Source organism: Mycobacterium syngnathidarum, from assembly GCF_001942625.1.
GTDB lineage: Bacteria > Actinomycetota > Actinomycetes > Mycobacteriales > Mycobacteriaceae > Mycobacterium > Mycobacterium syngnathidarum.
In genome coordinates this window covers 1-56,217 of record NZ_MLCL01000016.1, presented here as the reverse complement: position 1 = coordinate 56,217, position 56,217 = coordinate 1, and the positions used below count along the sequence as shown (strand labels likewise).

Here is a 56,217-nt window from a genome sequence, read left to right as displayed (position 1 = left end):
TATCGCGCCGGTCAGCCGCTGCCGGAGTTCGGCTAGCTCTTCCCGTCGGAGTCGATGACACCCTGGGCGGCCTGGGCCCGGTCCTCGTAGCTCTTGCGCTTGGCGGCGTCGAACTCCAGGAACACGTTGTCCAGGCCCAGCTTCTTGTTCATCCAGCGACGGCCCTTGGGCGGCAGCATCTGCGCGGCCTGTGCGGTGAAGCGCAGCGGCGGCGGGACCGACACGTGGGTCTTGGGCTTGTTCAAGGTTTTGACGATGGCTGCTGCGATTTCTTCGGGCTCGACCGGCTTGATCGCCCCTCCGGACTTGGTGCCCGAGATCAGGTCGGTGTTGGTGAACGGCGGCATGATCACCGACACGTTGACCCCGTGCGGGGCCATCTCGTCGGCCAGTGCGGTGGACAGCCCGACCACCGCGTACTTGGAGCCGACATAGACCACCTGGCCCGGCAGCGGGATCAAGCCCGACAGAGAGGCGATGTTGATGACATGGCCGCGGCGACGCTTGACCATGTCCGGCAGCGCCAGCTGGCAGCCGGTGAGCACGCCGTACACGTTGACCTCGATGTTGGACCGGATCGACTGTTCGCTCTGTTCCAGGAACGGTCCGACGGGCATCACGCCGGCGTTGTTGATCAGTACGTCGATGTGGCCGCCGCCGTCGGTGCGCGCCTTGTCGAGGAAGGTGGCGAACGATTCGCGGTCGGTGACGTCGAGCGGGTAGCCCGAGACCTGGCCGAGCTTGCTCAGGTCGACGACGGCTGACTCCTGAAGGGCGACGTCACGGTCGCCGATGACGACGCGGGCACCGTGGGCCAGCAGCGCCTTGGCGGTGGCGTAACCGATGCCGCGGGCGGCGCCGGTGATCGCGATGGTCTTGCCCCTGATGTTGTCCATGGCGGCGAACTTTACACGTGTCAAGTTTGGGGCGGAAGGGGGTGGAGGTGGTGGCGTACTCTGGGCGGGCGTGATGACGAACGCCACCGATCAGCAGGTAGTTACCGAGACAGTCGACGATTTCTCCGAGCGGATCACCTCGGCGATCGACAGCTCAGGGCTGACGCTTCTGCTGAGTCTCGGCCACCAGGCCGGCCTGTTCGACACGATGGCGAAGCTGCCGTCGGCAACCAGCTCCCAGATCGCCGAGGCGGCCGGTCTCGACGAGCGCTATGTACGTGAATGGCTCGGCGGAGTCGCCGCCGCCCGGGTGGTCGACTACGACGCGAAGTCCTGCACGTACCGGTTGCCCGCCCACCGCGCCGAGGTGCTGACCCGGGGCGGCGGCCTGAACAATCTGGCCCGCCTGGCCCAGTACGTCCCGCTGATGTGCGAGGTCGAACAGGAGATCCTCGGCTGTTTCCGCGACGGCGGCGGGCTGAGCTACGACCACTATCCGCGCTTCCACACGATCATGGCCGAGCGCAGCGGCGAGGTGTTCGACGCGGCATTGATCAGTGCCGTGCTACCTCTGGTCCCTGACCTACCCCGACGTTTGGAATGCGGTATCGACGTCGCCGACTTCGGTTGTGGCAGTGGGTATGCCATCGGCCTGATGGCGCAGGCCTATCCGGACAGTCGCTTCACCGGTATCGACTTCTCCGTGGAGGCGACCGCCACCGGGTCCGCCCGCGCGTCGCAACGCGGCTTGACCAACGCCTCATTCGTCGCCGCCGACCTGGCGGCCCTGGATCAGGCCGGAGCCTACGACCTCATCACCGCATTCGACGCCATCCATGACCAGGCGCAGCCCGCCCGGGTGCTGGAGAACATCTATCGCGCGCTGCGGCCGGGTGGCGTCCTGCTCATGGCCGATGTGAAGGCGTCGAGCCGGCTGGAAGACAACATCGGCGTAGCGATGAGCACCTATCGCTACACCGTTTCGCTGATGCACTGCATGTCGGTCTCACTCGGATTGGAAGGCGCCGGCCTGGGCACGATGTGGGGCAGGCAGTTGGCCGTGTCGATGCTGAACGACGCCGGATTCGGCGACGTGGAAGTTGCCGAGATCGAACAGGACCCGGCGAACTACTACTACCTCGCCAGGAAGTAGGAGGTTCGGGCGTGAGCGGTGTGCGATTCGTTGCGGTCGGCCTGGACGATCCGTTGGCCGAGCCGTTGCTGGCGGAGTTGTCAGTGGAGTACTCGGGGCGCTACGGCGGTACCCCCGAGCTGATGATGGGCTGGTTGCGGGGAAAAACCGCCGACGAGTTCGCCCCGCCGTCCGGCGGGATGTACATCGGTGTGCTCGCCGGCGTGCCGGTCACCGGTGGTGCCTTCACCCGATTCGACGCCGATACCGCCGAACTCAAACGCATCTGGACCGACAGCCGGTATCGGAAGCGGGGGTACGCCAGAATGCTGCTGGCGCACCTCGAAGGCGAGATCGCGGCACGCGGGTACCGCAGGATCTATCTGACGACCGGGCATCTGCAGCCGGAGGCCGAGGCGCTCTATGACTCGGCGGGCTACACGCGGCTGACCGCCCCGCTGCCGCCCGAGGGGGAGGGGGCGGTCTTCCCGATCGCCTTCGAGAAGCAGCTTTCGAAGGAGTCCCCTGTCCGTGCCGGTCACGGCCAGCTCATTGCCGAGCGGTCGGGTCAATAGCGGCTAGGCTGGCCCCGAAGCTGTTGTCACCGCTAGGGGGGTATTTGCCGAGTCTCCAGGTAATCGTGGGATCGCTGCTGCTGGCAGCGGCTGCGGTGGTGTTTGCGACCGGGGTGGCTTTGCGGCTCTTCATCGGTCGGCGAGCGGACTCGGCGGAATCACGGCGGCGGATGCACGCGTTCCGCCGGACCAAGTTTGCCCGGGTGCTGTTTGGCTCGGTGTACGACGACGAGGTGTTCGACCCCGACGAACTCGATCAGATGGTCCTGATGCCGACGATCGTGCTCGCCTGCGGCCTGTGCCTGACCGGGTTCTTCCTACTGGGGTACCGCATCTTGCAGCACTAGGCGTGCCGGTCGGCCGCGGCAGCGGCAGCGTCGGCGATGGATCCACGCCATACCGGACCATGCCCGGGCAGCATCACATCGGCCTCGACCGCGGCCAGCGTCTTCAAACTGGACAGGCAGCCCGCCTCGTCGTGGTTGAACAGGGCCGGTAGCAGGGTCGGACCGGCCTGCGGCAGGAGCGGATGCCCGGTGACCAGGGCGTCGCCGCTGACCAGAACCCCGTCCACGATGAAGGAGCAGTGCCCGCCGGTGTGCCCGGGGGTGGGCACAGCTGTGGGCGCGCCGGGCAGCCCCGCGGCGATCTCGGCGGTCAGCGACCGGGCGGTGGGGATGCCGTCGTGGTTCATCCCGCCCTTGACCGTGATGGTGGCTGCCCACTTCAGCCAGCGCGGCTGCCAGATGTTGCGCACCACATCGGCGGGCGCGGCCTGCTCGAGGTATTCACGCTTGGTGTGTCCGAGTTCGGCGGTATGGCAAAAGACCGGTGTGCCATGGGTTTTCGCCAGCCAGATGGCAGTCCCGAAATGGTCGATGTGGGCGTGGGTCAGCAGGACGGCGGCAATGTCGTCGATGCCGAACCCGAGTTGGCGGACCGAGCCGACGACGTCCTCGCGCTGTCCCGGGAACCCGGCGTCGATCAGCATGACCCGCTTCCCGTCGGTCACCAACGTCCAGTTGACCAAGTCGGTTTGTGCGAAGTGCACGTGCTCGGTGATCGCGGTCAGGGCTGCTGCCATGCCGCGAGTTTAGGCATAGGAATGAAGTCTCCGCCGTCCTGAAGGAGGCGGTTCCCTATTGGCGCCGTCGTTAGGCGGCGGTTTTCGGGTTTTGACGTTTCACGGCCTGCCCGGTGGCGTTGGGCTCCACGTCCTGCAAGGCCACTTCCTGGCCCCGGTTTTTGATCGCGATCGCGGCGTTGGTGTCAGCGTTGCCGGTCCACCCGCATGCTGTGTTTGCGCATCGGAACAACGCTTGGTTTTCGCGTTGCCCTTCTGCGGTGGACCCGCATCGGTGGCACGTCTGCGACGTGCTGTGTGGCCGGACCCGGATGACCCGTGCCCCTGCTTGATCGGCCTTGTATGTGAGCAGCGTCAGGATCTGGGTCCACCCTTGATTGAGGATGGACCGGTTCAGCCCGGACTTCTGTTTGACGTTCACCCCCGGATCCTCGACGGTGCCTTTAGCGCTGCGGGTCATGTCCTTCACCCGCAGGTCCTCCACCACCAGGGTGGCCACCCCGGTGGCGACCAGTGCAGCGGTGGCTTGGTGGGCGAAGTCGTAGCGGCGTCGGGCCTGGCGGGCTTTCAGGCCTGCGATCTGGGCGTATGTCCGCAACAGTCTGCGGCTTGCTGTGCGGCTGCGGAGCGCCCTTGCCCGCTGCCGCGCGGCTCGACGTTCAAGGCGGTACAGGCGCTTCTTCTCACCCGACGCCAGGGTGGCGGCTTGGTCGATGAACGACCCGTCCGACAATGCCAGGGTGTGGATCACGCCGCGGTCGATACCTGCACTGCCGCGTGCGGTGCGTCGTCGGCGGGGTTTGGCCACACGGTTTTCGCCACGCACCACCAGCATCCAGCCACTAGCCTCCCGCACCACCCGTGCACCGGTGACCCGCTCAGGTACGGCGCGGTGCAACCGGACCTTGACTGTCCCGACTTTCGGAATGGCCACGGTCGCCCACTTGCGATTGAGCCGGGTGAGATTGAGGTCGCGAGCTTGGGGCACATCGACCGCGCGGCGTGCCCGACGCGTTTTCCACATAGGCCGACCGTGGGTGCCGTTCCAATAATTCAACCAGGCGTGCTTGTAGGCCTTGAGTACTTGCTGTGCGGCTTGGGCGGGCAGCACTGCCAGCCAGTCGATGTCTTTGCGGGCCTGCCGGATCGCCGCATCCGAGTCCGACCACGACGGCCACCGTCTCGACCCCTCGTAGAACGTGTGGTGCGCGTGGATGAGATTCCACAACGCTCGAGCAGCGCTAGCCTGGCGAGCCAACACCTCCGACTGTGTCGCAGATGGTGCCAGCGGGTACTTCACGCACCGCTTGACCACCATCAACTCGCTCACAGCGGCAGTATCGTCCGCACCCCTGACATGATCATTGGTTGACGTCCTACGTTGGCAACCTAACAAGTGTGTACGCACTGGTAAGGCATGCCGTCTGCAATCTGGTCGTGCATTTGGCCTTCGTCACCAAGTGCGCAAGGTCGGTTGGTAGAGCTGCGCAGAGCTAGTTGGTAGAAACGCACCCGTGGCGCACCCGTGGCGCGCCCAGGGAGTAGAAACGAACCCGTGGCTGAACTGAAACTGGGATATAAGGCATCGGCGGAGCAGTTCGCGCCCCGGGAACTTGTCGAGCTGGCGGTGCTGGCCGAGGCGGCCGGGATGGACAGCGCGACGGTCAGCGACCATTTCCAGCCCTGGCGGCACGAGGGTGGGCATGCGCCCTTCTCGCTGGCCTGGATGACCGCGGTGGGCGAGCGCACCGAGCGGCTGGTGTTGGGTACCTCGGTGCTCACGCCGACGTTCCGGTACAACCCGGCGGTGATCGCGCAGGCTTTCGCGACGATGGCGTGCCTGTACCCGGATCGCATCTTCCTTGGGGTGGGCACCGGTGAGGCGCTCAACGAGATCGCCACCGGCTACGCCGGGGAATGGCCGGAGTTCAAGGAGCGCTTCGCGCGGCTGCGGGAGTCGGTCAAGCTCATGCGCGAGCTGTGGGTCGGCGACCGTGTGGACTTCGACGGCGAGTACTACCGGCTCAAGGGCGCCTCGATCTACGACGTGCCCACCGGCGGCGTGCCGGTCTACATCGCCGCCGGCGGGCCGGTGGTGGCCAAGTACGCGGGCCGCGCGGGTGACGGCTTCATCTGCACCTCGGGCAAGGGTGAAGAGCTGTACAAGGACAAGCTCATCCCCGCCGTGAAGGAGGGCGCGGAGGCGGCCGGCCGCAACGCCGACGACATCGACCGGATGATCGAGATCAAGATCTCCTACGACCCGGATCCGAAGCTGGCGTTGGAGAACACCCGGTTCTGGGCTCCGCTGTCGCTGACGGCCGAGCAGAAGCACTCGATCGACGACCCGATCGAGATGGAGAAGGCCGCCGACGCGCTGCCCATCGAGCAGGTCGCCAAGCGCTGGATCGTCGCATCCGATCCCGACGAGGCGGTCGAGAAGGTCGGCCAGTACGTGAAGTGGGGTCTGAACCACCTGGTGTTCCACGCCCCCGGGCATGATCAGCGCCGGTTCCTCGACCTGTTCAAGAAGGATCTGGAGCCCCGGCTGCGCAAGCTGGGTTAAGCGCTGCTGACCGACCGGCGCACCGCCCCGACCCTGCCGTGGCTGGTGGCGGTGAGCCGGACCCGGTCGGCCCGGAACAGGTCGTAGGCGTACTCGAACGGCCGTCCGCTGTCGTCGCGGGTGACCCGCGTGATGGCCAGAAGCGGCTTGCGGTGGGCGATGTCGAGCCACTGCGCTTCGCGGGGGCTGGCGCTGACCACTTCGATGGTCTCGGTGGTGACAGCCGGCGTCAGCCCGTAGCGCACCCGCACCAGCTCGTAGAGCGAACCGCCGAGCGGTTGTTCCAGCAGGTCCTCCACATGGTCGGCCACGAAGCACGCCAGATCCACCGACAGCGGCACACCGTCGGCGAACCGCACCCGCCGGATCGTGAATATCTCTGTCCCATCCGCGATTTCGAGTGCATGCGCCTCAACCTGGGTGGCCGGCCTGCGGTCGGTGGCCAGTACCCGGGTGGCGCTGCTGTGACCACTGCTGCGTAGCCGGGCCGGCAGGCCGGCCAACTCGGCAGCGTTGCGTTCCACGACGTCGGCGCGGACGAACGTGCCGCCGTTGCGCCCGGTCCGGCGTTCCAGCACGCCGGCCTGACTCAACGGCAACAGTGCACTGCGCAGCGTGGACCGCGACACCGAAAACCTCTCCGCCATCTCACGCTCGGTGCCCAGCCGCGAGCCGGGCCGCAAGGAGCCCAAGGCCAGCATGGACAGGATGCGGCGACGCACGTCCTCGGCGACCGGGCCGCCAGGGGTCTGGGGCATGCCCCGAGTCTGAACCAAATCGAGCGTCCAGGGCAGACCAAAACCGACTGCTTAACCTGGCCGTTGCACGATTCCCAGGTTCGAAACATCGCCGCAACAAAGGCGTTGACTACCAGGAACTTTCGAGTTGCCCATTGACCTGGGCGGGATAACAATGTGCTGCGTCGCACCACAAAGTCGTCGTCGACGCCCAGGCAATCAGACCAAATAGTGGTCCGAAAACCGTCCTTCAGTTAGGACCCGAAATGAGCGAGATCATCGATCCGCCGGCCCAGGCCGGTGCCCCAATCCAACGCCTCAAACCCAACGCCGTGGGACTGGTCGGCGTGCTGTTCATGGCGGTGGCCACCGCCGCCCCCATCACGGCCATGGTCGGCAACGTGCCGATCGCGGTCGGCTTCGGCAACGGCGCCTATGCGCCCGCCGGATATTTCGTCGCCACCATCGTGCTGACCCTGTTCGCCATCGGTTATGCGGCGATGAGCAAGCACATCACCGCCACCGGTGCGTTCTACGGTTACATCTCGCACGGCCTGGGCCGCGTCGTCGGGTTGGGTGCGGGATTCCTCACCGCACTGGCCTACATGGTGTTCGAGGCATCGCTGATCGGCATCTTCTCGTTCTTCGGCAACGATCTGTTCAAGTCGTTCTTCAACATCGACGTGCCCTGGATCCTCTTCGCCGTGGTGATGCTGGCGGTGAATGCCGTGCTGACCTATTTCGACATCAACCTGGCGGCCAAGGTACTCGGGGTGTTCCTGATCACCGAGATCATCATGCTGGCCATGATGGCGCTGTCAGTGGTGTTCACCGGTGGCGGCCCGCAGGGGTGGTCGCTGGGATCGCTCAACCCGCTCAACGGTTTGCAGAGTTTGTCCGGTGAGGTCGCCGGCGTCGACGGAAGCATGATCACCGTCGCCGGATCGGCCGGTGTCGGCCTGTTCTTCGCGTTCTGGTCCTGGGTCGGCTTCGAGTCCAGCGCCATGTACGGCGAAGAGTCGCGAAACCCCAAGAAGATCATCCCGATTGCGGTGATCTGTTCGGTCGTCGGTATCGGCGCGTTCTACGTCATCGTTTCGTGGCTCGCGATCGTCGGCACCGGTCCGCAGAATGCGATTGCGCTGGCGCAAGATTCGGCCACGGCCGGCAACATCTTCTTCACGCCCGTGCACGAGCATCTGGGACAGTGGGCTGTCGACATGTTCAAGATCCTGCTGATGACGGGCTCGTTCGCCTGCGGTATGGCGTTCCACAACTGCGCCGCACGCTACCTGTACGCCATCGGTCGGGAGAACGTCATCCCGGGCATGCGCAAGACCATCGGCGCGACCCATCCGGTGCACGGATCACCGCACATCGCCGGATTCGTGCAGACCGGATTCGCGACCGTGGTGGTGATGTTCTTCGACATCACCGGACGTGATCCCTACACCGGTCTCTACGGCCTGATGGCGTTGCTGGGCACCACGGCCATCATGATCGTGCAGGCCCTGGCGGCGTTCTCGGTGATCTCCTACTTCCACGTGCAGAAGCGCCATCCCGAGACCGCGAACTGGTTCACCACCTTCCTGGCGCCACTGCTGGGCGGCACGGGCATGCTCTATGTGATCTACCTGCTCGCCAAGAACGCGTCGTTTGCTGCGGGTTCAGCCGCTTCGGACTGGATCTTCACCTGTATCCCGTATGTTGTTGGCATCGCCGGAATCGGTGGTGTGTTGTGGGCGCTGTTCCTGAAATTCAGGAATCCGCAACGCTATTCCGATCTCGGACGCACAGTGTTGGAGGAAGCGCACGAACGCTGAACGGGGGGCGCGGGCATGGGGTTCTCGAACATCATGGACTCCAACAGTTACACCGGTCTGGCAACCGACCCTGACACCGAGCGGCTGATCGAAGCCCGCGCCCACCTACTCGGCCCGGCGTACCGGCTGTTCTACGAACGGCCGGTGCACCTGGTCCGCGGCAGCGGCAGCCACCTGTTCGACGCGGACGGTGAACGGTATCTCGACGCGTACAACAACGTCGTCAGCGTCGGCCATTGCCATCCGCGGGTGGTGGCCGCGATCACCCGGCAGGCCGAGACGCTCAACACCCACACCCGGTACCTGCACGACGGCATCGTGGCTTACTCGCAGCGGTTGTTGGATACGTTGCCCGCCGAGGTCGATCAGGTGATGTACGCCTGCACCGGCTCGGAGGCCAACGATCTGGCGCTGCGGGTGGCCCAGATGTATACCGGCGCCCGCGGTGTGATCGTCACCTGCGACGCCTACCACGGCAATACCGAAGCGGTGACGGCGATTTCACCGTCGATCGGGGGTGCCACCGCCATCGGTCCTCATGTGCGTGTGGTGGCCGCACCGGACAGTTACCGTTCGGGCCAGGACGTGGCCGCCCGGTTCCTGGCCGGCGTGGAATCCGCTGTCGCTGACCTGAAAGCGGCCGGGCACGGGATGAACTGCCTGATCGTCGACACGTTCTTCTCCTCCGACGGCATCTACCCGGACCCCGCGGTGCTGGCGCCGGCGGTGGCGGCGGTGCGGGCGGCAGGTGGGGTGTTCATCGCCGACGAGGTGCAACCCGGGTTCGGCCGCACCGGGGAGGCGATGTGGGGCTTCACCCGCCATGGCGTCGTGCCGGATCTGATCACCATGGGCAAACCGATGGCCAACGGGCTACCGGTGGCGGCGATGGCGGCCCGCAGCGAGGTACTTGAGACGTTCGCCCGTGAGGTGCCGTATTTCAACACCTTCGGCGGCAATCCGGTGTCGATGGCTGCCGCGGGCGCGGTGCTCGACGTCATCGAGGACGAGGACCTGATGGCCAACGCGGGGCGGGTCGGGACCGCGCTGCGCGACGAGCTCAGCCGGATCGCCACCGAGACCCCACGCATCGGCGATGTGCGCGGTGTCGGGCTGTACGTCGGCGTCGAGATGGTCACCGACCCCGACCTCAAGGCCCCCGACCGCGCCGGCGCCCACGACCTGGTCAATGCGATGCGGGACCGCAAGGTGCTGATCTCGGTGTGCGGGGCCGACGGCAACGTCCTCAAGGTGCGCCCGCCGTTGGTGTTCTCGATGAGCGACGTGGACTGGTTCTGCACGGAATTTGCGGGGGCGGTGGCGGCGCTGGGCTGACCTAGGGAATGCTGGAGCGGTGCCGGATGGAAACATCGCGACCGCGATCTACGTAGCTTCACCCGAAGGGGACACCGGTAAATCCACCATTGCGCTGGGCATTCTGCACCGGTTGGCCGCGACCGTGCCCAGGGTGGGGGTGTTCCGCCCCATCACGCGCCTCGGTGAGGACCGCGACTACATCCTCGAATTGCTGCTGGCCGGGACCACCGCGGGGCTGAGCTACGACGACTGTGTCGGGGTCAGCTACCAGCAGGTGCACGAGGATCCCGACGTCGCCATCGCCGAGATCGTCGACCGGTTCCACCGCGTGGCCGAGAAGTGCGACGCCGTGTTGATCGTGGGCAGCGACTACACCGACGTCGCCACGCCCAGCGAGCTGAGCATGAACGCCCGCATCGCGGTCAACCTGGGTGCACCGGTGGTGCTCGCGGTCAAGGCCGCCGACCGCACGCCCGGTGAGGTCGCCCACGTGGTGGAGGTGTGCCTGGCCGAACTGAACCACCAGCATGCGCATGCCGCGGCGGTGGTGGCCAACCGGTGCGACCCGGCGCAGCTCGACGCGGTGGCCGCGGCCCTCAAACCGCTCGGCCCGCCCGCCTATGTGCTGCCCGAGGAGCCGGTGCTGGTGGCACCGTCGGTGGCCGAACTGCAGGTGGCGGTCGACGGCACGGTGATCGCCGGGGATCCCGAGCTGCTCTCGCGTGAGGCGATGGGCGTGATGGTGGCCGGCATGACCGCCGAGCACTGCCTGGAGCGGCTCACCGAGGGAGTCGCGGTGGTGACCCCGGGCGACCGTTCGGACGTGGTGCTGGCCCTGGTGAGTGCCCATGCCGCAGAAGGCTTTCCGTCGCTGTCGTGCATCATCCTCAACGGCGGTCTGGCGCTGCATCCGGCCATTGCTTCGCTGGTCGAGGGGCTGGGGCAGCGGCTGCCGATCGTGGCCACCGAGTACGGAACCTTCGAGACCGCAAGCCGGGTCGCCGGGGCGCGCGGTCGGGTCACGGCGAAATCGCAGCGCAAGATCGACACCGCGCTGGCACTGATGGACAAACACGTCGACGTCAACGACCTGCTCGATCAGCTGAGCATCCCGATCCCCGCGGTCACCACCCCGCAGATGTTCACCTACAAACTGCTCGACCAGGCCCGTTCGGACCGCAAGCGCATCGTGCTGCCCGAAGGTACCGACGACCGCATCCTCAAAGCCGCCGGCCGGCTGCTGCAACACGGGGTCGCCGAGCTGACGATCCTCGGTGAGGAGAGCCAGATCCGCTCCCGGGCAGCTGAACTCGGTGTGGACCTCGACGCGGCGGCGGTCCTGGACCCGCGCACCAGCCAGTTGTGCGACCAGTTCGCCGAGCAGTACGCCGAGTTGCGCCGCAAGAAGGGCGTGACGGTCGAGCAGGCCCGCGAGATCATCCACGACGTGTCGTACTTCGGCACGATGTTGGTGCACAACCAGATGGTCGACGGCATGGTTTCGGGTGCGGCACACACCACGGCGCACACCGTGCGTCCGGCCTTCGAGATCATCCGCACCGCGCCCGGGATCTCCACGGTGTCCAGCATCTTCCTGATGTGCCTGGCCGACCGGGTGCTGGCCTATGGCGACTGCGCGATCGTGCCCGACCCGACCTCCGAGCAACTCGCCGACATCGCGATCTCCTCGGCCCGCACCGCCGCCCAGTTCGGCATCGATCCGCGCGTGGCCATGCTGTCCTACTCGACGGGCACCTCGGGTACCGGCGCCGATGTCGACAAGGTCAGGGCCGCGACCGAATTGGTCCGTCAGCGGGAACCGGACCTGTTGGTCGAGGGCCCGATCCAGTACGACGCGGCAGTGGAGCCCTCGGTGGCGCTGACCAAGATGCCGGATTCGGCGGTGGCGGGACGGGCCACCGTGCTGATCTTCCCCGATCTCAACACCGGCAACAACACCTACAAGGCCGTGCAGCGAAGTGCCGGTGCGATCGCCATCGGCCCGGTGCTGCAGGGGCTCAACAAGCCGGTCAACGACCTGTCCCGCGGGGCGCTCGTCGAGGACATCGTCAACACCGTGGCGATCACGGCGATTCAGGCGCAGGGGCAGCCCGCGGACGTGAGGAGCGCCAAAGACTCATGACAGTTCTGGTGGTCAACTCCGGGTCCTCGTCGCTCAAATACGCGGTGGTCAAACCGGATTCGGGCGAGTTCCTGGCCGACGGCATCATCGAGCAGATCGGCTCGGCGCAGGTGCCCGATCATGACGCCGCGCTGCGGGCGGCGTTCGACGAGTTGGCCGCGCAGGGTCTGCACCTGGACACGCTGGGCCTGGTGGCGGTGGGGCATCGGGTGGTGCACGGCGGCAAGACCTTCTACCGGCCCACCCTGATCGACGGCGAGCTGATCGCCAAGGTGCAGGAACTGGCTCCGCTGGCCCCGCTGCACAATCCGCCCGCACTGCTGGGTATCGAGGTGGCGCGCAAGCTGCTGCCCGATCTGCCGCACATCGCGGTGTTCGACACCGCGTTCTTCCACAACCTGCCCGAGGCGGCCGCGACCTACGCCATCGACCGAGAGGTGGCCGAGCGCTGGGGTATCCGGCGCTACGGCTTCCACGGCACCTCGCACCAGTACGTCAGCCAGCAGGCCGCTGCCTTCCTGGATCGCCCGTACGAGTCGCTGAATCAGATTGTGCTGCACCTGGGTAACGGTGCGTCGGCGTCGGCGATCGCCCAGGGGCGGGCCGTGGACACCTCGATGGGCCTGACGCCGATGGAGGGCCTGGTGATGGGCACCCGCAGTGGCGACGTCGATCCCGGCATCATCATGTACCTGTGCCGCACCGCGGGCATGGGTGTCGAGGACATCGACACGATGCTCAACCGGCGCTCTGGTGTGCGCGGCCTCGGCGGCGAAAACGATTTCCGTAAGTTGCACGCCCGGATCGAATCCGGCGACGACAACGCGCAATTGGCCTACGACGTCTACATCCACCGGCTCCGCAAGTACGTCGGCGCCTACCTCGCGGTGCTGGGCCGCACCGATGTCATCAGCTTCACCGCGGGAGTGGGGGAGAACGATGCCGCGGTGCGCCGCGACGCGCTGGCCGGGCTGACCGGGCTGGGCATCACGATCGACGAGGCGCTCAATGCCTCGTCCTCACGCGAGGCCCGTCGCATCTCCGCACCGGACTCAGCGGTGACCGTGCTGGTGGTGCCGACCAACGAGGAGTTGGCGATCGCGCAGGTCTGCGTGCGGATATCAGAAGGTGCTCATCGGCCGCACACTGTTGGCCAGGTCGATCAGCGCGTACCGATGCGCCTGCGTGGGGGCGACGCGGGCCAACGCCCGTAGCGACGCCTCGACGCCCAGCTTGAGACCGTGCTCGGTGAACGGGAATCCGAGAATGTGATTGCTGCTCGCCGAGTTGTCGGCCAGCCAGTCCATCGCGGTGCCCAGCACCAGCGCCCTGATCTGCAGCACGCGCGGCTCCGAATCGGGCAGCGCCTCCACCCGCCGGGCCGCATCACGGATGTTCTGTTCGGTGATCTCGCCGGTGGACCGGCCCGAGAGCAGGGTCACCGCGCTGGTCAGCCGGGCGGTGGTGAAATGTCGTGAGGTGGGTGGGACTTCGTCGAGCGTCTCGACTGCCTTGTCGCGGGTCCCGGCGACCGACTCGGCGCGGGCCAAGCCGAAACCGGCTGAGATGACGCCGTTGTCGGTGCTCCACACCGTGTTGTAGAACTTGAGCTCGTCGGCAGTGCCGGCCAACTCGGCCGTGGCGGCCAACGCCAGCTTGGGTGCCAGCTCGCCGGGCAAGGTGTCCAGTACCTCGGTGAAATGCTTTGTCGCCGAGTCGTAATCGGCTGAGAGCATCTCGGCCACAGCGCGGAACCACACCAGCTGCCAGCGCCAGCCGGCCCAGGTGGCCAGGTCGTCGAGTTTGCGCGTGGCCTTGGCGACGTCGCCCAGATCGAGCAGGGCGCGTGCTTCCATCAACGGCAGCTCCACCGACTCGGCCAGGTCCACCCCCTCGGAGTCGAGAGAGCCGTGGCGCGCGGCACGCAACTGGTCGAGAGTGTGCACGGGTTGGCTGAGCACACTCGCGACCAACATCGGCGCACCCACATCGGTGCGATCCACCAGCGGTACCGGCAGCGCCCGCACGATCTCCTGGGCGGTCAGCTTCTCCGAATGCACCTGCCCGTCAACGTAGACATCGGTGTGGGCGACCAGAAGGTCGACTCCGAACGTCGACCGGGACGGACTGAAGACGGTCGACAGGCCGGGGCGGGGGATCCCGGTATCTGCCGCCACCACTTCGCGAAGCACACCGAGCAGCTGCGACGACATCTCCTCGGCGCTGGTGAACCGACGCCGCGGATCGGGATCGATGGCCCGGCGTAGGAACCGCCCGAACGAGTCGTAGGTGTCGAGCACCGGGTCCTCCGAAGGAAGACCGTCGACGTAGCGGCCACGGCGGGTCCGCAGATTCAAGGTCAGCGCGGCCAGCGTGCGCCCCACGGTGTAGATGTCGGTGGCCACCGTCGGTCCGGTGCGCACGATCTCGGGGGCTTGGAATCCCGGTGTGCCGTACAGGTACCCGTACGAGTTGAGCCGTGACACCGCGCCGAGGTCGATCAGCTTGAGCTGCGCCTCGGTGATCATGATGTTCTCGGGCTTGAGGTCGTTGTAGGCCAGCCCGATCGAATGCAGGTAGCCCAAGGCGGGCAGGATCTCGAGCATGTAGCCGATCGCCTCGGCCACCGGAAGCCGGGTTCCCCTGGCCTGTTTCAGCGATGTTCCGCCGACGTACTCCATCACGATGTAGCCGACCGGATTACCGTGCTTGTCGTCGTGTTCGACGAAGTTGTAGATCTTCACGATTCCCGGATGGGTCACCTCGGCCAGGAACTGGCGTTCGGCCATTGCGATCGCCTGGGCTTCCGCGTCACCGGAGTGCACCAGACCTTTGAGCACGACGGGACGTTCGTTCACGTTGTGGTCGAAGGCCAGATACACCCAGCCCAATCCACCGTGGGCGATGCAGCCCTTGATCTCGTACTGATCGGCGACGATCTCACCCGGCGACAGCTGCGGCAGGAACGAGTACGCACTGCCGCAGTGCGGGCACCAGCCCTCTGACAAGGCGTGCCCGTCGGACGACGACCGGCCGACCGGCTTGCCGCAGTTCCAGCAGAACCGCTTCTGTTCGGCCACGACCGGGTTGGTCATCAACGCCGCCAACGGGTCCCGCTCGGGCACCCGTGGGATCTCCACCAGTCCGCCGCCCAACCTGCGAATCGGAGACAGTATCCGGGTGGCGATCGTGGCAAGGTTTTGCGGTTCGGTGTCGGCCCCGCCGAACGGCCCGTCGTCGGAATCGTCGAACTCCGGACGGAACACCGCCTGGGTCGCCATGGGCCGTATGGTCGAATGCGAGTCCATGTCGAGGTCTTCCAGGCTCGCCGGCTGTGTTCCGGGACCGCCTGCGGTGTCGGGGGTTTCCGGAAGATCAGCGTCGTCGGGCTTTTTCATCAGTCGACATACCTCGCGACCGGGGGTGACGGCGCCGGACCCAGGACCGTCAACCACTTGCGGTACAGCGTGTTCCAGGTGCCGTCGCGGCGGATGCGTTCCAGCGTCGCGTTGACCACCCGGACCAGCGGATCGTTCTCCAGGTTCAACCCGATGCCGTAGGGCTCTTCGTTGAGGCTCGGGCCGACGATGTGCAGATACGGATCCTGCGCCACCAGTCCGGCCAGGATCGAATCGTCGGTGCTGACCGCGTCGGCCTGTCGTTGCTGCAGTGCCACCAGGCAGTCGGCCCAGGTCACCACCGACACGATGATCGGTGACGGGCTGATCTGCTGGATCCGTTTGAGCGAGGTGGTGCCGTCCACCACGCACACCCGCTTGCCCGAGAGATCGGAGGCCTGCGAGATGTTGGAGTCCCGCGGGGCCAGGATCCGTTGGTGGGCCATCAGATACACGGTGGAGAAGTTCACCTGCTTGCGGCGCTCACAGGTGATGGTCATGGTCTTGACCACGATGTCCACCTGATTGTTCTGCAGTGCCGTGATGCGGTCTGCCGAGGACAGGATGCGGTACTCGACCTGTGACGGCGTTCCGAAGATGTCGCGCGCCACCTCTCCGGCGATGTCGACGTCGAAGCCGTTGATCTGACCGGTGATCGGATCGCGGAACGAGAACAGATTGCTGCCGATGTCCAGCCCGACGATCAGCCGTCCCCGTTCGCGGATCTTGGCCACCGCGGCGTCGGCGTCGGCCTTGTTGCTGAACGGCCGCAGACTGGCAGTGCGGTTGCACTCGTCGGTGTTCGGCGTCGGCACCCGCACCGGTTGAGGGGCGAGTTCCTGCATGCCGGCCGGGCTGGGTGGCGCCAGCGTCATCGTCGGCGCCGTCAAGGCCGGCGCGCTCTGACTGCATCCGGCCACGGCCAGGGCCGCCGTCAGGACGGCCAACATCTTTCGCATCGTTCCCATCATCTGTACTCGCTGAGTCGAGGCCACAGGCCCAGGGCCACCGCCAGCGCGGCGGCCACACTGAGCAGGGCAGCACCCACCGTGGCACCGGACAGCACCCGGCGGGCATTGGCGATGTCGTTGCGCAACTGACTGCGGCTCTCCTGGATGCCCTTGGACAATGCGTCGTCGAGCTTGTCGAAGGCCGGCGTGGAATCATCCTCGCCGGTGCCCAAGGCCACCTGCGTCGCGGCCTGATAGTTGCCCACCGCTATATAGGCGTTGATCCGGTCATCGGCCGTGCGCCACTTGGTGAGCAGTTGTTCGGCACCGGTCAGATCGCTCTTGTCGATACCGGTGTCGCGGGCCAGATACCGCGCGAGCTGTTGCTGCATCGCCTCGATGCGCTGGTAGTAGGACTGCTTGCGCAGGTTTTCATCGCCGCGCCGGATCAGGGCCAGCGTCTCGTCGGCCCGGGCCTGCTGGGCGGTGATGGCCAGGTTCGTCACCGTCTTGAGGGATTCGGCGGCGGTGTCCTTGGCGCTGCGGCTGTCCGAAGTCGAGATCACCAGCGCGGTGGTCACCCAGATCAACATGATCAGCACGGCCATCCCGCCCGCCACGAAACCGATGTTGACCCGCCGCCTGGTCCGGCGCGCCAGCCAGCGATTGGCGAACACCCCGAACATCAGCGTCGCCAACACCACCAGCATGACCGGGGCCGGGATCCGGGTGGAGGCCGTCGTCTCGGCGTCCACCCGGGCGGAGGTCTCCTCGTAGAGCCGTTGCGCGTCGGGCAGGATCTGCGACTGCATCAGCGCCGAGGCCTCCGACAGGTACGACGAACCGACCGGGTTGCCCGCCCGGTTGTTGGTGCGGGCGGTCTCGACCAGGCCGGTGTAGACGGCCAGCCGCGCGTTGATCCGGCCGAGCAGTTGCACCAGCGTCTCGTCGGTCAGCCCGCTCGATGCCCGCGTCACCGCCACCGAGGCGTCGGTGATCGCCTGTTCGTAGCGCTGCCGCACATCGCGGGGTTCGGCACCGGCGATGAAGGCGGTGGCCGCGGCGGCGTCGGCCACCGACAGCGTGGTGTAGAGCTGGCCGGCCGCGAACGCCAGCGGCTCGGTGTGGTCGAGCACCGTGGTCAACGCCTGCTGGCGGTCGTTGATGGTGGTGGACGTCGCGAATGCGCTGGCGAGTACGAGTGCGGACAACACGAGCCCGATCGTCAGGATGCGCCCGGGAGTGGTCCACAGAAACCACCAGCGTGGGTGGGCAGGAGTAGTCGGCGACCGGGACGCGAGTGGTTCGGTCGAGGGATGTGCCAACTCCACAGTCACCTGCGCACGGACCTCATTTAGTTTCGGTGCAATCGGGGCGTGCCACCACTATAAAAAAATTCTAAGAGGGCTGCGCTTAGGCTCGCGGAGAAATTGGGCCGCACCGAAACTGGCGCCGTTCCTTATCCTGTACGGGTGCGCGGCGACGGTGACGGCTGGGTGTTCTCCGACAACGGCGCCCGCTATTGGGGGCGTCACGGTGCGGCGGGTCTGTTGCTGCGGGCGCCGTGGCCCGGCGCAGCGGCGGCGGTGCTGTTGCAACACCGGGCGCCGTGGAGCCATCAGGGCGGCACGTGGGCGTTGCCGGGCGGTGCCCGCGACAGTCACGAGACCGCCGAGCAGGCCGCGGTCCGGGAAGCCAACGAGGAGGCCGGGGTGACGGCCGAGCAGCTCACCGTACGGACCACCGTGGTGACTGCCGAGGTGGCCGGCATCGGCGGCACGCACTGGTCCTACACCACCGTGATCGCCGACGTGCCTGAACCGCTGGCCACGATCCCGAACCGGGAGAGCTCCGAGTTGCGCTGGGTGGCCGAGGACGAGGTCGCCGAATTGCCGCTGCATCCCGGCTTCGCCGCGAGCTGGGCGCAGCTGCGGGTGGTGACGGCGTCGCTGCCGCTGGAGCGCAACCGGCATCAATAAGCCCTACCGAGCACGTCCTTCAGTTCTTCGGCAGCCGCCCGAGGGTCTTCGGCCGCGGTGATCGCGCGCACCACCACGATGCGCCGGGCTCCCGCTGCGAGCACCTCGGGTAGCCGCTGATGATCGATCCCGCCGATGGCGAACCACGGCTTGGCCGGTTGCCGCGCAGCCGTCGAGCGCACCAGGTCCAGGCCCGGCGCGGAGCGTCCCGGTTTGGTCGGAGTCGGCCAGCACGGCCCGACGCAGAAGTAGTCCACTGCTTCATCGACCGCGGCCGCGGCCTGCGCTGTGTCGTGGGTGGAGCGGCCGATCACCGGGCGCTTTCCGACGATGCCGCGGGCGACGTCCAGCGGCAGATCATCCTGACCGAGATGCAGGACATCGGCCCCGGCCGCCAGGGCGATGTCGGCGCGATCGTTGACCGCCAGCAAGGCGCCGTGCCGGCGCGCCGCGTCGGCCAGTACTTCGAGTGCCTCGAGCTCCAGACGCGCCTCCAACGGTCCGAACTGCTTCTCCCCGGCCGAGCCCTTGTCGCGCAGCTGGATCAGATCGACCCCGCCGGCCAGCGCGGCGTCGGCGAATTCGGCCAGGTCACCCCGCTCACGGCGGGCGTCGGTGCACAGGTACAGGGTGGCGCGCTGCAGACGGTCGACGGGTGATTCCACACCGCGACGGTAGCCGGTACCGCCCGAGTACCCTGGACTGGCAATACGGGAGTCCCTGGGACGAGGGGCTGAGAGTGGGCATCCGGACCGGCCCTTACCGTCACACCTGATCCGGGTCATGCCGGCGTAGGGAGCGGAGTATGGCAAAAGGAGGAGCCGGAACACTCGCTGTCATCGGCGGCGGTGTGATCGGGCTGTCGGTCGCGCGCCGGGCCGCGCTGGACGGCTGGAGTGTGCGGCTGCACTGCAGCACGGAACGCGGCGCGTCGTGGGTGGCCGGTGGCATGCTGGCCCCGCACAGCGAAGGCTGGCCGGGCGAGGAGCAGATGCTGCAGATCGGCCTGGAGTCGCTCAAGCTGTGGCACTCGGGGTTCCTCGACGGGCTGGCGCCCGAGGTGGTCACCGCACGGGAGTCACTGGTGGTCGCCGTGGACCGGGCCGATGTCGCCGACCTGCACACCGTCGCCGAATGGCTGTCCGCCCAGGGACAGCCGGTCGAGTTGACCACCGCGGCCCGCGATGTGGAACCTCTACTGGCCCAAGGCATCCGGCACGGATTCCGGGCCTCCACCGAACTCGCCGTGGACAACCGTGCCGTGGTCGACGGACTGGCCGCGCGCTGCGAACAGCTGGCGGTGCGGTGGGCCGGGCCGGTCGAGGACCTCGCCGACGTGCGAGACGCCGACGTGCTCGTCGTCGCCAACGGGATCGACGCGCCCAAGCTCGTGGCAGGCCTTCCGGTGCGTCCGGTCAAGGGCGAGGTGCTGCGGCTGCGGTGGCGCAAGGGCTGTATGCCGGTGCCGCAGCGGGTGGTGCGGGCCCGCGTGCACGGCCGTCCGGTATACCTGGTGCCGCGCGCCGACGGTGTGGTGGTCGGTGCCACCCAGTACGAGCACGGCCGCGACACCGCGCCGGTGGTCAGCGGGGTGCGTGACCTGCTTGAGGACGCCTGCGCGGTGATGCCGGCCCTGGGTGAGTACGAACTTGCCGAGACCGCGGCGGGGCTGCGTCCCATGACACCCGACGGGCTGCCGGTGGTCGAACGGGTCGACGAGCGCACCCTGGTGGCCGTGGGACACGGCCGGAACGGATTTCTGTTGGCGCCGTGGACCGCTGAGCGGATCGCGGCTGAACTCGAGGTGAGCGTGGGAGCGAAATGATCACCATCACGGTCAACAACGAAACCCTCGAGGTGGACGAGCAGACCACCATCGAGGGGCTGCTGGAAACCCGGGGCTTCCCGGACAAGGGCATTGCCGTCGCGCTGGACTGGTCGGTGTTGCCCCGCTCGGAGTGGGACCGGACGTTGTCCGACGGCGCCCGGGTGGAGGTCGTGACGGCGGTGCAGGGTGGCTGATTCTGTGTTGCGCATCGGGGGCCGGGAGTTCGGCTCGCGGCTGATCATGGGTACCGGGGGCGCACCGAATCTGGCTGTGCTGGAAGAGGCGCTGATCGCCTCGGGCACGGAGTTGACCACCGTGGCGATGCGACGCGTGGACGCCGAGACCGGTACCGGGGTGCTCGACCTGCTCAACCGGCTCGGCATCGCGGCCCTGCCGAACACCGCCGGCTGTCGCGGTGCGGCCGAGGCGGTGCTGACCGCGCAGCTGGCCCGGGAGGCGCTGGGCACCGACATGGTCAAACTCGAAGTCATCGCCGACGAGCGCACCCTGTTGCCCGATGCCATCGAACTGGTCAAGGCCGCAGAGCAATTGGTCGACGACGGATTCATCGTGCTGCCCTACACCAACGACGACCCGGTGCTGGCCCGCCGGCTGGAGGATGCCGGTTGTGCCGCCGTCATGCCGTTGGGTTCGCCGATCGGCACCGGCCTGGGCATCTCCAACCCACACAACATCGAGATGATCGTCGAGCGGGCCGGGGTACCGGTGGTGCTGGATGCCGGTATCGGCACCGCCTCCGACGCGGCGATGGCGATGGAATTGGGTTGTGACGCCGTGCTGTTGGCCACGGCCGTCACCCGGGCTTCCGATCCGCCGACCATGGCCGCCGCGATGTCCGCGGCCGTCACCGCCGGGTACCTGGCTCGGCAGGCCGGCCGGATCCCGAAACGGTTCTGGGCTCAGGCGTCGAGCCCGGCTCTCAGCGCTGATACCGGGCGTGGCCAGTGACGGGAATGGTCGGTTGAACTGAACCTGAGCAGTCAGAACGGCACCGCCTGCAATGATGGCGGTGATGATCGAACTCACGGGGCTGACAAAACTCTATGGATCCCACCGAGCTGTCGACGATCTGACGTTCACCGTCGAACCGGGCGTGGTGACCGGATTCCTGGGGCCCAACGGCGCGGGGAAGACCACCACGATGCGGTTGGTCCTCGGGCTCGACCATCCCAGCGCCGGGACCGCGACCATCGACGGCAAGCGATACCGCGAACTGCACGATCCGTTGCGATCGGTGGGCGCCCTGCTCGATGCGCGGCAGGCCCATCCGAACCGCTCGGCCCGCAACCACCTGCGCTGGATCGCGGCCGCCAACCGGATCCCGTCGGCCCGGGTGGACGAGGTGCTGGAGATGGTCGGGCTGACCTCGGCTGCCGACCGCAGTGCCGGCACGCTGTCGCTGGGCATGAGTCAGCGCCTCGGCATCGCCGCCGCACTGCTGGGCGATCCGCCGGTGCTGCTGTTCGACGAACCGGTCAATGGGCTCGACCCCGAGGGCATCCATTGGGTGCGCACCCTCATCCGCAGCCTGGCCGCCGAGGGCCGGACAGTGTTCGTGTCCAGCCACCTGCTGGCCGAGATGGCCAACACCGCCGATCGACTGGTGGTGATCGGGCAGGGCAAGCTGATCGCCTCGACCACCGTGAACGAGTTCGTCAGCGGTACGTCCGCCGACACCGTGCGGGTACGTAGCCCGCAACTGGAGTCTTTGCGCGAGGTTCTCACCGACGCCGGTTTCGAGGTGGAGGCCACCGCCGACGGCGACGCGCTGGCAGTGCACGGCGCAGCCATCGAGGTGATCGGCGACCTGGCCGCGCGCAACGCCGTCACCCTGCACGAGTTGAGCCAGCGGCAGGCCTCGCTGGAGGAGGCATATCTGAAACTCACCGACGACGCGGTCGACTACCGGGCTGGCGCTGTGATGAGCGCTCGCGCGAAGAACCGAGAAGCACGATGAGCGCGCTGTCCGCGCTCGACGCCGAGCGCATCAAACTGTCCACCACCCGCTCCCCGCTGTGGTCCACGGTCGGGGTGGCGGTACTCAGCCTGGGCGTGGCCGCCATGCAGGGTATGGGCGCGCATCACTACGCCGGGCTGCCTCCCGCCAAGGCCGCGCTCGGCGTCGCGGTGTTCGGGGTTCCGGTACTGATGGTGTTGTCCTCGATGACAATGACCGGCGAATACCGCAGCGGGCTGATCCGCACCACCTTCCTGGCCACGCCGAACCGTACGCAGGTGCTGACCGCGAAAGCGGTGGTGTGCGCGGCCTTCTCGTCGGTGTGTGCGGTGGTCATGGTGCTGGCCTCGGTGCTGGTGGCCCGGATGGTGGCCAACCCGGTGGTCGGAACGCAACTGTCGCTGGCCAATGCGGCGACCTGGCGGGTGGCCGGCGGGTTCGCCCTGTATGCCGCGCTGGCCGCGGTGCTCGGCGTGGCCGTCGGTGCGCTGGTCCGATTCGCGGCCGGTGCGGTGGCGGTTCTGCTGCTGTGGCCGCTGGTGGCCGAGCCGTTGCTGGGGAACATGCCCAACTCCGGCCCCCAGACCGGGCCCTGGCTGCCGTTCGCCAACATGTTCACGTTCCTGCACGTGGACTGGCTGTTCCCGGCGTATGTCATGCCGTGGGGTGAGTTGGGCTCGCTGGTCTATTTCCTGGTGTGGGTCGCGGTGGCGTTCGTGGCTGCCGCGGTGGTGCTGAACAGGCGTGACGCCTGACCCGGATCACTCCGGGTCAGACGCCACATCCGTCGAACCACCCACTGCGAGTACCACCTTCGACCCGTACGGCACCCGCTGGACCAGCTGCAGCTGCGCCAGCGCCGGGTGGGCATCCAGCAGCTTGCCGGCATTGGCCAGCGCCCGCAGCGCGGCGGTCTCGGCGCGGGCGGCTTCCAGCTTCGCCGCACCGGTGGCCTTGGCCGTCGCCAACTGCAGCGCCGCGGCGCGGATCTCGGCCGGGACGATCACGTCCTTGACGAAGGCCCCGATCACCTCGACGCCGGTGCGGGCACCGGCCGTGCGCGCCGCGGCGGCGATCGCGTCGGCATCAATACGGTTGCCGCGCTGCATCACCTCGTCGGCGGTCACCGCGGCGGTGAGGTCACGCAGTGCGATCTGCGCGGCCAGGTACACCGCGGCCATCGGATCGGCCGCTGCTTCCACGTAGGCCACCGCGTCGCTCACCTTGAACTGCAGTGCCACGCTGATACGCAGCGTCACCGCATCGGAGGTCAACACCTCCTGCGGCGCCAGCGTGAGCACCTGCTCACGCATCTCGACACGCACCACCGAGGCCGCCACATCAATGCGGTGACGGCCCGGCGGCAGGACACGACCCAGCGTGCCGTCGCGGTACTCCAGTGCGCACTGGCCCGCGGAAACAGTGATTCGGTTGAACGTGAAGATGCCCATGTCGTGTCCTCCTTCCGGTATGTGTCTGTGCGGCAAAGGGATACCGCCGCCGGACGCGATCAGTGACGGGGCGTCGCACCCCCGTACCGGCGGATGTGGGCCACAAGGTCACCGATCGGGTGAACCCGGCGACGGTATCGGGATTGCAGGAGGGATTCGAACCCCAGGTCCTTTTACCTGTGCCATGGCGCCGCAGGCAACACGCAGAAACGTTGCGGTACCCCGCTTCGCCTGCTTCCCCTGTCGGCGCCGGAAGACACCATGCCATCACAGCAAATCCCCAGGCAAGCGATTTAAGCGCCGGGCCGATCGGCCGAGCCGCTACCGTGGGTGAAATGCGACGTACTTCGACGGGGGCGGTGCTCGGCGCGCTGGCGCTGACCGTGGGGCTGGCCGGCTGTGATGCAAAGACCGAACTGCAGACCGACGGGCAGCAGTCCCGGGAGTCCGCCCCGGCGGCGGTGCGCTTCGCCGACGAATTGCGTGAGCGGGTCACCACCGACGCAATGATGGGGCATCTGAGCAAGCTCCAGGACATTGCCGACGCCAACAACGGCAACCGCGCGCTCGGCAGCCCGGGGTATGACGCGAGTGTGGACTATGTCGTCGGTGCGCTGCGCGACAAGGGGTTTGACGTGCAGACCCCGGAGTTCGAGGTCAGGCTGCCGTTTGCCGAGGACCCGCAGGTCACCGTCGGCGGTCAGGCCGTCACGGCCAAGCCGCTGGAGTTCACCATCGGTACCCCTCAAGAAGGGTTGTCCGCGCCGCTGGTGCCGGCCAAGGCCGAGGACACCCCCGGCTGTGAGGCCGCCGACTATGACGGACTCCCGGTCGCCGGCGCGGTGGTACTGGTGGACCGAGGCTCCTGCCCTTTCGCGGACAAGCAGGCTGTTGCCGCTGAGCGCGGTGCGGTCGCCATGATCGTGGTCAACACCAACAACGACGAGAAGATGGGCGGCACGCTGGGCCGCAACACCGACGTCAAGATCCCGGTGGTCAGCGTGACCAAGGACGAGGGCACCCGGCTGCGCAATGCGCCCGGGCCCACCACGCTCAAACTCGTCGCGGGAGTGCGTACCGAGCGCACCCGCAATGTCATCGCCCAGACCAAGACCGGCTCGACCTCGGACGTGGTGATGGTCGGGGCCCACCTCGACAGCGTTCCGGAAGGGCCTGGCATCAACGACAACGGCTCCGGGGTGGCCGCGGTGCTGGAAACCGCTTTGCAGCTGGGTGATTCGCCACAGGTGGCCAACGCGGTGCGGTTCGGGTTCTGGGGTGCCGAGGAGGAAGGTTTGCGTGGCTCGACCAACTATGTCGAGTCCTTGGACATCGAGCAGCTAAAAGACATCGCCATGTACCTGAACTTCGACATGCTGGGCTCGCCGAACCCCGGCTACTTCACCTATGACGGCGACCAGTCGGCACCGCTGGACGAGCAGGGCCGTCCGCGGGTTCCCGAGGGCTCCGCGGGTATCGAGCGCACCCTTGGGTCCTACCTGGAGGATGCCGGAAAGACACCGCGCGACACCAGTTTTGACGGCCGGTCCGACTATGACGGGTTCACCATGGCGGGCGTTCCCGCTGGTGGATTGTTCTCCGGCGCCGAGGACAAGATGGACGCAGAGGAAGCCAAATTGTGGGCCGGTGAGGTGGATCAGCCGTTCGACCCGAACTACCACAAGAACACCGATACCCTTGACCACGTGAACCAGGACGCGATGCGGATACATGGTGAGGGAGTCGCGTTCGCTGTGGGTGTGTACGCCCAAGATCAGCGGGGCCGCAACGGTTTACCGGTTCGTTCCGACCGCACGCGTCACCAGATCACCGCGCAGTGACAGCGCGTCGACTCGCTGTCATATTGCTCGGAGCCGCGCTCGTGGGATGCTCGGCGCAGCCCTCGCCCGAGGCTGTCGATCCGCAGGAACTGGCCGGCAGGATCACCGTCGACGCCATGTACACCCACCTGCGCAAGCTCCAGGAGATTGCCGACAGCCATGACGGCAACCGGGCGGTCGGTAGCTCCGGCTACGACGCCAGCGTCGACTATGTGGTGAAAGTGTTGCGGGACAAGGGGTTCGATGTCCAGACTCCGGAATTCGAGCGGATGGGCACGATGCGCGGGGGTAACCCCGCGCTGACCGTGTCGGGGACAAAATACCGGGTGGACCAGGCATCGATGCTGGTGACGACGGCACCCGAGGGGCTGAACGCCCCGACGCTACGCCCGGGCAAGCCGTCGGGATGTGCGGCCACCGACTACGGTTCGGTCAACATCTCCGGTGCCATAGCCGTGGTCGACGACACCGGGTGTTCGGTTGTGACGAAACAGAACATCGCGCTGGCCAAGGGTGCAGTGGGCGTGCTGGTGGTCAACCGCGGGCAACAGCCGCCGCCGGGCGGGCTGTTCAGCACGGGCTATTACCGCCAACTCACCGTCCCCGTCGGCGTCATCGACGAGACCACCGATGCCGCACTGCGGCGCACGAGCGCTCCGGTGCGCCTGACCCTGGACGGCAAGGCCGAGATGGTGAAGTCCCGCAACGTGACGGCGCAGACCAAAACCGGCTCGGCGTCGGACGTGGTGCTCGTGGGCGCGCACCTGGACAGCATCGGTGGTGGCCCGGGCGTCAACGACAATGGGTCCGGGGTGGCGGCCGTCCTGGAAACCGCGCTGCAGCTGGGTCCTTCGCCGCAGGTCGACAACGCGGTGCGGTTCGCGTTCTGGGGCGCCGAGGAAATGGGTTTGGACGGGTCGACGCAATACGTGCGCAACCTGCCGCTGGACCAGCTCGACGATCTGGCGCTGTACCTGAACTTCGACATGATCGGATCACCCAACGCCGGGTTCTTCACCTATGACGGCGACCAGTCCGGCCAGGCCACCGATCCCAAGCCGATGCCCGAGGGCTCGGCCGGCATCGAGCGCACCATGGCCGGTTACCTCAATCTGGCCGGTGCGCGGCCCGCTGACCTGCCGATCAGCGTGAACACCGACTATCACCCGTTCTTGCAGGCTGGCGTGCCGATCGGCGGTGCCACCACCGGGGCTTCGCAACGCAAGACCAAGGTGCAGGCCCGGTTGTGGGGCGGGCGGGCCGGCGCGGCTTTCGACCCGAACTACCACACCCGGCGGGACACGATCGACAACGTCGATGCGCGGGCACTCGGGATCATGGGGTCGGCGATCGCCTTCACCGTGGGTACGTACGCCCGTTCGATCGAGGGGCCCAACGGCGTGCCGGCACGGGACAAGCGCCACCGCGGTTGAACCGCCGAGGGTAGGTCCCCGTAATACGGGTATGGGAATTAACGTCGCCAGAATGCCCAGTCACAGCACGATTGCCGGCGTCCATGCTGTTCTGCCCCCACATCGGTATACCCAGGACGAGGTCACCAGCGCCCTGCTCGACCTGCCCGGATACGCAGAGGCTGAGGATGTGGTGCGGGCCCTGCACACGAGCGCCAAGGTGAACAGCCGATATCTGGTCCTGCCGCTTGAAAAGTATGCGGGTCTCGACGATTTCGGTGAGAGCAACCGTCTGTTCATCGAGCATGCAACCGAACTGGGCTGTGCCGCACTGTCCGGGGCGCTGGATGAGGCGGGTCTGCGTCCGCAGGATGTGGATCTGATCGTCACGACCACCGTCACCGGCGCTGCGGTCCCATCGCTGGATGCCCGCATCGCCGGTCGCCTGGGCCTGCGCCCTGACGTACGCCGCATCCCGATCTTCGGGCTGGGTTGTGTTGCCGGGGCCGCCGGGATCGCGCGGCTCAACGACTATCTGCGCGGCGCACCCGACAAGGTGGCGGTGTTGGTGTCGGTCGAATTGTGTTCGCTGACCCGCAAACACAATCCGAGCATGCCGACGTTGGTGGCGGGCGCGCTGTTCGGCGACGGCGCGGCCGCGGTGGTCGCGGTGGGCGAACACCGGGCCCGCAAGCTCGACCCGACCGGGCCCGACGTGCTGGACTCCCGCAGCCACCTGTACCCGGACTCGCTGCACGCCATGGGTTGGGACATCGGTTCCGGCGGGTTCGAGATCGTGCTCAGCGCCGAAGTCCCCGGCTTCGTGGGGCGCTACCTCGGTGACGATGTCACCGGGTTCCTCGGCGATCACGGACTTTCCGTCGACGAGGTATCTGCGTGGGTGAGCCATCCGGGTGGCCCGAAGGTGATCGAGGCGATCATCGAAACCCTCGGATTGCCTGAAGACGCGCTGGATCTCACCTGGCAGTCTCTCGCCGATGTCGGCAACCTGTCGTCATCCTCGGTGCTGCACGTACTGCGTGACACCATCCGGAAACGACCCGAGCCGGACACGCCCGGGCTGATGATGGCCATGGGTCCGGGCTTCTGCTCGGAGCTCGTTCTGCTGCGTTGGCGCTGATGACAGCGAAGAGATTCACCGCGCTGATCGTTCTCGTCGCCGCCGAACGGGTGCTCGAACTGGTGGTGTCCCAACGCAACCTGCGCTGGAGTACCGCTCACGGCGGCAAGGAGTTCGGCGCCGGCCACTACCCGGTGATGGTGGCGTTGCACAGCGCGCTACTGGTGGGATCGGTGGTCGAGGCACGTCGGCGTCGACCGTCGCCGAGGCTCGGCCGGATCATGACGGTTATCGTGCTCGCCGCCCAGGCGCTGCGGTGGTGGTGCATCACCACGCTGGGTAAGCAGTGGAACACCCGGGTGGTGGTGGTCCCCGGCGCCACGCGTGTCGTCGACGGCCCGTACCGGGTGCTGCCACACCCGAATTACGTGGCGGTCGTCACCGAGGGGGCCGCGTTGCCGTTGGCCGGCGGCGCCTGGATCACCGCCCTGGTGTTCACCGTGGCCAACGCCGCGTTACTGCGGACCCGGATCCGCGTGGAAAACGAAGCACTGCAAGGGCTCACGTGATCGATCTGCTCGTCGCCGGCGGCGGCCCGGCAGGGCTGGCCACCGCGGTGCACGCGGCGCGCGCCGGGCTGGAGACCGTGGTGGTGGAGCGCCGCGCAGGCCCGATCGACAAGGCCTGCGGCGAGGGGCTGATGCCGCACTCGGTGCGACAGCTGCACCGACTGGGCGCTCACCCCGAGGGGAGACCGTTTCGGGGCATCCGGTATCTGGACGGGCACCGTGCCGCCGAGGCCCGGTTCCGCGACGGGGCCGGCTGCGGAGTACGCCGCACGGTGCTGCATGCCGCGCTGTCGGAGGCGGCCGAGTCTGCGGGCGTGCGGGTGGTCCACGGTGAGGTCGGCCCGGTGACCCAGGACTCGGTATCGGTGTGCGCAGCCGGTTTTCGGGCCCGCTACCTGGCGGCCGCCGACGGCCTGCATTCGCCGATCCGCCGCTCGCTCGGCCTCAGCGGCGGGGAGGGCAGGCGGCGGCGCTGGGGGATTCGGCGCCATGTCCGCATCGCCCCGTGGTCGGACTGCGTCGAGGTGTACTGGGGTCCCGACGCCGAGGCGTACGTGACCCCGGTCGGTGCGGACTGTGTCGGGGTGGCGATCCTGACCTCGGTGCGCGGCGGTTTCGACGAGCACCTGGCGGCATTCCCGATGCTGGCCGAACGGATTCACGGCCTTGAGCACGGCCACGACCGGGCCGCGGGGCCCCTGCGGCAGAAGGTCCGCAACCGGTGTGCGGGCCGGGTGCTGTTGGTCGGTGACGCGGCGGGATACGTGGACGCGCTGACGGGGGAGGGCATGGGGCTGGCGTTCGGCGCGGCCGAGCTGCTCGTGGGATGCGTGCGCGCCGACCGTCCCGGTGACTACGATCGGCAGTGGCGTGCGATGACCCGCCGCTATCGGTTACTCACCGCGGCCCTGTTGCACGGCAGCGGTTTTGGTCCCGTGCGGGCCTGTATCACCCCGGTGTCGGCAGCGCTGCCGTCGGTGTTCACCCGGGTGGTCAACGCGCTGGGCGAATAGGCTGCCGCCGACCACCGAGGCGCTCCAGCAGCCGCATGCCGTGGAAAACCAGCAGCGCGGCGATGGAGCCCAGCGCGATGCCGGTGAAGGTCAGAGAGCCGAGTTGCCAGGTGAAGTCGGCGATCCCGATGATCAGCGGGATGGCCGCCGTCATCTGGTTGATCGGCTTGGCGAAGTCCACCTGATTGGTCAGCCAGATCCGCACACCCAAGATGCCGACCAGGCCGTACAACACGATGGTCGCCCCACCCAGCACACCCGGCGGGATCGCCGAGATCGCCGCTCCGACCTTCGGGCACAACGACAATGCGATCGCGACCACGGCCGCGACCCAGTACGCCGCGGTCGAGTAGACCCGGGTCGCCGCCATCACCCCGATGTTCTCGGCGTAGGTGGTGGTGGCCGACCCGCCCCCGGCACCGGCCAGCACCGTGGCCACCCCGTCGGCGGCCAGGGCCCGGCCGATCATCGGGTCGAGGTCGGTACCGGTCATCTGTCCCACCGACTTGACGTGCCCGATGTTTTCGGCGACCAGCGCGATCACCGCGGGCAGGAACAGCGGCAGCACCGCCAGATCGAACGTGGGTGTGTGGAATTCGGGCAGACCGACCCAGGGTGCGGCCGCGATCGCCGCGGTGTCCACGTCACCGAGTACCAGCGCGAGCAGATACCCGATCACCACCGCGCCGAAGATCGCCAGCCTGCCGATCAGCCCTTTGAAGAAGGCCAGCGTGCCGACCAGCAACACCAGCGTCACCACGCCGACCAACGGGCCCTTCTCGAAATTGGACTTGGCCGCCGGGGCGAGGTTGAAACCGATCAGGGCCACGATGGCCCCGGTCACGATCGGCGGCAGCGCGACGTCGATCCAACGGGTACCGATCAAGTGCACCACGGCGCCGATGAGGATCAACAGCGCGCCGACGGCGATCAAACCGCCCAGCGCACTGCCGGTTCCGCGCGCGGTCACCGCCGCTGTCACCGGGGCGATCACAGCGAAGCTCGACCCCAGGTAACTCGGCAGCCGGTTCCCGGTGATGAGCAGGAACAAGATCGTGCCCACTCCGGAGAACAACAGCGTGGTGGCCGGGGGAAAGCCGGTGAGCACCGGAACCAGGAACGTGGCGCCGAACATGGCCACCACGTGCTGGGCACCGATGCCGATGGTGCTGGCCCAATCGAGCCGCTCGCCCGGGGCGACGACGAAGTCGTCGTCGGTGCGCGTTTCGACGTACTTCCAACTCAGCGGAATCACGATTGTGTACTACACACGATGATCGGCTGCCGCGCATGCGGACTGCGGCAACAATCAGTGGTGATGAAACCGAACCTCGTGCGCTGGCTGCCCGGACTGGCGCAGCTCACCGGCTACCAGCGGTCTTGGCTGCGCGGCGACGTCCTCGCCGGGGTGACCGTCGCGGCGTACCTGGTGCCGCAGGTGATGGCCTATGCGACGGTGGCCCGCCTGCCGCCGGTCGCGGGCTTGTGGGCCGCGCTGGTCCCGATGGCGGTTTACGCGGTGTTGGGCTCGTCGCGGCAGTTGTCGGTGGGACCGGAATCGACCACGGCCCTGATGACGGCCACCGCGTTGGCTCCGCTGGTCATCGGCGATCCGGCCCGCTATGCCGCGATGTCGGCGGTGCTGGCTCTGCTGGTGGGGGCGATCTGTCTGGTTGCCGGGCTGTGCGGGCTGGGGTTTCTGGCTGACCTGCTGTCACGTCCGGTCCTCATCGGTTACATGACCGGTGTCGCTCTCATCATGATCGGCAGCCAACTCGGCAAGATCACCGGAGAGGACGTTGCCGGGGACGAGTTCATCGACCAGGTCCGCTCTTTCGTCAGGGAACTGCCATCGCTGCACCTGCCGACGGTGATCGTTGCGACCACGGTGTTGGCGCTGCTGTTGGTGCTCTATCGGATCGCACCGCGGTTTCCCGGCCCGTTGGTCACGGTGTTGGCCGCCACCGCGGTGGTGTGGATATTTTCATTGGAGGACAAGGGAATCCGGGTGGTCGGGAGCATCCCTGCGGGTCTGCCGAAGCCTGCGCTCCCGCCGGTGGCGATGACCGAGCTGGTTGCTCTGGTGGTACCGGCGGTCGGGATTGCGGTGGTGGCGTTTTCCGACAACGCCCTGACGGCGCGGACCTTCGCGGCGCGCAAGAGTGAGACCGTCGACATCAACGCCGAACTGCGGGCCTTGGGTATGTGCAACCTGACAGCCGGTGTCACCCAAGGCTTTCCAGTCAGTTCCAGCGGGAGCCGTACTGCGCTCGGCGACACCGTCGGCAGCCGCACCCAGCTGTACTCGTTGGTGATGCTGGCGACGGTGCTGCTGGTCGTGTTGGCCGGGCGCGGTCTGCTGGAGAATTTCCCGATGGCCGCGCTGGGGGCGCTCGTCGTCTACGCCGCCCTGCGGCTGATCGACGCGGCCGAGTTCCGCCGGCTCGCACGGTTCCGGCGCAGCGAGCTGTTGTTGGCGGTGGCCACCACCGTCGCGGTGCTGAGCCTCGGCGTGCTCTACGGGGTGCTCGTGGCGATCGCGCTGTCGCTGCTGGACACGCTGCGGCGCATCGCCCGGCCCCACGACAGCGTGCTGGGCTATGTGCCCAACGTCGCAGGGATGCACGACGTGGATGACTATCCGGATGCCCAGGCGGTTCCGGGGCTGGTCGTCTACCGCTACGACGCCCCACTGTTCTTCGTCAACGCCGACAATTTCCGGGAACGCGCTCTGGCCGCCGTCGAGCAAGCGGGTGAGCCGGTGGAATGGTTCGTCTTGAACGCCGAAGCACAGGTGGACCCCGACCTCACCGCGGTCGATGCCCTGGAGCAGCTGCGCCGCGATCTGACCGCACGGGGGATCGTGTTCGCGATGGCGCGGGTGAAACAGGATCTGCGCGACGACCTGGTGGCAGCGGGCCTTCTCGACCGTATCGGCGCCGATCGGATCTTCCCCACTCTGCCGACGGCGGTCGAGGCGTTCCGCAATCGTTCTGTCTAGCGGCGGCGCACGCCGTAGATCACCGCGCCGACCGCGACGACGACAACCCCGGTCAGCACCGAGGCGAGTGGCAACGAGAAGGCCAACAGTAGGCAGCCCGCCAGACCGACAGCCGGGACCACGCGGGCCCCGAGCGTCCATGCCGACGCGTTCGCGATCGCGTAGTACAGCAGCACCGCGAACGACGAAAAGCCTATCGCCCCACGCAGATCCGCCACCGCCGCCAGCGCTGCCACCACGAGCCCGACCACGATCTCGGCGCGGTGCGGGACGTTGAACCGGGGATGCACGGCGGCCAGCCAGTGCGGTAGGTGGTGATCGCGGGCCATCGCCAGCGTCGTGCGCGACACCCCGAGGATGAGGGCCAGCAGTGACCCCAGTGCCGCTACCGCGGCCCCGACCCGCACCACCGCCTGCCACTGCGGGGCGCCGGCTGCCGCAACCGCGTCGGCGAGCGGCGCGGGTGCCGATGCCAACCCTGAACCGCCCAGCACCGACAGCACCGCGACCGCGACCACCGCGTAGATCACCAACGCGATACCCAGCGCGACCGGGATCGCGCGCGGGATGGTGCGGGCCGGGTCACGGACCTCTTCACCCAGGGTTGCGATCCGGGCATACCCGGCGAAGGCGAAGAACAGCAGCCCCGCGGCCTGAAGGACGCCGCCGACGCCGACGTCGTCACCGAGGCCCAGCCGGGCGGGATCAGCGGCGCCGGAACCGGCGATGATCACCACCACCGCGGCCAGGACGGCCAGTACGCACGCGACGATGACGCGGGTCAGCAAGGCGGACTTCTGAATTCCGGCATAGTTCACCGCCGTCAACGCGACCACCGCAGCCACCGCCACCGCATGCGCCCACTGCGGCCAGACATATACCCCGACGGTCAGCGCCATCGCCGCACACGATGCGGTCTTGCCGACGATGAAACTCCACCCGGCGGCGTAACCCCAGAACTCACCGAGTCGTTCACGCCCATAGACGTAGGTGCCGCCGGATTGCGGATAGCGGGCCGCCAACCGCGCCGAGGACGTCGCGTTGCAGTAGGCGACGACGGCGGCCAGGGCGAGGCCGATCAGCAGTCCGCTTCCGGCCGCGGCAGCCGCCGGCGCCAGGGCGGCGAAAATGCCTGCCCCCACCATCGATCCCAGGCCGATGACGACGGCGTCGGTGGTCCCGAGTCTGCGTTGCAGCCCGCCGGGCGTGGTCACCCCGCGATAGTAGTGCCGTGACTGCTATCCGGCAGGTCGGCGTGGATGAAAGAAGACACCTTCAGCGCGGACCGTGATGCCGTCCGAGGTGGCGAGGTGGCCGACGGCAAAAGTCTTGACTCCCTCTACCCGGTCGATGTGCGCCTCGGCGCGGATGGGGCCCAGCCGAGTGCCCGCTTCATAGCGAATCGTCAGTGTTCCGGTGACGGCGGGTCGTCCCGGTTTATGTGCGGTGGCGCCGAGGACGTGGTCGAGCAAGAGCGCGCAGATTCCCCCGTGCACGTGGCCGGCGGGCCCTTCGTATGCCGCGCCGAGCGTCACGTCGGCCCAGACTCGGCCGTCGGGCTCGTGGTGGACCACCAACGGTGGAGCCAAGGCATTGCGGAGCCCGATGACGGCGTTCCCCCACGCCAGTGACTGGCCGTCGACTGCCTGTTGGACGCCGAACGAACCGGGGATCAGCGACTGGCTGAGTTCGCCTGCTGCCGCATCGATCTTCGCTTTGGCGGACAGGAGGGTGTCGAGATCTGCTTGACTCCGGATGGTCGCATCGACGAGTCGGCGGACGGAATCGGTGATGGACGCGTAAAGTGCTTCTGGGACTTGGGTTTCGCTGTGTATGGACAATCCCTCACTCCGTCGTGGAATCGAGTCGCCGGTCATCGAAGCCACCGTAGTCACCGCGGTAGAACAACAACGGCTGTCCTTCGTGGGCGCTCAACGAGGTGACGTGGGCGACGACGATGGTGTGGTCGCCCGCGCCGTGCTCGTACTCGAGGTCGGCTTCGATGGTGGCCAACGTACCGTGCAGGCGCGGGGCGCCATTGTTGGCCGGGCTCCACTGGACTCCGGCGAACTTGTCCGCGCTGCTGCGTGCGAACTGGGCGCATACCGCTTGCTGATGGTCGGCCAGGATGTTGATACACATCCGGCCGGAAGCTCGGATCAGCGGCCACGTCGAGGAGGATCGCGACGGGCAGAACGACACATAGGGCGGCTCCAGCGACACTGATGTCACCGATTGACAGGTGAAACCCAGTGGTCGCTGCCCGTCCTGACCGGTGATGACAGCGATGCCGGTGCAGAAGTGGCCGAGCACCGCCCGCATGTCCTGGGGACCTGGTCGTTGGGGTGGGCTGCCCAGTGTCGCAGTGCTATCGAGTCCCATCGCTGCGTCTCCCTCATCTGTTGTCATCAACCAGATTCGTCGAGACATGGACCGCGGGCAACGGTGTCTCCCGGTCAGCGGTTCGGACGGACAAGTGTCGTGACCTCGATTGTTACCCTTGCACCATGGAAGAATCCGAGCAGGCAGCCAAGCCGGCGCTCGCCGCCACCAGCTGGGCGCTGCTCGGGTTGCTGTCGTATGAGCAAGAACTCTCCGGCTACGACATCCGCAAATGGCTCCACTGGAGCATGCGCTATTACTACGGCAGTCCGGCTTACAGCCAGATCTACTCCGATCTGAAGAAGCTCGAAAAGATGGGTTACCTGACCTCGCGGGTGGACGGGACCGGCACGCGAAACCGCCGGCTCTACAAGATCACCGAATCCGGTCTGGATGCCGTCACGCAGTGGGCCAGGAAGACACCGCCGGATCCGCCGTCGTTGAAGCACCCGGCGCTCATGCGGGTGACGATGGGTCACCTGAGTGACCCCGCCACGCTGAAGCAGATGCTGCAGGAACATCTTGCCTACGTGGATGGGATGCAACGAGATGCCGCCAAGGAGGCCCGTTGGTCCGGAGCCGACCCAGCGTGGGCATATGCCAAGATCGCGTTGGATTGGGCGGATCGCTACTACGCGTCCGAGCGGGAACTCACCCTGCAGCTGATCAAAGATCTCGACGAAGCCGAAGCCAAATTCCCGAAAGTCGGTGAAGGCGCGAAGATACCGTGGCCAGATCCCGCCTACTGGTATGAGATCGAACGGAAAGCCGACGCCGAAGACGCCGACTGAACTCCGTCCTTCGGTATTTCGGGCCGGTTATCTTCCGGCAGCGTCGAGTGCGGCGATGTAGCCGTAGACCAATCCCTGCGCGATGGTCGCCCCGGCACCGGGATAGGTGTGGCCGAATGCGTTGGCGGCGGTGTTGCCGATCGCGTAGAGCCCGTCGATGACGGTGCCGTCCTCGCGAAGCACGTGGGCGTGGGCGTCGGCTCGCAGACCGCCGCACGTACCCAGGTCGCTCAGCACCATCTTTACCGCGTAGAACGGGCCTTTGACCAGCGGGCGCAGGTTGGGGTTCGGTGTGACCGTGGGGTCGCCGTAGTAACGGTCGTAGGCGCTGCGGCCGCGTTCGAAGTCGGGATCCTCACCGGCGAAAGAGTTCTCGTTGAATCGCCTGACGGTGGCCAAGAAGCTGTCCTGCGGCACCCGCATCTTGGCTGCCAGCTCGGTGAAATTGTCTGCCTTGACCGCGATTCCGGCGTCGTACCAGGTCTGTGGGATCGGCATGCGTGGAAACAGTTCGGCGGCAAAGACGTAGCTGTTGCGGTACTGCTGGTCGAAGACGATCCACATGTCTTCGACCGGCGTACCGGCTTTTTCGAGTTCCAGGACGCGTTGCCCGAAGCTCATATAGTCGGCCGATTCGTTGGCGAACCGATGACCGTCCTGGTCGACGATGAACGATCCGGGCAGCGATCGTTCGGCGAGCATCACCGCTGGGGCGGCGCCCGGCAGTGGGGCGACGGCGGGAAACCACCAGGATTGATCCATCAAAGTGATGTCGGCACCGACATCCTGACCCAACCGGATGGCGTCGCCGGTGTTGGATTCTGCACCCAGGCTGAGATTGCTTCCCAGAGACTCGGATTGGAACTTGTGGCGCATGTCCATGTGGTGATCGAAGCCGCCGGCCGCGAGCACGACACCACGCCGCGCGGTGACGGTGAACGTCTTGTCGCCATGCTCGACGACGGCGCCGGTGACTCGGCCTCCGTCGGTGACCAGCTCGGTCAGTGAGGTGTCGAGCCAGATCGGGATCCCGGCACGAATTGCTCCGGCGAACAGGCCCGCGGCCAGCGCCTGGCCGCCGGCGGCGTAGCGCCTGCCGAGCGCGAGCCCGCCGATGCCCTGGGCAAGTCGTTTGGCGATGGTGGGCAGCCCTTTTCGTGGCACCCGGCTCATCAGGTTCAGCCAGCGGTAGTCGGCACCTGTGGTCGGCATCGGAATCTTGACTTCCATGACACCGGGCCGCAGGTCGGCCAGGTATTCGCCGAGCACAGCCGTGTTGAACGGGCGACATTCACAAGTGCGCCCTGCCGCCGATCCACCGGGTGCCTCGGGGTGATAGTCGGAGTACTCCTTGGCCCAGAACAGCTTCATGGGCGTGGTTCGGCGCAACATTTCGACCGTTGCCGGCAGGTTGTCGAGGTATGCGGCGGAACGCTCCTGTGGCGCGGAATCCCCGACGACCGATTCCAGGTACGTGTGTGCCCGAGACACGGGGTCGTTGCCGCCGCAGTCCTCGATCACCGGGCTCGACGGCAACCAGAGCGCACCACCGGATCGGGCCGTCGAGCCGCCGACGTAGGACGACTTCTCGACGACGAGAACGGACAACCCCTGCTCGCGGGCTGCCAGGGCGGCGGCGAGGCCGGTACCGGATCCGACGACGAGAAGGTCTACGTCGGTGGCGGCAACGGGCAGCCCGGCGGGAATGGTCTTGTGGGTGGTGGCGGTCACGACCGAAGACGATAGGGCGATAACCGGCAAAGTTGATTCTGGTCTCCTGTTGAGCGGAACACTGACCTTCCCGCCGGTGCGTCATCGCAGTTCAATGGGGCCATGACGACGCACGCAGATACCGACGAAGTTCGGTTGATCGAGGCCGGTTCGGTACCCACCAGATTCGCCCGCGGCTGGCACTGCCTGGGGCTGGTCCGCGAATTCGGTGATGGAAAGCCTCACCAGATCAATGCCTTCGGGCAGAAGCTGGTGGTGTTCCGGGGGGAGGACGGCGCCATCAACGTGCTCGACGGGTACTGCCGGCATATGGGCGGGGACCTCTCGCAGGGGACGGTGAAGGGCAACGAGATCGCTTGCCCGTTCCACGATTGGCGCTGGGGCGGCGACGGCCGGTGCAAGATGGTGCCCTACAGCAAGCGCACCCCCCGATTGGCGAGAACCGCGGCCTGGCCCACGATGGAGCAGGACGGCATGCTGTTCGTCTGGAATGACCCCGAGCGCAAGCCGCCGCCGGCGGATGTGACTATTCCGCGCATCGAGGGGGCCACCAGCGATGGGTGGACCGAATGGCACTGGTACACGACGGTGGTCAACACAAACTGCCGCGAGATCATCGACAACGTCGTCGACATGGCGCATTTCTTCTACATCCACGGTTCGCTTCCCACTCATTTCAAGAACATTTTCGAAGGCCAAGTCGCGACTCAGTACATGAAGAGTGCGGGCCGGCCGGATATCGGCGATCCCGAGGGGTCCAAGCTGCTCGGCACCACCTCGCTGGCTGCCTACCATGGCCCGTCGTTCATGATCGATGATCTGACCTATCACTACCAGGAGTTCGACCAGCGCACGGTCTTGATCAACTGCCACTACCCGATCGACGCCAATTCTTTTGTGCTGCAGTACGGCATCGTGGTGGAAAAGAATGCGGCCATGCCGGAGGAACTCGCCATGGAGACCGCCATCGCACTCGGCGACTTCGTCAAGATGGGATTCGAGCAGGACGTCGAGATCTGGCGCAACAAGACCCGGATCGACAATCCGCTGCTCGTGGAAGAGGACGGGCCGGTGTACCAGCTGCGGCGCTGGTATGAGCAGTTCTATGTCGATGCGGCGGACGTCGCGCCGGACATGGTGGACCGCTTCGAATTCGAGCTGGACACCACCCGGCCGTATGAGGCTTGGATGAGGGAAGTCGAAGCCAATCTCGCTGCCCGCGCCGCCACCTCCGGGTCCGTGGGGTGAAGATGGCTGTCCGCCCGGACAATCGTCTCGACGACGCGCCGATGACGCCGGTGACGTGCGCGCGCTGTGGCGCCGGTGTCGAGGTGCGCAAGAGCAGCTGGAACCAGACCAGCGTTCAGTGGACTGGTACTGCCCTGGCCCGCTGCGAAGAGCGTTGCACAGCGGCACAGTTGGTCGGCGACGGTGGGCACGTTTTGTTCCTCGCCTGCTCGGCATTGGGTGTTTCCATCGTCGACGCAGTGAGTTCGGGAGCGTTGAGGGTCGTCGACGAGACGTCGTGAAGCCCGGAGACCGTCGGCTACCCCTTCAGGAGGCCGACGGTACGGGCGATCCGTTCTGACAGTTCCGCCACCGCGATGCGCTGCTGAGCGAATGCTGCGACATTGGACATCCAGACGTCGGAGAGGATTTCGGCAGCGCCGATCTCTCTCGTCGCCGAATCTTCGCCTCCGACGGCACGAACAAAGATCCGAACGGTCTGCCGTCGCACCAGGTCGGCCTGGGTCGCAGCAGCGCCGTCAGCATAGAGGTACGGGCGAATCATGGCTTCGGCAAATTGTGGTGACGAGCAGAGCCTGCCGGTGAGGGCCAGGGAGACCTGCAGCAGACGCTGAAACGGATCCGTGTCGCTGGTGCCGCAACGATACTCAGTTTCGAAATCCCACAGCCATTCGTAAAAACATGCGAGCAGCAGGTCGTCCTTCGATGGGAAGTATTGGTACACAGTGCTGGCCGACATGCCCGCCGTCGCGGCGACTGTACGGATCTGGCATGCGTCGTAGCCCTGGAGAGCCAGTGACGTCGCAGCATTGACGATCCGCTCGCGACGGGCCCTCCGGCGCGCAGTGAGTTCTGTTGTCCCCGAATATGATTCGGGGGTCATCAGGCACGTCGTCTCCACATTCAACTCAGATGACCTCACGATGACAACACTAGGTTCGCCTCAGCTGTTTGAGCACCCGTGCTCTCGCTGACCGGGCACTAGCTACCAAAGATTTCCAGCGGACCCACATGCGCACGGTTGGCCTTGATGCGCTCGGTGATACGCCAACGACCATCGCTGTCCCGCCGCCAGGTGTCGTGGTAGTCGCCCAGCGTGTAGAAGCGGGTCGACGGGTCGCCGGCCGCATTCAGGTGAACGTCGCGGATGTAGGCCTTGCTCGTGGCAGTGTCGTCGACGACATCGATGATGATGTTTCCCAACAGATGTTGGGTGGGGCCACAATTGTCGAGGAATCCGCGAATCATGTCGACGATCGCGGCAACGCCCACCAGGCGTCCGGTGCCGAAATCTCCTTCGACATCGTCGGCCAGGATCGCGGCCATCGCCGCCCAGTCCCGGTTGTCCATGGCGCGGGCGAACAGATTCAGCGCCCGTTCGATGTCTCGCTCATCGCGCAGCACCCTCAGGGCGACTGAATCCATGCCCACATTCCTTCCACTGCTCAGGCGTGCGCGCCGCCATCGACGCGAATCTCGGTGCCGGTGATGAACGCACCGTCATCAGAGGCGACCATGGCGATGACCGATGCTACTGCGCCTGGGTCCCCGAGGATTTCGCTTTCGGTGCCGTGCAACAGCGGGGTCTGCTTGGCCCAGAGGCCTAGGTCGTATCCCTCCGGCATCTTGTCCAGCGTGCTGTTGGCCAGGGCCGTGGAAACCCCACCCGGCTGGATGTTGACCGCGCGCAGACCTTGCTTCGAGTACTCCAGTGCCAGTGAGTGGGTGAAGCTGAGGATGCCGCCCTTACTGGCTGCATAGGCCGCCATGTAGGGGTGCGCGAACGTCGCAGCGGTGGACGTGAAGTTCACGACGACACCCCGTCCCGATTCCAGCAGCGCCGGGAGCGCCTGACGTGTCATCAGGAAGGTGCCGGTGAGGTTGACCGCCAAGGTGCGGTTCCACTCCTCCAGAGTGGTTTCGTGTGTGTGCGAACAGTTCTGCATCGCAGCCACATTGACCAGGACCTCAAGTCCGCCCAACTCGGCCACCGCCACCGACACCGCGGCGATGACGTCCGCCTCGCGGGAGATGTCGAGGACGGCCGTGGTGAGCTGCTTGGCGGTGCCGGCAGCTTCGGCGGCCGCCGCAGTCGTCGCCAGGCCGTCGGCGGAGATGTCGTAGGCGACGACCGTCGCACCTTCGTCGAGCAGGCGGGCCACCGTGGCCGCGCCGATACCCGACCCCGCGCCGGTGACGATGACACGACGATCTGAGAAACGGTCCATCAGATGTCCCTTCGAGATCAGGAGAGTTGAAAGGCGGAGATGGGAGCCTCTTCCGGGTAGCTGCTGGGGCCACCGAGGTCGTAGGCGGCGTTGAGCGCTCCGATGAACGCCGGGTCATGCAACGGCTCGCCGGGTACGTCGAGCTTGATGCCCTTGACCTTGAGATCGTCGACCATCATTCCGATGGCGCGTTCGATCGTGATGTCGTCCGAACCGTCCATGTTCTTCTTGAGTTCTTCGTAGTCGGAGAACACCTCGGCAGACCAGTGGACGAGGAACCTCAGCTCGTCGGTGTGGTGGCGGGCAATGACATCTTCGCCGTTCTTCAGCAGCCACTGGTCGCGGTCTGCCGGGTCCCCGGTGAACACGGTGTCGAAGGCCAGGCCAGCCGGAACCTGCTGAGCCAGTGGGCCGTTAGCTTCTCCGCGGTGCATCATCATCTCGTTCTGCACCACGACCCCGCGGTTGTTGATCGGCGGTTGGACCCGGGCGGGTGGCTTGAGCGGGCCGTCGGGCCAGTAGGTGAAGCCGGAACCCTCATCCAGGGAGAACCAGGTGATCACCTGCGCCATCTTGATCAGGTAATCGTTGAACAGGCCGGACTTGCCCATCACGCTGCACAGCCAGGTGGGGGCGTTCTCATAGCGGACGCCGCGGAAGCTGGGGGAGTCCAGATGACCGGGGTCGCGGTTGGCGCACGGACCGTTGATGTTGAACAGCATTATCTCAGGCTTGGCGTACTGCGCATTCCAGTACTTCTTGGCGTGCTCAATGAATGTGGCGTTGTAGAAGCAGTCGTGCAACTCCGGGTACAGGACGGTCCCGTGGCTGGCCAGATGACCGCGGAACGTCGGGGTGAGGAACAGATCCAGCGATGGAGTGAAACCCTCAGGGAACGCACCGCTCATGGTGGCCATCAATTCGTCCGCCGATGCGAAGTGCTGCGCGATGATGAGGTTCCACGGCCCTTGAGTCCGTACGACTTCGAGGAGTCTCTGCTTCTGGTCGTCGGTGTATACATCCGTGATCTCGCGAGGAGGGGCCGCGGGACGCAGGATGTCGGACAGCTCGAGGCGCCGTTCATCGGTCAGCATTTTCTTGTCTCCTAAAAGGCATTCACCGTTTCGGTCGTTCGAGTGTGGCGGCATGGCGAGGCATCGAACGTGACGGTGACCGCTGATCGGGAACCCAATTCACGGCGCCACCAGCAAACGCCGGCCAAGTGCAGCTATTCGGCGCCAGTTGCCGGGCCGCGGGAAATCGTCGTTGCGCGGCATACCAACGTCACAAGCGAGTCGATCTCCTGGTCAGTCAGCGCTCGCCCGTCGAAGAGTGAGACAGACACCGCCGGCGCCAGCATCATCTGAAGGACGATGGCCGGATCCACGTCAGGATCCACCTCGCCACGGCCCATGGCGCGCCCGATCATCGCGAACCAATGCGGGAGATCGTTTCGGCACCAGCCCATCATCGCGTCGTTCAGGCACGGGTACCGACCGGAAATCATCGTGGCGATGATCCCGCGTTCGACGGGATCGGCTGCAAGCGAGGCGAGTTGGGTGACCAGCGCGCGAACGTCGCTCTTCCATGCCCCGGTGTCGGGAGCATCTGTGCGATGACGCGCGTGGAATGCCAGGGCATCGTTCAGCAACTCGGTCGAGGTGGGCCACCACCGGTAGACGGTGCCGCGGTTAACGCCCGATCGTTCGGCGACTTCCGCGATCGGCAGCTCGATCTTCCCCTCGGTCAAGAGCTCCAGGCAGGCGCGCATTACCGATTCGCGGATGCGCTCGCTACGTCCGCCGGGCCGGACCCGTGGCTTGGCCACCGAAACCGGCGAGGTGCGATCCACTGAAGCGCTCACATTCCTCGATCTCGAGATGCTGGACAGCATCGAGTGTCATGTCGCTGGCCGAGTCGGCGTATTGGGGCGCCCACTGAGCGGGATGAACGGCGGCACTATCGCGACAAGTTGATCAAATAACCACATGCACATCACCATGGGTCTCCCGACCCTCTTTCCCCACGGACGCGAGACGGAGCTCCTGTGGTACCGCAAGATCGACGACGGACCGTGGGACGGCCTTGCAACCTACGAACGGCTGCTCTATCCAGACAGCTGGTCGGTCGTTCCGCAGCTCGCTGCCGCGGCAGCGATGACCGAGCGCGTGCGGCTCTGGACTGATGTCGTCGCGCTCCCGATGCGAAACCCGGTTCTGTTCGCGAAGGATCTGGCTACCATCGACGTCCTGTCGGGCGGGCGCCTGACGCTCGGAGTCGGCATCGGCGCGTGGGACGAGGACTACCTCGCGGTCGGCGCCGCGCTCGACCGGAAGCGACAACGCATGGACGAGGCTGTACTGGTGTTGCGCAAAGTGTGGGCCCAAGAGCCTCCGATCGAAGGGCACCATCCTGTGGGGCCCGCGCCGGTCCAGGTCGGGGGTGTTCCGCTCGTCGCCGGCGTGGTCGGCCCGAAAGCCCTCGCGCGAGCCGCGCAATGGGCTGTCGGCGTGAGTGATCCGGCACATTCGCTTCACTTCGACGCCGAGGCGTTGGCCGCGCAGCGCGAGCGCGTCACACAGGCCTGGCAGTCAGCCGGCCGGACCGAAAAGCCGCACTTCTCCGCGCCGGTCTGGTTCGCACTCGGTCCAGATCCGGAGAACCAGCTCAGAGAGCATGTACGGGACTTCTGGCATCAGGATGTTGCCGTCACCGGACCGGCGGCCTCGTACCTGACAGCCCCGACCGCCGGGACGCTGAACTGCGGAGCATCAGGGCTCCTTGCCGCCGTGAACGGTGCGCGCGAAGCGGGTCTCGACGAGCTCCGGCTCGTCCCGACGACCGCCGATCCCGACGAGATCGATCGAGCGCGTGAGGTGCTCGGTATCTAGTCCGGCCGGCATGAACGTCAGGCCAACCGCGGCAACACGTCGTCGGTCAGCAGCTGCAGCGATTTCCACGCTTCGTCGATCGGCATGCCGCCGACGAGAGGGTGCAGGACCAGCGCTCCGTAATCAGGGCAATCGCGAACTTCGGCGACGAGTTGGTCGGGTGTCAGGAAGCGGTACCGGCCCGATGCCCGCACTTCCTCGAGGCTTTGAACGCCCGGCAGGTGCATCGATGACAACGCACGATCGCGAGACCAAGCGCCATAAGTTACGGCTTCCCAAAGGATGTGGCTACCGAACTCCTGCCAGGCCTTGTCCGGGTCCTCGCAGAGGTAGACCATGCCGCGATTGACGGGTGCAGGCATGATCAACAGCGGCTCGATACCGGCCTGCCCACATAGCTCTTGGTAGTACCGAGCCAGGTCTGGCTGATGTGCCGGCAAGCTGAGCCCCAGCCCGAACCGCACGGCACGGCGTGCCGTCGCACGCACCCCGCCGCCGACGTAGAGGGGCGGATGTGGCTTGGACCAGGTGGCAGACGCCAAGCGCGCAGTGGGGTCGTGCTCCACGATCGGCGAGCCCGACCACGCCGCCAGCATGGTGAGCAACAGGTGGTCCATCAATGGCGCGCGCCGGCTGAAATCCGCACCCAGCGCACTGTATTCGACCTCGCGATATCCCAGGCCGACGGTCGTGTGCAACCGTCCTCCGCTCACGGTGTCGACGAATGCGATGTCTTCGGCCAGTCGGACGGGGTTCCATAGGGGTCCCAGTGCGCAGTCGATGCTGAGAAAGAGGTTCTCGGTGCGTTGCAGGAACATGGCCGCCGCCATGACCGGGTTGCTGCTCCACCCGTGTCCGGTGACGTGGTGTTCATCGATGCTGACGGCAGCGACGCCGCGCCGGTCACCCCATTCCGCCAGTTCCATTGCAGCCGAGATGATCTCGCGTCTCGTCGCCGGATCGCCGTCGGGTGAGGCGAAATTGAAACGAAGAATCGGTACGGTCATTCTGCTGCCTTAATGTCCGATGCGGAAAAGAATGACCTGACCGAGGTGATCTTGCCGTCTACGTCGAAGGTCATGATGTCGATCGGTTCGAGGTGCAACGGGCCGTCGCCGGCATCGAAGGCAATCCGGAACTGGAACGCGGCTTCTTGCCCACAGACACGCAGCGACTGCAGCGTCGTTGTGCGTTCGAGTGCTCCCAACGATGCGAAGAACTCTCGGATCTCTGTCGATCCCACGCGGGGCGCTGTGCCCACCGGGTCCTCGACGCTGGCGTCTTCGGCGAAGAGCTCGAGGATCTGGTCGGCGGTGCCCGTTGCTATCAGGTGCAGGTATCGGCTCACCGTCTCGGTGATGGTCGCGGTCAGGTCTGGGGTATCGGTCATGGGCGAACGGTAGATCGAATGAAAGGTGGCGGACGACCATGTTCCGTTGAGCGGCACAGAGTCTCGATTCGCACGTCATTCGGTTGTAAGCCCGGCACGTATCGCTGCGTCGCGTGCGAACTCGACCACGCCGGCGCCTACGGTTTCGAGCTCCTGAGGACGCATCGTCCGGTACGGCTGTGCCGAGACCGTCATGACCACCGTCCCCGCGTCATCGAAGATCGGGGCCGAGATGGTTGCCAGAGGTGTCGCATCGGGTTCGTCTGTCGGTAGCTGATCGACCACGGTCAGATCTGCCACGGCGGCGGCCAGGCGCGTCGACAACGGCCCGGGTGGTGTGCCGTTGTCGAGTGCCTTCAGAGCGGTGAACACTTGCAGGAGTGGATCGCTGAGACGTTCTATGCCGTAGCCCCGGACTTGAATCTCATTCAGTACCTGACTGATTCGCCGGCGAAAGGGCTGGTTGACCGGGCCCGCTGCAGCGAGCCAGTCGGCGCGTTCGGACGCCGGTGCCCAGGCGACGAATTCGCGGCCGAAGGGGGCAACGAAGGGGAGCCGCAGACCGGCGGGCACGGGTGCGCGGGTACCGGGTGCGGCGGCGGACTCGACGACGACGATGGTTCGGTCTTGGAGTGCGGAGATGCACATCGGCATGCCCAGCGTGGCGCACAAGTGCTGAAGTGGTTCACGCAGTGAACGGGACGGCGATCCATCGGGATCTCCAAGGCCCGACAGCGTGGGCCCCAAGGAGAACCTCCCACTGAGTGGGTCACGCGAGACCCATCCACGAGCGCACAACGTGTGGACGATCGCGTGGCCAGTCGACCGGCTCACATCCAGCTCACGGCATATTTCGGCCAACGTCGGCCGGTCGGCGGGCCGCCGCACCAGCAACTCGATGATGTCGACCACCCGGGTGGTCGGGGGTGACAGGTCTTGACCCGCAGGCACAGACGGGCCTAGCTTTCCGTTCATATATTCGGACAGCCTATAACGAATATTCGACATCGCAATACATGGAGGCGTATCGACCATGCTGGAAACCACAGTCGATGATCTGGTCTCGCCGCGTCTGACAGCAACGCAGCAAGCAGTTCTTGACCAAGTCGCCGATTTATCCGTTGATCTGTCCCCAGATGCCTTGATCCGTGAGGCAAGGGAGCGGGCCGGCGTCAGCGATTTCGGTTCCGATGACTTCCGGCCCCGCCTCGACATGTATGCGGCGGCGATCGATGCGGACGCGGGAAACACGAACCTCAATCGAATCAACCTGCGCCAGAGAACTGTTCGGTTGCTCACTCAACGCCTGCTGCTGACCGATCTGCTGCGCCGGTATCCCGAGATCCACGACATCGAGATCGAGCGCCCCATGATCGTCGTCGGACTTCCTCGTTCGGGGACGACTCACCTGGTCAATCTCATCGCGGCGGACCGCCGGCGGCGCGCTCTCCCGTACTGGGAGTCCCAGGAACCTTTCCCGCTGCGGGGGGAGGGCCCTGCCGTCGATGGAACGGATCCCCGATATGCCCGCTGCGCCGCGGAACACGAGGGGGCACAGGTCATGGTCCCGCTGCTCCAGGCGATGCACGATCGGTTTCCCGCGGCCATCGAGGAGGAAGTCGAGCTGTTGGATCTCGACTTCGCCAGCTACGTCCTGGAATGGCACGCGCGGGTGCCCTCGTGGCGCGATTTCTACTACGGCCTGGATCAGAACGAGCATTACGCATACCTACGCACGACCCTCAAGGCCCTGACCTTCCTGCGTGGACCACGCACCTGGGTGCTGAAGTCGCCACAACACTGTGAGCAGTTGGGCCCGTTGATCAACACCTTCCCCGATGCCACGGTGGCCTTCACCCACCGGGATCCGGTTGCGGTCATCCAGTCGGCGGTGACCATGTTGGCCTACGGCGATCGAATCCGCCGCCACGACGTCGACCCCGAGTCTCTGGTCGACTACTGGACCGATCGTGTCGAGACACTTCTGCGCGCCTGCGTGCGAGACCGCGATCTCGTCCCCGCTAATCAGAGCCTCGACATCGCCTTTCACGACCTCAACGGAAAGGAGCTGACCATCCTCGAAAAACTCTATGGATACAACGGTACCGACATGACCGGCGACGCCAAGGCCGCATTTGGTGCCTATCTCGACAGCAACCCGCGCGGAAAGCACGGCCGAATGCGCTACGAACTCGAACGCGACTTCGGCCGCTCGCCCGAGGACATCCGGTCCCGGTTCGACTTCTACTTCGAGCGTTTCGACGTCAGGAAGGAAGCATGATGACCGATTTCGAGCCGATCTACCGCAGCCGCCCAGGAGCCGAGTCGATCGTCGGTGCGAATGCCCCCGCCGCGCAAGAGGTTTCCCCCGGCATCTGGTGGTCTCCGGGACTGTCGAACTCGTTCCTCATCCCGACCAGCGAGGGACGGATCGTCGTCAACACCGGCATGGGTTTCGAAGCGCAAGTGCACCGGTCGAACTACGACGCGGTCGATTCGACGCCGATCCGCTACGTCATCCTCACCCAGGGGCACGTCGACCACGTGGGCGGCATCGACGTACTGAGCGACCCGGGGACGGACGTCATCGCGCACGCCGACTGGGTGACGTGGCGACGGGACAACGAACTGCTGGCACCCTTCAGGACCGCGAACTCGTCGTTCGCTTGGCTCGAAAAGGTGATGTCTGCCATTGCCTACGCGACCAAGCGCTTCGGCGGACCGCCGCCTCCTCAAGGTGTTCCCACCCCGACGATCACCGTCGAGGACCGACTCGAGTTGTCGTTGGGCGATCGGCGCCTGGAACTCCTCGCCACACCAGGTGGAGAGACCACGGACAGCTTGGTGGTGTGGCTGCCGGACGAGAAGGTCTGCCTGTGCGGCAACGTCTTCGGGGCGCTCTTCGGCCACATCCCGAACCTGGTCACGATGCGCGGTGACCGCTACCGCGACGCGCTGACCGTCATCGATTCGATCGAACGCGTCCGGGCGCTCGGTGCCGAGGTTCTGCTGACCGGTCACTTCGGGCCCATCACGGGCCGCGAACGGATCGACTGGGAACTGGGCAGACTTCGCGACGCGGTGGCCTTCATCCACGACGAGACCGTGGCCGGCATGAACCAGGGCAAGGACGTCCGCACCCTGATGCGCGAGGTCCAGTTGCCGCCCGAGCTCGAAGTCGGGCAGGGCTACGGCAAGGTGAGCTGGAACGTCCGTGCGATTTGGGAGAACTACGCCGGCTGGTTCCACCATGAATCCACCGCCGAGCTCTATCCCGATGCCGTGGAACCGGTTTCGGCACATCTTGTCGAACTCGCCGGCGCCGACGCGCTGGTGGACCGGGCCCGTGCGCTGCTGGAGGACGGTGACCCGGTCAACTCGATCCGGCTCGCCGAGGTGGTCACCACCGTGCAGGACGACCATGCCGGGGCAATCGGTGTTCTGCGCGCCGCACACGAACTCCTGCTCGAAGAAAGCACCAACTTCTGGGAATCCGCCTGGCTGCGGGAACGAATCAAGGAGCTGTCTTGACCAACAATCTCGCCTTCGACTTCACCGGCGCTACCGCACTCATCACGGGTGGGACCAGCGGCATCGGGCACGCCACGGCGCTACGGTTGCGCGACGCCGGCGCCGAGGTGACCGTCACCGGGACCAAACCCGATCCGTCCCACTACGCGGTGGACCTCGACGGCCTGTCCTATCGGCAGCTCGACATGATGGATGTGGACGGAACCGGTGAGCTCGCCGCCGAATTCTCGACTCTGGACATCCTCGTCAACAACGCCGGTGCCAACTTCCCGGGCGGCCTGGACGAGTCGACGGCCCCAGGCTTCGAGGCTTCGGTGAACGTCAATCTCCTGGCTCCTTTTCGGCTGACGACAGCGCTGCACGCCGCGCTGAAGGCTTCGACGGCTGCCGGCGGGGCCAGCGTGGTGATGCTGGCGTCGATGGCGGCAATTCGTGCCGTGGCAATGGTGCCCGGTTATGGCGCGGCCAAGGCGGGTGTCCTGTCGCTGACCCGCAACCTGGCGGCACAGTGGGCGGTTGACGAGATCCGGATCAACGCGGTGGCACCCGGGGTGATCGAGACGCCGATGACCGCCCCGATGGACTACGTCCCCGAGGTGAAGCAGGCACAGGTCGACCACATTCCCCTTGGCCGATTCGGAACTCCCACCGAGATTGCCGATGCCATCTTGTTTCTGTGCACCCGGAGTGCGTCGTACTGCACGGGCTCGGCTTTCGTCGTCGACGGCGGCTACAGCGTGCAGTAGGGGCGTGCCACCTCCGCATTTCGTCAACTACCCACCAAACCAGGAGTGCACATGAAGATTTCGATCGTCGACGGCCCGGGCCACACCGATGTTGTCGAACGGCCCGACCCGGCTGTCGGTCCCCGCGACGCATTGGTGAAGATACGGGCCTGCGGGATCTGTGGAACCGACGCGTTCTACATCTCGATCGGCGGACTGCCACCGCATCAGGGCGCCATGCCGCTGGGACACGAGCCTGCGGGCGAAATCGTCGCGGTCGGCAGCGAGGTGACCGACCTCGCGGTCGGTGACCACGTCGTCGTCGATCCCATGGCGTCGCCTGACGACATCATCGGAAATGGCGGCGCCCGCGGTGCTCTCGCCGAGTTGCTGCTCGTGCACGACGCCGTCCGGGGCAAGAACCTGGAGGTCATCCCGGACTTCGTTCCGTTTGAGGTCGCTGCGCTCAATGAGCCCATGGCCGTTGCCCGGCATGCGGTCAACCAGGTTGCGCCCGGTCCGGCCGACAAGGTCGTCGTTTTCGGGGCTGGGCCCATCGGACTGGGTGCGACGATCGCGTTGAAGTCACGTGGGGTCGGCCATGTCGTCGTGGTCGACGTGCTCCCCGCCCGTCTGGACAAGGCGCTCAAAGTTGGTGCCGACGCGGTGATCAACTCGGCCGAGGACGATCTTGCTGCGAGGCTGACCGAGCTTCATGGGCCTGGCGACTCGGTATGGCCGGGTAAGGCGGGCACCGATGTATACCTCGACGCCGCGGGTGTTCCGGCGGTGATCGACAGTGCACTGGGATTGGCGAAGCGAGGTGCCAAGCTGGGAGTGGTTGCGGTACACAAGGAACCGGTAACGGTGGATCTCATCAACCTGATGAGCAACGAGATAACGATCATCGGCTCGATGGGGTACCCGACGGAGATTTTCGAGGTCACCCGCGACATCGTCGCGGACTGGGAGAAGTACGCGGTGATCGTCAGCCACACGTTCGGGTTCGACGATGTCGACGAGGCGCTGGGAATGGCTGCCACTCCGGGCGCTGCCGACAAGATCGTCGTCACCTTCGACTGAGGCACCGTCCCTCAGAAGGTCAAGGGATGTGCGAACCTCGCCCGGAGCAGCGCGGCGGTCTCGGCCATCGCCAACCGCCCGCGCGCCGTGGCATCCGAGCGCATCAGAAAGCCGTGGTACATACCGGGATAACGCGTGACAGTGGTCTGCACGCCCGCATCGCGCAGGCGCCCGGCGTAGCGTTCACCCCAATCCCGGATCGGGTCGCACGCCCCGGTGACGACGATCGCCGCCGGCAGGCCGCTCAGGTCGGTGGCATAGGCCGGAACCTGATACGGGTCACGCGGAGCCCCGCCACGGTCGACCAGCTCGTGCATGTAGACGATGTCCTCATTGCGAAGCAGTGGGGCGTCGGGCATCGAGATGATGGAGGCGGCCCCCATGTCGCGGTCCAGGCCGGGGTACAGCAGCACCTGGACGCAGATTCGCGGACCGGCATGATCGCGGGCGGCCAATGCCACTGCGGCGGCCAGCGATCCCCCGGCGCTGTCCCCGACAACTGCCAGCCGGCCGGCGTCGAGGCCGAGGTGATCGGCGTTGGCAGCGACCCATTCGGTGGCGGCATAAGAATCGTCGAATTGCGCCGGTGGCGGAGATTCCGGTGCCAGCCGGTAGTCGACCGCCGCGACGGCGGCGCCGCTGGCGCACGCCAATTCACGGGCGAGGGGCTCGAACGAATGGTTCGAGCCCATCACCAGCCCGCCGCCGTGCAGGTACACCAGCACCGGTAGTCCGGGCGCGGGGCTGGGCCGATAGAGGCGTAGCGGTATCGGACCGCCCGGGCCCGTGGCCGTCAGGTCTTCGATGCCCGCCATGGCCGGCATCTCCGGAAGAGGGGCGCATTCAAGCCCCTCACGGACGGCGGCGAGGCCGCGGGCCCGCATCGGAGCTATCTGGCCGGACGAGGCCACCCGTTCAGCGGCGTCGGGATCAAGTGGTGGATAAGCCATTTCAGTTCTTTGCCGGGTCGAAGCGGCGCTCGGTCCGCAAACGGGGCGCTTCCTGGCCACTCAAGACACGAGCCCGTTCCGCCATGGCAGATCCTACGTAGTCCGGTTGCGTGAGCAGGAAGAACTTGCCCTCGGCAGCCTGGTCGAAGACCACCTCCGCCGCGGCCAGCGGATCCATCGCCTCGGCCTTGATGTCGAGCATCGCGGTGCGTTGTCCTTCGGCCGCACCCGTGTCCCCCGAGTCCACCCCGCCCGCGGATTCGAAGATGCTCGAGACCACGGCACCCGGTAGCACTGCCTGGACGTGCACATGGTGGTCATGGCCGGCGGACTGCACTTCCAGATGCAGACATTCGGTCAGAGCGAGTACCGCGTGCTTGCTCATGATGTAGGGCGCCTGCAGCGGAACCACGGCGACACCGCCGATCGAGGACAGGTTCCATACCCAGGCAGGTTCGTCGGTGGCCATCATCTTCGGCAGGAATGCCTTGACGCCGTGGAACACGCCGCTGATGTTGATGTCGACGACGCGTTGCCAGTTGGAAACCGGGGTGTCCCACAGATACCCGAACTGTTCGATACCGGCGTTGTTCACCAACAGGCGTACCGGCCCGAAGTCGCGGTAGACGTCATCGGCCAGCGCCTGCACCGCGTCCGCATCCCGCACATCGCAGACCACGTCGGTCGCGGATCCGCCTGCGGCGTCGATTTCTTCGCGGAGGCCCGCGATGGCCTCGGCGTTGACGTCGACCAACACCACCGTCATACCCAACTGGCTGGCATACCGGGCCAGACCGGCGCCGATTCCGGCGCCGGCTCCCGTGATGACGGCGATGCCGCCACCGAAGATTTCTCGGGCGCTCACGCGGATTGCGCAGCCGCGGCCTTGGCGGTGTGCTCGGCGAGCGGGACCGAGTCCTCGGCGTCGAGCACGACGTTCAGCGAGGTGAAGACCAGACCGTCTTCCGACCGCCGGATGCCGGCGTCGACGACGCCACTGGACACCGCGAACGGAACATTGTTGGTGATCTGGTTGACGAACAGATAGAACCGGACGTTGGTGACTTCGCCGTCGGTTCCCGTGCGGTACACGTTGGTGATGTGATGGCGGCACGGGTACGGATTCACGTTGCGGTGCTCGATGAGCCAGGCCAAAGTTTCGGCCTTGCCGTGCAACTCGGCGGCGAGCAGGTCCTCGAACGGGCACGCCCCCGAGTCGGAACGGCTCAGGTACTCCATCTCGACCCCGATGCGGGGGCCCAATTCTTCGAAGTGGCCCTGGTCGTAGTGGAACCAGAAACCGGAGATGAATTCCTGGACCTCAGACAGGGTGATCTCGTTGCTCATGTCTGCAGTCAACCTGGGATGTGGCGCCGGTAACAGCACCGGTGACCGGTCAGCGGAACGTCAAACAGCTAAGTGCCGGCAATCAACGCCCAGAGCTGTTGTCCGCCTGCCGCAACGGCCGCCGCCGCAACTTGATCGTCCCAGAAGCGCACAGACCCGTATTCCGAGCGCCAGGCCAGGGCGGCACGGGTGTACTCATGGAGTCGATGCTCGTGGGTGGTGCCGATCGCGCCGTGCACCTGGTGCGCGTTGCGGGTCACGACCGAGGCGGCATGTCCCGCACACGATCGCGCGGTCGCGATCTGGAAATCCAGTTGAGCTGACTGCCAGCCCGTCCCGATCGCAGTGTGCAGTGCAGCCTCGGTGGCGGCCCGCGCCAGCGCCGACTCTGCTGCCGCATCCGAGATCAGGTTCTGAACCGCCTGGAACTTCGCCAGCGGGCGCCCGAACTGCACCCGTGACGCCACGTGCTCGATGGACAGCGCCACCGCACGATCGAGCGCCGCGCACACCTGGATCGCCCGTACCATCGCCGATTTGCGGCCGAGCTCGTCCACCAGGCCGGTGGGCACCGAATGGCCGGTGATTCCGGTGGTGTCGACGGTGATGGTGTCGCGCGGTTCGCCGATCAGGTTGATGCCGACGGCGAGCGACAGTTCCTCGGTGTCGAACTCGGTGAGCCGGTATTCGTCGCCGGCAGGCCAGAGTACGACGACCCTTTCCGCGTCAGCCGCCCACGGCACAGGTGTGGTGGATTCGCCGCTGCGTGGCGCCGCATACACCGTCCGCACGGCGTCATCGACGGGTCGGCCTAGGGTCTCCAACAGCCAACAGGCCAGCAAGTCGTGTTCGGCCAGCGGGATGCGGACACCGTGACGGACTGCCGCACTGAGCAACTCGGCAGCCTCGAGCCAACCTGCGCCGCTGCCACCGGATTCCTCCGCGCCGGTCAGGCGGACCAGTCCGAGGGAGTCGAGCCGCTGCCACAGTGCGCGGTCGTACTCGACGCGTTCGCCCGGGCGCCCGGTGGGCGCGGTCTGGCGGTAATCGGAGAAGACACCGTCCATCATGGCCGCCAGGTCGGGGTCCACCGCGGTCAGCGTGCCCAGGGCGAGTTCGGTGGTGCTCATCGCATACCCAATCCCCGCGCGATGACACCGCGCAGTACTTCGTTGGTTCCGCCGCGTAACGTGAAGCCGGGGCGCTGGTCCACTGCTGTGGCGACCAGGTGCGCCCACTCGGCGTCCGCGGCGGCGTCATCTCCGGTCTGCCGGTCTGCGTAGTCGGCGATGTCGCCTTCGACCGTGGTGCCGAGGACCTTGACGACCGCTGCCGGGACATCGGGATTCTCACCGCGCTCCAGGGCGCCGGCCACTGCGGTTGACATGTGATGCAGTCCGGCGACCCGCGCCACCAGGCGGCCCACCTGTCCATCAGGTGATTCGCCGTGCGCGACAAGGTGTTCGACATGCTGCGTGAGGAGCGGGAAGGTCGACAGGAATCGTTCCGGCCCGCTCCGCTCGAAGCTCAGCTCGGAGGTGACCTGGGTCCAGCCGTGGCCGATCTCGCCGAAGACCATGGCATCGGGCACGAACACCTCGTCGAGCACGACCTCGTTGAAGTGATGTCCGCCGTTCATCGAGATGATCGGGCGGACCTGCACGCCCAGGGTGCGCAGGTCGACGATGAACTGGCTCAACCCGGCATGCCGATGCGACGGATCGACCGGTTCTGTGCGGGCCAGCACGATGAAGGCATGAGCGCGGTGCGCTCCCGAGGTCCACACCTTGGTACCGGTGATCGACCACCCGCCGTCGACTCGTGCTGCACGGGTGCGGACGCTCGCCAGATCGGAGCCGGAATCCGGTTCGCTCATCCCGATGCCGAAGAAACATTCCCCGCGCACGATGCGAGGTAGGAACTCTGACTTCTGCTCTTCCGTCCCGTATTTCAGGAGCGACGGCACGATCTGGCGGTCGGCGATCCAGTGGGCGGCAACCGGGGCGCCCGCGGCCAGCAGTTCTTCGGTCACCACGAACCGTTCCTGAAACGAGCGGCCGTGACCGCCGTAGCGCACGGGAACGGTCATGCCCAGCCAACCCTGCTCCGCCAGGGCTGCGGTGAAGTTCTCGTCCCACCCACACAACCAGGCATCGACCGAAGGTGTGAATGCCCCGACGGCCAACTGTTCGGCCAGGAAGCCACGGACCTCCCGGCGTAACCGGGCCAGGTGCGCGCCCGTCACGATGTCCGCCACTTCGCGATGCGCTGTTGGTGCTCGGCGTCGTGGTGGGCCAGCGGCTGCATTGCCGCCGCCATGGAGAGCGTCGATTCCAAGGAGCCGGTGATCGATTCCTGCAGCAGGCGCTTGGCCATCCGAAGCGCGCGCGGCGGGTTGACCGCGATCTTGTCGGCGAGTGTGCGAGCCTCAGACAGCAGTTCGTCGTGCGCTACCACTCGGCTGACGAGTCCCCACTCCAACGCCGTTGCGGCGTCGATCCGTTCGCCGGTGAACGTCAGTTCGGCGGCGCGGGCGTAGCCGATGGCGCGAGGGAGGAACCAGGTGCCGCCATCGCCCGGGATGAGGCCGAGCTGCACGAAGCTCTCGGCGAAGGATGCGCGCTCGGAGGCAATCCTGATGTCGCACATCATCGCCAGATCGCACCCGGCGCCGATCGCTGCGCCGTTGACCGCAGCGATGAGAGGGACTTCGAGGCGACCCAGAGCACGTGGGATCCGTTGGATCCCATCGATGTAGGCCCGTCGCTGGTCGATGGCATCCAGACCGAACATGCCCTGACGGTCGGCCATCTCCTTGACGTTGCCGCCGGCCGAGAAGGTCTTGCCCGCACCGGTGAGGATGACGGCACCCACGGTGTTGTCGGCGTTGACCGCATCCACCTTGTCCTCGAATGCGGCGATGACGTCCTTGCCGGTGATGGCATTGCCGACCTCAGGCCTGAGTTAGGACACCTCTTCCAGGTTTTCGTGCTGGAATCTCTGTGACCTGCAGCTTTGGTTTCTGCAGGTCGGGTTCTGGCTTACTAAGCGGGTAGGGTCCGGTGGGTGTTCGTGCGCAAAGTGCGCACCGCCTCGGGCGCGGTGGCAGTGCAGGTGATGCGCAAAGACGGGCGCCGCGACGTCGT

56 protein-coding genes, 1 pseudogene and 1 riboswitch (1 of these 58 only partly in view) are annotated in these 56,217 nt (G+C 66.4%); of the genes and pseudogenes, 29 read left to right on the top strand and 28 right to left on the bottom strand.

Annotation, left to right across the window (positions count from 1 at the left end; all coding sequences use genetic code 11):
• Positions 1-36: the end of a hypothetical protein gene (locus tag BKG60_RS03845; protein ID WP_070946610.1), read on the top strand. The gene continues 378 nt to the left of window position 1, outside the view; 36 of the gene's 414 nt are visible here — the last part of the coding sequence; the start codon falls outside the window, past its left edge; its stop codon occupies positions 34-36.
• Here BKG60_RS03845 and BKG60_RS03840 read toward each other — a convergent pair.
• On the bottom strand, positions 33-896 hold the full coding sequence (locus BKG60_RS03840; protein ID WP_070187596.1) for an SDR family oxidoreductase: 864 nt from the start codon (positions 894-896) through the stop codon (positions 33-35). The two genes, BKG60_RS03845 and BKG60_RS03840, sit on opposite strands and share 4 nt — an antisense overlap.
• 73 nt (positions 897-969) lie before the next feature.
• Here BKG60_RS03840 and BKG60_RS03835 point away from each other — a divergent pair, with 73 nt between their 5' ends.
• The 3 genes from BKG60_RS03835 to BKG60_RS03825 all read left to right on the top strand — a co-directional run bounded on the left by BKG60_RS03835 (position 970) and on the right by BKG60_RS03825 (position 2,950).
• The gene (locus BKG60_RS03835) at positions 970-2,049 is read left to right on the top strand and encodes a class I SAM-dependent methyltransferase (RefSeq protein WP_070946611.1); all 1,080 of its coding nucleotides are present in this window, start codon (positions 970-972) and stop codon (positions 2,047-2,049) included.
• An 11-nt stretch (positions 2,050-2,060) separates the two neighbouring features.
• Positions 2,061-2,603, top strand: a complete 543-nt coding sequence (locus BKG60_RS03830; RefSeq protein WP_070946612.1) for a GNAT family N-acetyltransferase — start codon at positions 2,061-2,063, stop codon at positions 2,601-2,603.
• A gap of 65 nt (positions 2,604-2,668) precedes the next feature.
• Entirely contained in the window at positions 2,669-2,950 is a 282-nt protein-coding gene (locus BKG60_RS03825; RefSeq protein WP_171055089.1) for a hypothetical protein, read from the top strand.
• Here BKG60_RS03825 and BKG60_RS03820 read toward each other — a convergent pair.
• Both BKG60_RS03820 and BKG60_RS03815 read right to left on the bottom strand, forming a co-directional pair.
• A complete protein-coding gene (locus BKG60_RS03820) occupies positions 2,947-3,687 on the bottom strand; it encodes an MBL fold metallo-hydrolase (protein WP_070946613.1) in 741 nt (246 codons plus the stop codon). The genes BKG60_RS03825 and BKG60_RS03820 overlap by 4 nt on opposite strands.
• 70 nt (positions 3,688-3,757) lie before the next feature.
• Positions 3,758-5,017 carry an RNA-guided endonuclease InsQ/TnpB family protein gene (locus BKG60_RS03815; RefSeq protein WP_083339397.1) on the bottom strand — a complete coding sequence of 420 codons (1,260 nt, stop codon included), beginning with the start codon at positions 5,015-5,017 and terminating at the stop codon, positions 3,758-3,760.
• 225 nt (positions 5,018-5,242) lie between these two features.
• Between BKG60_RS03815 and fgd the strand changes: the two genes are divergently transcribed.
• Positions 5,243-6,253, top strand: a complete 1,011-nt coding sequence (gene fgd, locus BKG60_RS03810) for a glucose-6-phosphate dehydrogenase (coenzyme-F420) (protein WP_070946614.1) — start codon at positions 5,243-5,245, stop codon at positions 6,251-6,253.
• Here the strand turns inward: fgd and BKG60_RS03805 are convergent.
• A complete protein-coding gene (locus BKG60_RS03805) occupies positions 6,250-7,011 on the bottom strand; it encodes a GntR family transcriptional regulator (protein WP_070946615.1) in 762 nt (253 codons plus the stop codon). The genes fgd and BKG60_RS03805 overlap by 4 nt on opposite strands.
• A gap of 245 nt (positions 7,012-7,256) precedes the next feature.
• Here BKG60_RS03805 and BKG60_RS03800 point away from each other — a divergent pair, with 245 nt between their 5' ends.
• The 4 genes from BKG60_RS03800 to BKG60_RS03785 are packed head-to-tail and all read left to right on the top strand — an operon-like array spanning position 7,257 to position 13,487.
• Positions 7,257-8,813: an APC family permease gene (locus BKG60_RS03800; RefSeq protein WP_070187603.1), complete on the top strand. Its 1,557-nt coding sequence runs from the start codon at positions 7,257-7,259 to the stop codon at positions 8,811-8,813.
• A 15-nt stretch (positions 8,814-8,828) separates the two neighbouring features.
• Entirely contained in the window at positions 8,829-10,148 is a 1,320-nt protein-coding gene (locus BKG60_RS03795) for an aspartate aminotransferase family protein (RefSeq protein WP_070187604.1), read from the top strand.
• A 19-nt stretch (positions 10,149-10,167) separates the two neighbouring features.
• On the top strand, positions 10,168-12,273 hold the full coding sequence (gene pta / locus BKG60_RS03790; protein WP_070946617.1) for a phosphate acetyltransferase: 2,106 nt from the start codon (positions 10,168-10,170) through the stop codon (positions 12,271-12,273).
• On the top strand, positions 12,270-13,487 hold the full coding sequence (locus tag BKG60_RS03785) for an acetate kinase (RefSeq protein WP_070946618.1): 1,218 nt from the start codon (positions 12,270-12,272) through the stop codon (positions 13,485-13,487). Before pta ends, BKG60_RS03785 begins: the two co-directional genes overlap by 4 nt.
• On the opposite strand, the gene BKG60_RS03780 is transcribed toward BKG60_RS03785, so the two are convergent.
• Genes BKG60_RS03780 through glnX form a run of 3 tightly spaced genes read right to left on the bottom strand, consistent with a single transcriptional unit; the run spans position 13,395 to position 17,958 of the window.
• The gene (locus tag BKG60_RS03780; protein WP_070187607.1) at positions 13,395-15,671 is read right to left on the bottom strand and encodes a serine/threonine-protein kinase PknG; all 2,277 of its coding nucleotides are present in this window, start codon (positions 15,669-15,671) and stop codon (positions 13,395-13,397) included. The two genes, BKG60_RS03785 and BKG60_RS03780, sit on opposite strands and share 93 nt — an antisense overlap.
• On the bottom strand, positions 15,671-16,639 hold the full coding sequence (locus BKG60_RS03775; protein ID WP_423213131.1) for a glutamate ABC transporter substrate-binding protein: 969 nt from the start codon (positions 16,637-16,639) through the stop codon (positions 15,671-15,673). Before BKG60_RS03775 ends, BKG60_RS03780 begins: the two co-directional genes overlap by 1 nt.
• Entirely contained in the window at positions 16,639-17,958 is a 1,320-nt protein-coding gene (glnX, locus tag BKG60_RS03770; RefSeq protein ID WP_070946619.1) for a protein kinase G-activating protein GlnX, read from the bottom strand. The genes BKG60_RS03775 and glnX overlap by 1 nt, the downstream gene beginning before the upstream one ends.
• Positions 17,959-18,093: 135 nt before the next feature.
• Here glnX and BKG60_RS03765 point away from each other — a divergent pair, with 135 nt between their 5' ends.
• Positions 18,094-18,600: an NUDIX hydrolase gene (locus tag BKG60_RS03765; RefSeq protein ID WP_070187609.1), complete on the top strand. Its 507-nt coding sequence runs from the start codon at positions 18,094-18,096 to the stop codon at positions 18,598-18,600.
• Here the strand turns inward: BKG60_RS03765 and thiE are convergent.
• Positions 18,594-19,265 carry a thiamine phosphate synthase gene (gene thiE / locus BKG60_RS03760; protein WP_070946620.1) on the bottom strand — a complete coding sequence of 224 codons (672 nt, stop codon included), beginning with the start codon at positions 19,263-19,265 and terminating at the stop codon, positions 18,594-18,596. The two genes, BKG60_RS03765 and thiE, sit on opposite strands and share 7 nt — an antisense overlap.
• Before the next feature lie 35 nt (positions 19,266-19,300).
• Positions 19,301-19,415, top strand: a riboswitch (TPP riboswitch).
• Here thiE and thiO point away from each other — a divergent pair.
• The 5 genes from thiO (at position 19,406) to BKG60_RS03735 (ending at position 23,161) form a co-directional block, all read left to right on the top strand.
• Complete coding sequence (thiO, locus tag BKG60_RS03755; protein WP_070946621.1) at positions 19,406-20,425, top strand: glycine oxidase ThiO; 1,020 nt, start codon at positions 19,406-19,408, stop codon at positions 20,423-20,425. (Overlaps the previous riboswitch by 10 nt.)
• The gene (gene thiS, locus BKG60_RS03750) at positions 20,422-20,622 is read left to right on the top strand and encodes a sulfur carrier protein ThiS (RefSeq protein WP_019344619.1); all 201 of its coding nucleotides are present in this window, start codon (positions 20,422-20,424) and stop codon (positions 20,620-20,622) included. Before thiO ends, thiS begins: the two co-directional genes overlap by 4 nt.
• A complete protein-coding gene (gene thiG / locus BKG60_RS03745; protein WP_070187612.1) occupies positions 20,615-21,397 on the top strand; it encodes a thiazole synthase in 783 nt (260 codons plus the stop codon). Before thiS ends, thiG begins: the two co-directional genes overlap by 8 nt.
• A gap of 64 nt (positions 21,398-21,461) precedes the next feature.
• Positions 21,462-22,406, top strand: coding sequence for an ABC transporter ATP-binding protein (locus BKG60_RS03740; protein ID WP_070946648.1), 945 nt, complete (start codon positions 21,462-21,464; stop codon positions 22,404-22,406).
• Entirely contained in the window at positions 22,403-23,161 is a 759-nt protein-coding gene (locus tag BKG60_RS03735; RefSeq protein WP_070946622.1) for an ABC transporter permease, read from the top strand. The genes BKG60_RS03740 and BKG60_RS03735 overlap by 4 nt, the downstream gene beginning before the upstream one ends.
• A gap of 6 nt (positions 23,162-23,167) precedes the next feature.
• Here BKG60_RS03735 and BKG60_RS03730 read toward each other — a convergent pair whose 3' ends face one another.
• Complete coding sequence (locus BKG60_RS03730) at positions 23,168-23,857, bottom strand: slipin family protein (RefSeq protein ID WP_070187614.1); 690 nt, start codon at positions 23,855-23,857, stop codon at positions 23,168-23,170.
• Between the two features lie 335 nt (positions 23,858-24,192).
• Here BKG60_RS03730 and BKG60_RS03725 point away from each other — a divergent pair, with 335 nt between their 5' ends.
• The 5 genes from BKG60_RS03725 to BKG60_RS03705 are packed head-to-tail and all read left to right on the top strand — an operon-like array spanning position 24,193 to position 29,773.
• Positions 24,193-25,698, top strand: coding sequence for a M28 family metallopeptidase (locus tag BKG60_RS03725; RefSeq protein ID WP_070946623.1), 1,506 nt, complete (start codon positions 24,193-24,195; stop codon positions 25,696-25,698).
• Entirely contained in the window at positions 25,695-27,131 is a 1,437-nt protein-coding gene (locus tag BKG60_RS03720) for a M28 family metallopeptidase (RefSeq protein ID WP_070946624.1), read from the top strand. The genes BKG60_RS03725 and BKG60_RS03720 overlap by 4 nt, the downstream gene beginning before the upstream one ends.
• A 52-nt stretch (positions 27,132-27,183) precedes the next feature.
• Positions 27,184-28,251 carry a type III polyketide synthase gene (locus BKG60_RS03715; protein ID WP_242663642.1) on the top strand — a complete coding sequence of 356 codons (1,068 nt, stop codon included), beginning with the start codon at positions 27,184-27,186 and terminating at the stop codon, positions 28,249-28,251.
• The gene (locus tag BKG60_RS03710; protein ID WP_070187618.1) at positions 28,251-28,760 is read left to right on the top strand and encodes an isoprenylcysteine carboxyl methyltransferase family protein; all 510 of its coding nucleotides are present in this window, start codon (positions 28,251-28,253) and stop codon (positions 28,758-28,760) included. Before BKG60_RS03715 ends, BKG60_RS03710 begins: the two co-directional genes overlap by 1 nt.
• Positions 28,757-29,773, top strand: a complete 1,017-nt coding sequence (locus tag BKG60_RS03705; protein WP_070946626.1) for an NAD(P)/FAD-dependent oxidoreductase — start codon at positions 28,757-28,759, stop codon at positions 29,771-29,773. The genes BKG60_RS03710 and BKG60_RS03705 overlap by 4 nt, the downstream gene beginning before the upstream one ends.
• Here BKG60_RS03705 and BKG60_RS03700 read toward each other — a convergent pair.
• Positions 29,754-31,028: a uracil-xanthine permease family protein gene (locus tag BKG60_RS03700; RefSeq protein WP_070946627.1), complete on the bottom strand. Its 1,275-nt coding sequence runs from the start codon at positions 31,026-31,028 to the stop codon at positions 29,754-29,756. The genes BKG60_RS03705 and BKG60_RS03700 overlap by 20 nt on opposite strands.
• Positions 31,029-31,091: 63 nt before the next feature.
• On the opposite strand from BKG60_RS03700, the gene BKG60_RS03695 reads away from it, so the two are divergent.
• A complete protein-coding gene (locus tag BKG60_RS03695) occupies positions 31,092-32,774 on the top strand; it encodes a SulP family inorganic anion transporter (RefSeq protein WP_070946649.1) in 1,683 nt (560 codons plus the stop codon).
• Here BKG60_RS03695 and BKG60_RS03690 read toward each other — a convergent pair.
• Genes BKG60_RS03690 through BKG60_RS03680 form a run of 3 tightly spaced genes read right to left on the bottom strand, consistent with a single transcriptional unit; the run spans position 32,771 to position 35,156 of the window.
• Positions 32,771-33,988 carry an APC family permease gene (locus BKG60_RS03690; protein WP_070946628.1) on the bottom strand — a complete coding sequence of 406 codons (1,218 nt, stop codon included), beginning with the start codon at positions 33,986-33,988 and terminating at the stop codon, positions 32,771-32,773. The genes BKG60_RS03695 and BKG60_RS03690 overlap by 4 nt on opposite strands.
• A 24-nt stretch (positions 33,989-34,012) precedes the next feature.
• Positions 34,013-34,651 carry a PaaI family thioesterase gene (locus tag BKG60_RS03685; protein ID WP_083339399.1) on the bottom strand — a complete coding sequence of 213 codons (639 nt, stop codon included), beginning with the start codon at positions 34,649-34,651 and terminating at the stop codon, positions 34,013-34,015.
• On the bottom strand, positions 34,620-35,156 hold the full coding sequence (locus BKG60_RS03680; protein WP_207549613.1) for a flavin reductase family protein: 537 nt from the start codon (positions 35,154-35,156) through the stop codon (positions 34,620-34,622). Before BKG60_RS03680 ends, BKG60_RS03685 begins: the two co-directional genes overlap by 32 nt.
• A gap of 125 nt (positions 35,157-35,281) precedes the next feature.
• Between BKG60_RS03680 and BKG60_RS03675 the strand changes: the two genes are divergently transcribed.
• Positions 35,282-35,947 carry a PadR family transcriptional regulator gene (locus BKG60_RS03675; protein WP_064878240.1) on the top strand — a complete coding sequence of 222 codons (666 nt, stop codon included), beginning with the start codon at positions 35,282-35,284 and terminating at the stop codon, positions 35,945-35,947.
• A 27-nt stretch (positions 35,948-35,974) separates the two neighbouring features.
• On the opposite strand, the gene BKG60_RS03670 is transcribed toward BKG60_RS03675, so the two are convergent.
• A complete protein-coding gene (locus BKG60_RS03670) occupies positions 35,975-37,678 on the bottom strand; it encodes a 3-ketosteroid-delta-1-dehydrogenase (protein ID WP_070946630.1) in 1,704 nt (567 codons plus the stop codon).
• 102 nt (positions 37,679-37,780) lie between these two features.
• Here BKG60_RS03670 and BKG60_RS03665 point away from each other — a divergent pair, with 102 nt between their 5' ends.
• Positions 37,781-38,926: a 3-ketosteroid-9-alpha-monooxygenase, oxygenase component gene (locus tag BKG60_RS03665; RefSeq protein WP_070946631.1), complete on the top strand. Its 1,146-nt coding sequence runs from the start codon at positions 37,781-37,783 to the stop codon at positions 38,924-38,926.
• A 2-nt stretch (positions 38,927-38,928) separates the two neighbouring features.
• Positions 38,929-39,207: a ferredoxin gene (locus tag BKG60_RS03660; RefSeq protein ID WP_070946651.1), complete on the top strand. Its 279-nt coding sequence runs from the start codon at positions 38,929-38,931 to the stop codon at positions 39,205-39,207.
• A gap of 17 nt (positions 39,208-39,224) precedes the next feature.
• Here the strand turns inward: BKG60_RS03660 and BKG60_RS03655 are convergent, their stop codons facing one another.
• The 5 genes from BKG60_RS03655 to BKG60_RS03635 form a co-directional block, all read right to left on the bottom strand.
• Positions 39,225-39,848 carry a TetR/AcrR family transcriptional regulator gene (locus BKG60_RS03655; RefSeq protein ID WP_131823436.1) on the bottom strand — a complete coding sequence of 208 codons (624 nt, stop codon included), beginning with the start codon at positions 39,846-39,848 and terminating at the stop codon, positions 39,225-39,227.
• A 59-nt stretch (positions 39,849-39,907) separates the two neighbouring features.
• Positions 39,908-40,351 carry a nuclear transport factor 2 family protein gene (locus BKG60_RS03650; RefSeq protein ID WP_064961051.1) on the bottom strand — a complete coding sequence of 148 codons (444 nt, stop codon included), beginning with the start codon at positions 40,349-40,351 and terminating at the stop codon, positions 39,908-39,910.
• Positions 40,352-40,371: 20 nt separating this feature from the next.
• Complete coding sequence (locus tag BKG60_RS03645) at positions 40,372-41,154, bottom strand: SDR family NAD(P)-dependent oxidoreductase (protein ID WP_070946633.1); 783 nt, start codon at positions 41,152-41,154, stop codon at positions 40,372-40,374.
• 17 nt (positions 41,155-41,171) lie between these two features.
• Positions 41,172-42,248, bottom strand: a complete 1,077-nt coding sequence (locus BKG60_RS03640; RefSeq protein ID WP_070946634.1) for a hypothetical protein — start codon at positions 42,246-42,248, stop codon at positions 41,172-41,174.
• A gap of 134 nt (positions 42,249-42,382) precedes the next feature.
• Positions 42,383-43,018, bottom strand: coding sequence for a TetR/AcrR family transcriptional regulator (locus tag BKG60_RS03635; RefSeq protein WP_165617842.1), 636 nt, complete (start codon positions 43,016-43,018; stop codon positions 42,383-42,385).
• A gap of 124 nt (positions 43,019-43,142) precedes the next feature.
• Between BKG60_RS03635 and BKG60_RS03630 the strand changes: the two genes are divergently transcribed.
• Positions 43,143-44,045, top strand: a complete 903-nt coding sequence (locus BKG60_RS03630; RefSeq protein ID WP_070946635.1) for an LLM class flavin-dependent oxidoreductase — start codon at positions 43,143-43,145, stop codon at positions 44,043-44,045.
• Positions 44,046-44,062: 17 nt separating this feature from the next.
• On the opposite strand, the gene BKG60_RS03625 is transcribed toward BKG60_RS03630, so the two are convergent.
• From BKG60_RS03625 to BKG60_RS03615, 3 genes are all read right to left on the bottom strand, one after another.
• Positions 44,063-45,052, bottom strand: a complete 990-nt coding sequence (locus tag BKG60_RS03625) for an LLM class flavin-dependent oxidoreductase (protein ID WP_070946636.1) — start codon at positions 45,050-45,052, stop codon at positions 44,063-44,065.
• On the bottom strand, positions 45,049-45,435 hold the full coding sequence (locus tag BKG60_RS03620) for a nuclear transport factor 2 family protein (protein WP_070946653.1): 387 nt from the start codon (positions 45,433-45,435) through the stop codon (positions 45,049-45,051). Before BKG60_RS03620 ends, BKG60_RS03625 begins: the two co-directional genes overlap by 4 nt.
• A 75-nt stretch (positions 45,436-45,510) precedes the next feature.
• Positions 45,511-46,410: a helix-turn-helix domain-containing protein gene (locus BKG60_RS03615; protein ID WP_075909242.1), complete on the bottom strand. Its 900-nt coding sequence runs from the start codon at positions 46,408-46,410 to the stop codon at positions 45,511-45,513.
• Positions 46,411-46,468: 58 nt separating this feature from the next.
• Here BKG60_RS03615 and BKG60_RS03610 point away from each other — a divergent pair, with 58 nt between their 5' ends.
• From BKG60_RS03610 to BKG60_RS03595, 4 genes are read left to right on the top strand one after another with little or no spacing between them, the layout of a single operon-like run.
• Positions 46,469-47,716 (top strand): sulfotransferase family protein, encoded by a 1,248-nt coding sequence (locus BKG60_RS03610; RefSeq protein WP_070946637.1) that lies wholly within the window; start codon positions 46,469-46,471, stop codon positions 47,714-47,716.
• Positions 47,716-48,966, top strand: coding sequence for an MBL fold metallo-hydrolase (locus tag BKG60_RS03605; protein WP_070946638.1), 1,251 nt, complete (start codon positions 47,716-47,718; stop codon positions 48,964-48,966). The genes BKG60_RS03610 and BKG60_RS03605 overlap by 1 nt, the downstream gene beginning before the upstream one ends.
• On the top strand, positions 48,963-49,712 hold the full coding sequence (locus BKG60_RS03600; RefSeq protein WP_070946639.1) for an SDR family NAD(P)-dependent oxidoreductase: 750 nt from the start codon (positions 48,963-48,965) through the stop codon (positions 49,710-49,712). Before BKG60_RS03605 ends, BKG60_RS03600 begins: the two co-directional genes overlap by 4 nt.
• A 51-nt stretch (positions 49,713-49,763) precedes the next feature.
• Positions 49,764-50,774 (top strand): zinc-dependent alcohol dehydrogenase, encoded by a 1,011-nt coding sequence (locus BKG60_RS03595; protein WP_070946640.1) that lies wholly within the window; start codon positions 49,764-49,766, stop codon positions 50,772-50,774.
• Between the two features lie 11 nt (positions 50,775-50,785).
• Here the strand turns inward: BKG60_RS03595 and BKG60_RS03590 are convergent, their stop codons facing one another.
• The 6 genes and pseudogenes from BKG60_RS03590 to BKG60_RS03565 form a co-directional block, all read right to left on the bottom strand.
• Positions 50,786-51,724, bottom strand: a complete 939-nt coding sequence (locus BKG60_RS03590; protein ID WP_070946641.1) for an alpha/beta hydrolase — start codon at positions 51,722-51,724, stop codon at positions 50,786-50,788.
• 1 nt (position 51,725) lies between these two features.
• Positions 51,726-52,589 carry an SDR family oxidoreductase gene (locus BKG60_RS03585; RefSeq protein WP_070946642.1) on the bottom strand — a complete coding sequence of 288 codons (864 nt, stop codon included), beginning with the start codon at positions 52,587-52,589 and terminating at the stop codon, positions 51,726-51,728.
• The gene (locus tag BKG60_RS03580) at positions 52,586-53,071 is read right to left on the bottom strand and encodes a polyketide cyclase (RefSeq protein WP_070946643.1); all 486 of its coding nucleotides are present in this window, start codon (positions 53,069-53,071) and stop codon (positions 52,586-52,588) included. The genes BKG60_RS03585 and BKG60_RS03580 overlap by 4 nt, the downstream gene beginning before the upstream one ends.
• A gap of 68 nt (positions 53,072-53,139) precedes the next feature.
• On the bottom strand, positions 53,140-54,201 hold the full coding sequence (locus BKG60_RS03575; protein ID WP_242663643.1) for an acyl-CoA dehydrogenase family protein: 1,062 nt from the start codon (positions 54,199-54,201) through the stop codon (positions 53,140-53,142).
• Positions 54,198-55,316 (bottom strand): acyl-CoA dehydrogenase family protein, encoded by a 1,119-nt coding sequence (locus BKG60_RS03570; RefSeq protein ID WP_242663644.1) that lies wholly within the window; start codon positions 55,314-55,316, stop codon positions 54,198-54,200. The genes BKG60_RS03575 and BKG60_RS03570 overlap by 4 nt, the downstream gene beginning before the upstream one ends.
• Positions 55,313-56,029, bottom strand: a pseudogene (locus tag BKG60_RS03565) (crotonase/enoyl-CoA hydratase family protein); the annotation flags it as partial. The pseudogene BKG60_RS03565 and the gene BKG60_RS03570, both read right to left, overlap by 4 nt.
• Positions 56,030-56,217 lie beyond the last annotated feature (188 nt).

What these genes read in the sequence shown, in the direction of transcription:
- BKG60_RS03840 (WP_070187596.1), bottom strand. Translation starts at nt 896, where the DNA reads ATGGACAACATCAGGGGCAAGACCATCGCGATCACCGGCGCCGCCCGC.
- BKG60_RS03835 (WP_070946611.1), top strand. Translation starts at nt 970, where the DNA reads ATGACGAACGCCACCGATCAGCAGGTAGTTACCGAGACAGTCGACGAT.
- BKG60_RS03820 (WP_070946613.1), bottom strand. Translation starts at nt 3,687, where the DNA reads ATGGCAGCAGCCCTGACCGCGATCACCGAGCACGTGCACTTCGCACAA.
- BKG60_RS03805 (WP_070946615.1), bottom strand. Translation starts at nt 7,011, where the DNA reads ATGCCCCAGACCCCTGGCGGCCCGGTCGCCGAGGACGTGCGTCGCCGC.
- BKG60_RS03800 (WP_070187603.1), top strand. Translation starts at nt 7,257, where the DNA reads ATGAGCGAGATCATCGATCCGCCGGCCCAGGCCGGTGCCCCAATCCAA.
- BKG60_RS03795 (WP_070187604.1), top strand. Translation starts at nt 8,829, where the DNA reads ATGGGGTTCTCGAACATCATGGACTCCAACAGTTACACCGGTCTGGCA.
- BKG60_RS03785 (WP_070946618.1), top strand. Translation starts at nt 12,270, where the DNA reads ATGACAGTTCTGGTGGTCAACTCCGGGTCCTCGTCGCTCAAATACGCG.
- BKG60_RS03780 (WP_070187607.1), bottom strand. Translation starts at nt 15,671, where the DNA reads ATGAAAAAGCCCGACGACGCTGATCTTCCGGAAACCCCCGACACCGCA.
- BKG60_RS03775 (WP_423213131.1), bottom strand. Translation starts at nt 16,639, where the DNA reads ATGGGAACGATGCGAAAGATGTTGGCCGTCCTGACGGCGGCCCTGGCC.
- thiO (WP_070946621.1), top strand. Translation starts at nt 19,406, where the DNA reads ATGGCAAAAGGAGGAGCCGGAACACTCGCTGTCATCGGCGGCGGTGTG.
- thiS (WP_019344619.1), top strand. Translation starts at nt 20,422, where the DNA reads ATGATCACCATCACGGTCAACAACGAAACCCTCGAGGTGGACGAGCAG.
- BKG60_RS03740 (WP_070946648.1), top strand. Translation starts at nt 21,462, where the DNA reads ATGATCGAACTCACGGGGCTGACAAAACTCTATGGATCCCACCGAGCT.
- BKG60_RS03735 (WP_070946622.1), top strand. Translation starts at nt 22,403, where the DNA reads ATGAGCGCGCTGTCCGCGCTCGACGCCGAGCGCATCAAACTGTCCACC.
- BKG60_RS03730 (WP_070187614.1), bottom strand. Translation starts at nt 23,857, where the DNA reads ATGGGCATCTTCACGTTCAACCGAATCACTGTTTCCGCGGGCCAGTGC.
- BKG60_RS03725 (WP_070946623.1), top strand. Translation starts at nt 24,193, where the DNA reads ATGCGACGTACTTCGACGGGGGCGGTGCTCGGCGCGCTGGCGCTGACC.
- BKG60_RS03715 (WP_242663642.1), top strand. Translation starts at nt 27,184, where the DNA reads ATGCCCAGTCACAGCACGATTGCCGGCGTCCATGCTGTTCTGCCCCCA.
- BKG60_RS03710 (WP_070187618.1), top strand. Translation starts at nt 28,251, where the DNA reads ATGACAGCGAAGAGATTCACCGCGCTGATCGTTCTCGTCGCCGCCGAA.
- BKG60_RS03695 (WP_070946649.1), top strand. Translation starts at nt 31,092, where the DNA reads ATGAAACCGAACCTCGTGCGCTGGCTGCCCGGACTGGCGCAGCTCACC.
- BKG60_RS03685 (WP_083339399.1), bottom strand. Translation starts at nt 34,651, where the DNA reads ATGACCGGCGACTCGATTCCACGACGGAGTGAGGGATTGTCCATACAC.
- BKG60_RS03680 (WP_207549613.1), bottom strand. Translation starts at nt 35,156, where the DNA reads ATGGGACTCGATAGCACTGCGACACTGGGCAGCCCACCCCAACGACCA.
- BKG60_RS03675 (WP_064878240.1), top strand. Translation starts at nt 35,282, where the DNA reads ATGGAAGAATCCGAGCAGGCAGCCAAGCCGGCGCTCGCCGCCACCAGC.
- BKG60_RS03665 (WP_070946631.1), top strand. Translation starts at nt 37,781, where the DNA reads ATGACGACGCACGCAGATACCGACGAAGTTCGGTTGATCGAGGCCGGT.
- BKG60_RS03660 (WP_070946651.1), top strand. Translation starts at nt 38,929, where the DNA reads ATGGCTGTCCGCCCGGACAATCGTCTCGACGACGCGCCGATGACGCCG.
- BKG60_RS03650 (WP_064961051.1), bottom strand. Translation starts at nt 40,351, where the DNA reads ATGGATTCAGTCGCCCTGAGGGTGCTGCGCGATGAGCGAGACATCGAA.
- BKG60_RS03645 (WP_070946633.1), bottom strand. Translation starts at nt 41,154, where the DNA reads ATGGACCGTTTCTCAGATCGTCGTGTCATCGTCACCGGCGCGGGGTCG.
- BKG60_RS03640 (WP_070946634.1), bottom strand. Translation starts at nt 42,248, where the DNA reads ATGCTGACCGATGAACGGCGCCTCGAGCTGTCCGACATCCTGCGTCCC.
- BKG60_RS03630 (WP_070946635.1), top strand. Translation starts at nt 43,143, where the DNA reads ATGCACATCACCATGGGTCTCCCGACCCTCTTTCCCCACGGACGCGAG.
- BKG60_RS03625 (WP_070946636.1), bottom strand. Translation starts at nt 45,052, where the DNA reads ATGACCGTACCGATTCTTCGTTTCAATTTCGCCTCACCCGACGGCGAT.
- BKG60_RS03620 (WP_070946653.1), bottom strand. Translation starts at nt 45,435, where the DNA reads ATGACCGATACCCCAGACCTGACCGCGACCATCACCGAGACGGTGAGC.
- BKG60_RS03615 (WP_075909242.1), bottom strand. Translation starts at nt 46,410, where the DNA reads ATGAACGGAAAGCTAGGCCCGTCTGTGCCTGCGGGTCAAGACCTGTCA.
- BKG60_RS03610 (WP_070946637.1), top strand. Translation starts at nt 46,469, where the DNA reads ATGCTGGAAACCACAGTCGATGATCTGGTCTCGCCGCGTCTGACAGCA.
- BKG60_RS03605 (WP_070946638.1), top strand. Translation starts at nt 47,716, where the DNA reads ATGACCGATTTCGAGCCGATCTACCGCAGCCGCCCAGGAGCCGAGTCG.
- BKG60_RS03595 (WP_070946640.1), top strand. Translation starts at nt 49,764, where the DNA reads ATGAAGATTTCGATCGTCGACGGCCCGGGCCACACCGATGTTGTCGAA.
- BKG60_RS03590 (WP_070946641.1), bottom strand. Translation starts at nt 51,724, where the DNA reads ATGGCTTATCCACCACTTGATCCCGACGCCGCTGAACGGGTGGCCTCG.
- BKG60_RS03580 (WP_070946643.1), bottom strand. Translation starts at nt 53,071, where the DNA reads ATGAGCAACGAGATCACCCTGTCTGAGGTCCAGGAATTCATCTCCGGT.
- BKG60_RS03575 (WP_242663643.1), bottom strand. Translation starts at nt 54,201, where the DNA reads ATGAGCACCACCGAACTCGCCCTGGGCACGCTGACCGCGGTGGACCCC.